Source organism: Spirillospora sp. NPDC048819, assembly GCF_040650055.1.
GTDB lineage: Bacteria > Actinomycetota > Actinomycetes > Streptosporangiales > Streptosporangiaceae > Spirillospora.
Genome location: NZ_JBEZGN010000022.1, coordinates 109024 through 150888, shown reverse-complemented (window position 1 = coordinate 150888; position 41865 = coordinate 109024). Strand labels below are relative to the sequence as shown.

Genomic DNA, 41865 nt, shown 5'->3' with positions numbered 1-41865 from the left:
GGGTGAAGCTCCCCCGCACCAGCCAGCACCCCGCGCCAGGCCGCCCGGAGCGTGCGGCGTGGGCGCCGGTCACCGGACGGCCGCGCCGGGCCGCGCATCGCGACACGTCCGCCGCCCCCGACCACCCGGCCACCACGGGGTACGCACCGCCGCCCAGTCACCAGCGCTCATCCAGATCTGACAGTTCGCTGCGGAAGCGACGAGCATCCCGCCGAGGCAGCGCATGCGCCACCGCCTCCAAGTAGGTCCGCACCTCCCAGGGGTCCGTACAGCACCCCCAGTAGCCACAGCCCTCGTACTTGGGATCGTAGAGCCGGTGGTAAGGGTCTCCGAGGAACTCCGCCCACAATCGAAGGGCCTCAGCCGTAGCCCCGGGCCACATGCGGACGTGCTCGAATCTGACCAGGACGGCAACGCCGTGAGGAGACAATCCCGGGATGGGCACGAAGCGCCCTCCGCCTTCCGGTCGGAGCGGTGGCAACTCCCATCGAAGTTGAGCCGGCCGTCTACGCGGCATAGCCCTTTCGCATCGACATGCCGCACATCGTGACACGGGCCCGCCTTGAAGACCACGCGATAAGCAAGGTAGTCCCAGAGCTGGGCTGGAAGGGTGCGGGGCTCCCCCCGACCCGATGTGTCGATGATGGCGGCGGCCGGAACCCGTCAGCCGCTAGGTACAGGTCTCGTCGGGCCGGGGGGAGGAAGGTGGGGGAAGAACAGCGGCTACGCCGCACGCCTACGGGCACCACGGGGACCGCCCCGCGCGCGTCCGCGGCGTGCCCTGATCGTGCCCGTTGGGGTGGTCGGTAGCGGGGTGCTACGGTCACTTGCGGATCATGGGCTGTGGCTGTTGAGCTGCGTCGGGGCTGGTTTCAAGATCGGGAACCGATATCTTCCAAACTGGCGGCGTCCGCTACCTCTTGCAGCGATCAAGGGCTGGATGTGAGGGCAGCCGCCTCACGGACTGCGCGTTCGTACTGGTTCCGTCGGAACGTGAAGGGACCGAAGCTCCCGTAGTCGCGCCTGGGTCGGTGGGGCTGAGCAAACCCCCGCCAGGTCACCAGGTCGTCATCAATGAGCACGCGCGCTTCAAGCGGCCAGCAGCCGACCTCGCCGCAGTCGCAGCCGAGTAGGGCGATCACGCCGCGCTTCGCCCAGTAGGCGGAGTCTGTTTGTCCCATGAGGTAGGCGGCCAGGTCGCCGAAGTTGAAGTGATCGAGCACGATCCCGGCGTATGCGCCAGGTGCGTCATAGCCGGCGGCGTGCTCGAAGCCGGAGACGAGGTCCACAAGGCTGACATTGTCGATGTACGGCAGGAGCTCGCGGGCGGGGTCCGGTCCGTCCCCCCATGGCCGGACATCGAAACGGACCTTGCGCATGAGCGGCGAAGTTGGCATAGGCCAAGTTTGCCGCTGGTTCGCATGATCCGGTGATGCGATGATCGGCACGCGCGTCAGGTTGGCCATCAACGGCGACTCACTTCCTGCGACTCCCCGTTAGTGTGCAAGCCACTGGTCTTCTGGCTCCTGTGGGAGCCACGTTGGGAGCCACCCGAGCCAAGCGTGCGAACTGATCCGGACGGGGACCGGTGATCGTTTGGGGATCTACGGATCAGAAGGTCAGAACATGGGTCCGCAGTTGGCGCCGTGCCCGTTGCGTGCCCGTCAGGGCGGACGATCAAGGGGACGTGCGGTCCTCAGCGGGGTTGAGGGCACGTACTGACAGGTCAGTGGGTTCGCTGGTGATCGTTGATCAAGGGACGAGACTTCCTAAGCTGATGGCGCCTGCCAGCCGAAAGCGCCTCCGATTAGTGAGGGCACATCGGGGGCACATGGGTTCACGATCATGCGCGAGACGATGAGAACCACCGAGGGCAATAGCTCCAGGTCAGAGCAGCAGCGGGCAACATTGCCGCAGGTCGCGATCTTGGGGTGGTCAGAACTCAGTCTTCTAGACGTACACCTGTAGGTGCGGAGCGTGTGCGCAAGAGCGCAGGCTTCCAGACGAACCGATTCCACTCGGTTCGGGTAACCGCAGTCCCCTGCCGGGGTCGTGAAGATCAGCCGAGCTGTGACCGGGGCACCGTCCGGCGTCTCCCACGGCAGCGTCACCGGCGCAGGCGGGAAGTCGGCCGCCTGCATGTGCTCGGCCAGCAGCAGCCGCACAGACTCCGATAGCGGGATGTCGCGCTCCTAACCGCGCATCGCTCAGTGATGGCCGCTCCGACCGCGACCACCCGTTCCACCAGCCACGGCTCGATGGACGTCGACCCGAACGCCCCGTAGTCGCCCGCCCGCAGGAGTTGGTCACCCTCAGGCACTCGCCGAGCCGAGATCACAGACGTAGGAAATGAGAACACGGGAGGGAGGCAGAAGAAGAAAGCCACCAGGCCGCATACCGAGCGATGCCCACGCGGAACACGTGGTACGGAGGGTGGCCAGCATGAGCAGAGTCCATGGCCCTATCTATACTCCGACCGTGGAGTACGAAATGTGGTTCGGGCACGACACAGAAATCGGACCGAAGGACCCATCGCGGCCGCTTCGCGACTCGGATGGCAAGTGGAATAACGTAGAACTAGTTAATCTCGGTCCGATGGTGGCTCACGCCGTAACCACTGGAACCACTAGGCCGGCGTGCGGTACGACTCACCGGACGATGCTTCCGCAGGGTTGCGCTTGGACAGATCCCGCGCCCGAGAGAGTCAAGGTCCGGCGATGCCCGGCTTGCCTCGAGAAATGTCCCATCTGATCAAAACTTGAACCGTGCGCCGAGCGGCGGTGCTAACGAAGCGAGTTGGGACCTCAGTCCTCGCGTTGCTGGAGCCTTGTCCGGGCTAGGGATCACCAGGTTGTCGCTGTCGAAGCGCCGAACACCACCGTAAGGGGCAGTCATCAGTCATTCAGGCAGAGGCGCCCGCGCATTGCGACCCGCCGCCGGCGACGGTCCCAAGGGGCGCTGTGGGGCGTGTGTCGCCGCCTCAGTCGTCCTCTGTTTCCACGAGGCCCATGGCGAAGGCGAACGTCGTTACGAACTCCCGGTACGCCGGTGCAGTCTCATTCGCCGCCAGGGCTGCCAAATCGTCGACCAGCCGCCGCTTGTCCACGTCGGAGAGCTGGTTCAGCAGGTAACCTGCATACTCCATCTGCTGCATCGCCGTGTCGTCGTCCAATTCCGACTCATCGCAGGTCTCAAAGAACCACGTGTACGCGACCACTGCCTTGAGGAGCTGTGTGACCAGCTGGGGAGATTCGCTCATCGTCGTATCCCACCACGCCCTACCGACAGCCGGAGCATTCGCGGAACGAAGCCTCAGCGCATCGGCCAATACGGGGGGCGCATCGCCGTCCTACTCCTCCGGAGTGCTCGTTTACCGGAACTTCGGATCCTGGCTCACACCGATACATGCCACCACGCGCGCCTCGTCTGCGCTCAGGAAGAGCAAGAAGAGGTAAGCCGGCTCGAGTTGCGTCACCCACCACAGGAGCACCTCTTCCAGTTCACAGGTTCGAAGGCTGCGAAGCGCGACGGCGAAGCCGAGCGTCGGAATGCCATTCTCACGAGTGATGGCCTCGCGCGCCGCGTAGGTCGCGATGAGATCGGAGACGGGCACCAGACCCGAACTGGCACTTGGCTCCGCTCCCGTGAGCAAAGCCTCGCGACATGCACTGTAGGCGTCCTGGTCACCAACCAGCAGCGCGGCTAGGGTCTCTCGCTCCATCGTTTCATGGTGCCCTACACCCTTTGATCAAGGCGGAGCGGGGGCTACATGCCAGGGGCTACGGCGACCTGGTGGGAATGGTGCGAGGCGGCCCCGATGCGAGGTGTTGAGGATGGCGGCAGCCAGAACCGAGGCTGGCGGCTTACGCGCCACGCCACCCTTGACAATTCCGTGGTCATCGGCGGTTTCTCGTTGGTCTGAGGGGGAGGCCGTGCTTCAGGGCCATTACGTACAGGGTTCGGGTGAGGAACAGGAGGATCAACGGTGTACCGAGTGTGATGAGGGCGCCGTACCACCAGGCGTACTGGAAGTACTCACCGATGTTCTGGGACCAGGCGTAGATAAGGAAGATCCACATCAGGAGCGAGGTCGCCAGCATTGGCCAGCTACTGTCCACGCCCGGTGTGGTGAAACGTCGCCAGTGGCCGCGAGCGGCTCGATCGTCTTCGCGGTGCGTATCTGGTTTGTGGCGGATTGGTGGGGGGATCGGCGCGGTCAGGTAGGCGATCAGTCCGCTGAGGATCCGGCCCAGAGTCCGGGCGGTGGCCATGACGTCAGTAGACCATCGGGTCGGAATGAGCAGAAGACCTGTTTTGGAGCACTAACGCGAGGGGTGCCCCCACCAGGGGCGCCCCTCGCGTTAGTCGGCGTAGCTGGGGAGGGTGCGTTCGTGGGACTCGCGGAGTTCGGACAGCGGGATGCTGAACAGCTCCTGCTGGTCGCCCTCGGGGCCGCGGCCCGTGACGCTCAGGGAGTCGCCGCCCGCCACGCCGATCTGGGTGACGGGGACGCCCGCGGACTCGCACAGGGCCGCCAGGCGCGCTTCGGCGCCCGGGCGGACCGCGACCATGGCGCGGGCCACCGACTCGCTGAACAGTGACACGAACGGGTCGCCCGGCAGTGTGATCCGGGCGCCGAGGCCGCCGCGCAGGCACGACTCCACGAGGGTCTGGGAGAGGCCGCCGTCCGACAGGTCGTGGACGACGGTCACCAGCCCGTCGCGGACGGCGTTGACCAGGACGGACGCGAGCGCCGCCTCGGCCTTCAGGTCCACCAGCGGCGGCAGGCCGCCCAGGTGCCCGTAGACGACGTGCGCCCATTCGGAGCCGCCGAACTCCTCGCGGGTCTCCCCCAGCAGCGCGATCGTGGCGCCGTCGGTGGTGAGCGACATGTTCACACGGCGGCGGACGTCGTCGTGGACGCCGAGCACGCCGATGACCGGGGTCGGGTTGATCGGCGTGGCGCCGGTCTGGTTGTAGAAGCTGACGTTGCCGCCCGTGACGGGGATGCCTAGGTACTGGCAGCCGTCCGCCAGGCCCTCGACCGCGCGGGCGAACTGCCACATGACGCCCGGGTCCTCCGGGGAGCCGAAGTTGAGGCAGTTGGTGACGGCCAGCGGCCGTGCGCCTGTGGAGGCGACGTTGCGGTACGCCTCGGAAAGCGCGAGCTGCGCGCCTGCGTACGGGTCCAGGCGGGTGTAGCGGCCGTTGCCGTCGAGGGATAGGGCGATGCCCAGGCCGGACTCGTCGTCGATGCGCACCACACCGGCGTTCTCCGGCATGGCCATGACGGTGTTGCCGAGGACGTAGCGGTCGTACTGGGACGTCACCCACGTCTTGCTGGCGAGGTTCGGCGACCCGGCCAGCCACAGGACGGTACGGCGGAGTTCGTCGCCGTTGGACGGACGGGTGAGGCGGCCCGGCGTGTCGGACTGCAGCGCCCCGAGGTCGTGCGGCGGCTGCATCGGGCGCTCGTACACCGGGCCCTCGTCGGCGGCGGTGACCGGCGGGAGGTCGACGATCGTCTCGCCCCGCCACGTCATGACGAGGCGGCGTGTGTCGGTGACCGTCCCGATCACGGTCGCCGGGATCTCCCAGCGGGCGCAGATCTCCATGAAGCGGTCGACCTTGTCGGGCGTGACCACCGCCATCATGCGCTCCTGCGACTCGCTCATGAGGATCTCCTCGGGGAGGAGAGTCGCGTCGCGGAGGGGGACGGCGTCGAGGTCGACGTGCATGCCGCCGGTGCCGGCCGCGGCCAGCTCCGTCGTCGCGCAGGACACACCGGCGGCGCCGAGGTCCTGGATGCCGACCACGAGGTCCTCGTTGAACAGCTCCAGGCAGCACTCGATGAGCAGCTTCTCCATGAACGGGTCGCCCACCTGGACGGACGGCCGCTTCTGGTGCGACTCCTCGTCGAACGTCGCCGAGGCGAGGACGGACGCGCCGCCGATGCCGTCCGGGCCCGTCAGGGCGCCGAACAGGATCACCTTGTTGCCGGGGCCGGGGGCCACGGCGCGCTGGATGTCCTCGTGCTTCATCACGCCGACGCACAGGGCGTTGACGAGCGGGTTCTGCTCGTAGCAGGCGTCGAAGACGGTCTCGCCGCCGATGTTGGGCAGGCCGAGCGAGTTGGCGTAGCCGCCGACCCCGGCGACCACGCCGGGCAGGACGCGCTGGGTGTCGGGGGCATCGGCGGGGCCGAAGCGGAGCGAGTCCATGACGGCGATGGGTCGGGCGCCCATCGACATGATGTCGCGGACGATCCCGCCGACGCCGGTCGCGGCGCCCTGGTAGGGCTCCACGTAGGACGGGTGGTTGTGCGACTCCACTTTGAAGGTGACCGCCCAGCCCTGGCCGACGTCCACGACACCGGCGTTCTCGCCCATGCCGACGAGTAGCTTGTCGGTCTTCGGGGCCTTCTCACCGAACTGGCGCAGGTGCACCTTGGAGCTCTTGTACGAGCAGTGCTCGCTCCACATCACCGAGTAGATCGCCAGCTCGGACGAGGTGGGACGGCGGCCGAGGATGCCGCGGACGCGCCGGTACTCCTCGTCGTTCATCCCCAGTTCGGCGTACGGCTGCGGGCGCTCGGGGGACGCGGCGGCGATCGCCACCGTGTCCGTGCCGGGATAGACCGGGGCGGACGTCTCGATGGCGGGCTGCGGGCCCGTCCCGAGGCCCAGCGCGGGCTGCGGGCCCGTTCCCCGGCCGACGGCCCGCTGCGGGCCGGTTCCGGGGCCTACGGCGGGCTGAGGGCCCGTTCCGGGGCCCGCCGGGGGCTGCGGGCCGGTGCCGCGTCCGTCGCCGGGGACGGGCGGCTGCGGGCCAGTGTTCAGGCCGATCAGGGGCTGTGGGCCCGACCCTGGGCGGACGGCGGGCTGCGGGCCTGTTCCAGGGCCGCCGATCGCAGGAAGCGGGCCAGTGCCCGGGTGGACGGCCGGCTGCGGGCCGGTTCCCGGGCCAACGGCGGGCTGCGGGCCGGTTCCCGGGCCAACGGCGGGCTGCGGGCCCGTGCCAGGGCCGACGGCAGGCTGCGGACCTGTTCCGGGGCCGCCGATCGCAGGAAGCGGGCCCGTGCCCGGGTGGACAGCGGGCTGCGGGCCGGTTCCCGGGCCTACGGCGGGCTGCGGGCCGGTTCCGGGGCCGACCTGGGGGTTGGGGCCGGTGCTCAGCGTCGGCTGTGGGCCGGTGCCGATTGCGGGCTGCGGGCCCGTGCCCGTGCCTACCGCAGGCAGCGGGCCCGTGCTCGGGCCGGATGGGAGCGGAGGGGCGAAGGGCGTCTGGGCGTCGACCGCGGGCTGCGGGCCCGTGCCCGTGCCTACCGCAGGCAGCGGGCCCGTGCTCGGGCCGGATGGATGCGGAGGGGCGAAGGGCGTCTGGGCGTCGACCGCGGGCTGCGGGCCGGTGCCGGGCCCCGCGACGGGCTGGGGGCCGGTGCCGGGGCCCGCCAGCGGCCGGGGGCTGGCGCCGGGGTCTGCGGGCGGGGGCGGGGCGGTGTAGCCGTTCAGGTCGGGCGTGGTGAGCGTCGGGTCCGCCAGGGTGGACGTGGGGTCGCCGACCGGGCGCTCCTCTGCCAGGGCACGGGCGAACTCCTGGTCCGGCCCTTCGAAGGCCGCCTCTTCGGGCGCCGGGCCGCCGAACGCCGGGCCACCGCCGAGCACCGGGCCCGGCTGGGCCGTCCTGATCATGGCCTGGACGGTCGGGTCGACGTCGACCCGGATGACCGGCTGCGGCTGGACCCCGGGGCCGGGCCGGCCCGCCGGCTGCGGCTGGGCGGCGGCGGCCGGTTCGGGCAGGGCGGCGGGCTTCGCGGCGGGCTTGGCCTCGTCGAGCATGGCCTCGAAGGCCTGGGTGACCGACGGGTCGACCGGCTGGAGCTCGGGGTCGTCGGCGTCGGACTTGAGCTCGCCGAGCCACTCCATCGAAGGCTCGTCCGAGGATTCCCGGGTGGCGCGCCCGGAGGCGTGTGGCGGTTGCTCGCTCATGCGTTGACCAGTCTCTTGACAATGGAGGTGAAGAAGCCGAGCCCGTCGGTGGACGGGCCGGTCAGTGACTCCACGGCGTGCTCGGGGTGCGGCATGAGCCCGACCACGTTGCCGGCCTCGTTGCAGATCCCGGCGATGTCATCGAGGGAGCCGTTGGGATTCAGGTCCAGGTAGCGGGCGACGATCCGGCCGGTGTCGGCCAATTCGGTCAGCGTCTCCCGGTCGGCGGTGTACCGGCCGTCCCGGTTCTTGATCGGGATCACCAGCTCCTGGCCCTCCCGGTACTCGGTGGTCCAGGCGGTGTCGGCGTTCTCCACCAGGAGCCGCTGGTCGCGGCAGACGAAGTGCAGGCCGGCGTTCGGCAGCAGCGCGCCCGGCAGCAGGTGCGACTCGCACAGCACCTGGAAGCCGTTGCAGATGCCGAGGACCGGCAGGCCCGCCTCCGCGGCGGCCGCCAGTTCCGTCATGAGCGGCGCGAAGCGGGCGATCGCCCCGGCGCGCAGGTAGTCCCCGTACGAGAACCCGCCGGGCAGGACGACTGCGTCGACCCCCTGCAGGTCATGGTCGCCGTGCCACAGGGCGACCGGCTCGGCGCCGGCCAGCCTCACGGCACGTGCGGCGTCCTTGTCGTCGAGAGAACCGGGGAAGGTGACGACCCCGACCCGGGCAGCATCCATCTCTTCTGTTCCTCCGAAATGTGGGGCGGCCGGGACGGGCGGTATCTCCTCCGCCGATCACCCCGCTGCGCGTCGTTTCCCCCGCGCGCGCCTACCAATCTACCCGGCGCTGTGCATGAGTTTGCGGTCGAGGCGCCGGACGAGGGCCTCATCCCGCCAGCTCAGCCGCTTCCGCAGGTGAACGACGGTGCCTCTGTCGGGCGAGGTGTCGATGTCCAGGTCGTCCACCAGCGCCCGCATGATCTTAATCCCGCGGCCGGACTCGCTCAAAACCCCCCTGTCCTCGGGGGCCGGGCGGGGCCCGCGGCCCCGGTCCATGATTTTGAGCACACAGGCGCCCTCGTCCACGTGGCCTGTGACCTCGTACTCACCGGACGCGCGGGCGTGCTGGACGACGTTCGTGCACGCCTCGGAGGTGGCGACCAGCACGTCGTCGACGCAGTCCTCGGAAACGCCCAGCCCCCGCAGCGCGTCCCCGACCACTCGCCGGATCACCGGGATGCTCAGCGCCTCGCGCGGCAGCGAGAGCGAGAACCTCATATCCACCCGGACACCTCGTCCATGCCCCGGGCTTCCTGGCCGTTCCCCCGGTCCCCGGAGCGTGCTCGACGACTCGACGCAGCTAACACTTCCCCGGCGGAATCTTCCGTAATCGCTATACTCACGGCTCGTTGCGGGAAAGCGCCGTGGAACGCGCCACTCCATCCAGCACCAGAACGGCATTCCATGCCATTTCCGGCTAGAGAACGCGGACCTCGTAGTTCTCGATTACGGGGTTGGCCAGCAGCGTCTCGGCGATCTTGCCGACCTGCTCGAGGGCCGCCTCGTCGGCCTCCCCCTCGACCTCCACCTCGAACCGTTTGCCCTGCCGGACGGCCACCACCCCGTCGTACCCCAGCTGCGGCAGCTTCCGTGCGATCGCCTGCCCCTGCGGGTCCAGGATCTCCGGCTTGAGCATGACGTCGACGACGACACGCGCCACGACCGCCCCCTCACTGGTCTGCGCTTTTTCCTTACGATCCTGAAGCGTACGGCACCATTGTCCATCACGGACCACCCGCACCCCCGGAGCCGCGCGATGAACATCGAGGACCTCACTCCCGCGGAACGCCGCCTTTGGGAGGCCTTCCCGAAGGGCGAATCCGTCGACCTGTCATCCGGAGACCCCGCCTACGACGACCTCGGGCAGGCCGACCGGTGGGGGCGCGAGCGGACGGTCAGGGCCGAGGTCCTCGTCGCGCTGCTCGTCGGCGCGGTGGAGCCCCAGCCGGGCCAGGTCGCCGCCGTCCGGCTCACCGGCGCCCGCGTCACCGGTTCGCTGAACCTCGGGCACGCGGAGGTCAGCGTCCCGCTGGCGCTGACCGCGTGCTCGTTCGACGAGGCCCCGCACCTGTACTGGGCGAGCATGAACAGCGTCCACCTGATGCGCTGCCGCCTGCCGGGCCTGATCGCGTCCGGTACCCGGGTCGACGGGCACCTGTGGCTGGAGGGCAGCCGGATCTCCGGGGGCCTGTGGCTGGACGGCGCGAACATCACCGGCATCCTCAACATGTCGGGCGTGCAGCTGGCCAACCCGGGCGGGGACGCGCTGCTCGCCGACCGCCTCACCGTCGAGGCGAACGTCTACTGCGACCAGGGCTTCGCGGCCAACGGGGAGGTCCGGCTGCCCGGTGCCCGCGTCGGCGGCCAGCTGATCTTCCGGGGGGCGCGGCTGCACAACCCGTCCGGCGCCGCCCTGTACGCCAGCCGCCTGGACGTGGCCGCGAACGTGTTCTGCGACGGCGGGTTCACCGCGGAGGGCGAGATCCGGCTCCGCGGCGCCCGCGTCGGCGGCTACCTGTCGTTCGTGGGCGCGCGTCTGTCGGCTCCCCAGCGCACCGCCCTGAACGCCGACGACCTGGGCGTGGAGACCGACGTCTACTGCTCGGACGGCTTCAGCGCGGTCGGCGCCGTCAGCTTCGCCGGCGCCCGCATCACCGGGCAGCTCAGCCTGCGCGACGCCGTCCTGCGGCATGAGGAGGGGACGGCGCTCAGCGTCCAGCGCATCCAGGCGGAGGAGCTCCTCCTGCGCACCGCCGAGCCGATCCAGGGCATCGCGGACCTTTCCTACGCCCGGGTCAACCTGCTGCGCGATGACGCGAAGTCCTGGCCGGAGCGCCTCCAGCTGGACGGCCTGCAGTACGAGACGCTCGAACCGCCGCTCACGGCACGCGAGCGGCTCGACTGGCTGCACCGCGACACCGACGGCTACGCTCCGCAGCCCTACGAGCGTCTGGCCCAGACCTACCGTGCCCTCGGCCTGGATTCCGACGGGCGTTCGGTCCTGCTCGCCAAGGCCCGGGACCGCCGCAAGACGCAGGGCGTCCCCCGCAAGATCGTCGGCTGGCTGCAGGACGGCCTGGTCGGCTACGGCTACCGTCCGTTCCGTGCGGCGAGCTGGCTGATCGGCCTGCTCGCCTTCGGGACGATCGTCTTCTCCTTCCACAAGCCCGCCATCCTGAACAGTGACGACAGCCCTCACTTCAACCCGTTCATCTACACGCTCGACCTGCTCCTGCCCATCGGCGACCTCGGTCAGGAAAGGGTTTTCGCTCCCGATGGCGTCTACCAGTGGATCGCCATGTTGATCGTCACGGCCGGCCTGCTCCTCGGGCTGACGGTCGCCGCCGGAGCCACCCGGGCCCTCTCCCGCGAATGAGCCCGCCCCGCCACGGTCGTGGTGACGGTGGCGTGTATCACGTTTGGGTCAGGGGATGTGCCTCAGGGTAGGGACCTCGGTGGCGGACTTGCATCGCTAGGTGTGATGTCTGCCACGATGGCATAAGCGGCTTTTGTCCCTTACCGGGGCCCAACGCCGTTGACATCGGCCGAACGTGCGGCGATCCCGCGCGACGGCCCCGAACGAGGAGTGTCATCGATGACGATCGACTCCGTGCGCGGTGCGCCCGACACCCCCGAGCTCGCCGGGCCAGAGCTCGTCCAGCTGCTCACCCCCGAGGGCGAGCGCGTCGAGCATCCCGACTACCCCCTGGACCTCAGCGCCGAGGAAGTACGCGATCTGTACCGCGATCTCGTGATCGTGCGGCGGATCGACCTGGAGGCCGTGGCGCTCACCCGGCAGGGCGAGCTCGGCATCTGGGCGTCGCTGCTGGGGCAGGAGGCGGCGCAGATCGGGTCAGGACGCGCGCTGTCCGAGCACGACATGGTGTTCCCGACGTACCGGGAGCACGGCGTGGCGTGGTGCCGGGGGCTGGAGCCGCTGAGGCTGCTCGGCCTGTTCCGGGGCGTCAGCCACGGCGGGTGGGACCCCGCCAAGTACGGCTTCCACCTCTACACCATCGTGATCGGCAGCCAGACGCTGCACGCGACCGGGTACGCGATGGGCATCCAGCGGGACGGCATCCTGGGCACATCGTCCGCGGGCGCGACGATCGCGTACTTCGGGGACGGGGCCACATCGCAGGGCGACGTGAACGAGTCGTTCGTGTTCGCCTCGGTGTTCAACGCGCCCATCGTGTTCTTCTGCCAGAACAACCAGTGGGCCATCTCGGAGCCACTCGAACGGCAGTCCAGGATTCCGCTCTACAAGCGGGCACAGGGATTCGGGTTCCCGGGCATGCGAGTGGACGGCAACGACGTCTTCGCCTGCCTGGCCGTCACCAGGAAGGCTCTGGAGAACGCCAGGACGGGGCAGGGCCCGACCCTCATCGAGGCGTACACGTACCGGATGGGCGCCCACACGACGACGGACGACCCCACGCGCTACCGGCTGAAGGCCGAAGAGGAGGCGTGGAAGCTCAAGGACCCGATCGAGCGCGTCAAGGCGTACCTGGTGCGGAACGACCTCGCGGACTCGGGGTTCTTCGAGAAGGTCGACGACGAGGCCAAGCAGACGGCCAGGGAACTGCGGGAGGCGTGCCTGGCACTGCCGGACCCCGAACCCCTGGCGATGTTCGACAACGTGTACGCGGACCGGCATCCGATGATGACCGAGGAGCAGGAGCAGTTCGCCGCCTACCTGGCCTCGTTCGAGGAGGAGGCGAAGTGACCACCCTGACCCTCGGCAAGGCGCTGAACGAAGGCCTCCGCAAGGCCATGGAGAACGACCCCAAGGTCCTCATGATGGGTGAGGACGTCGGGAAGCTCGGCGGGGTCTTCCGAATCACCGACGGGCTGCAGAAGGACTTCGGCGAGGAGCGGGTCATCGACACGCCGCTCGCCGAGTCGGGCATCGTCGGAACGGCGATCGGGCTGGCGCTGCGGGGCTACCGCCCCGTGTGCGAGATCCAGTTCGACGGGTTCGTGTTCCCGGCCGCCGACCAGATCATCACGCAGCTCGCGAAGATGCGGATGCGGTCGCTCGGCGCGCTGTCGCTGCCGGTCGTCATCCGCATCCCGTGCGGCGGCGGCATCGGGGCGGTGGAGCACCACTCGGAGTCGCCCGAGGCGTACTTCACGCACACCGCCGGCCTGCGCGTGGTGGCGTGCTCGAACCCGGTGGACGCGTACGCGATGATCCAGCAGTCGATCGCGTCCCCCGACCCGGTGATCTTCTTCGAGCCGAAGCGGCGGTACTGGGAGAAGGCCGAGGTCGACGTCGAGTCGGCCGACTCCGACTGGGCGCCGCTGCACCGGGCCCGGGTCGTCCGGCCCGGTGAGCACGTGACCGTGCTGGCCTACGGGCCGTCGGTGAAGACGTGCCTGGAGGCGGCCGCCGCGGCCGCCGAGGAGGGACGGTCGCTGGAGGTCATCGACCTGCGCTCGCTCAACCCGCTCGACATCGGCACCGTGGTGGACTCGGTCAACCGGACGGGACGCTGCGTCGTCGTCCACGAGGCGCCGGTGTTCAACGGGTTCGGCGCCGAACTGGCCGCCCGGATCACCGAGAAGTGCTTCTACCGGCTGGAGTCGCCGGTGCTGCGGGTCGGCGGGTTCTCCACGCCGTACCCGCCGTCCCGCATCGAGGACCATTACCTGCCCGACCTCGACCGCATCCTGGATGCCGTCGACCGGACCTTCGCGTGGTGACGCCCGTGAGCCAGCCGAAGATCTTCAAGCTGCCGGACGTCGGCGAGGGCCTGACCGAGGCCGAGATCGTCAAGTGGCACGTCCAGCCCGGTGACACCGTCGAGATCAACCAGACGATCGTCGAGATCGAGACCGCGAAGGCGATCGTGGAGCTGCCCTGCCCGTTCGAGGGCGTGGTGACCGAACTGCTGGTCAGCGAGGGCGAGACCGTCGACGTCGGCAAGCCGATCATCTCCGTGGACGCCGACGGCGAGGGCGGCGTCGCGACGCCGGTGTCCGAGCCTCCCGCGCAGGCGGCGGCGATCAAGGAGGACGGCGTGCCGCGCGTCGAGGAGCCGGGCATGGTGTCCCCGGAGGGGCCCCCGAAGCGGCAGCCCGTCCTCGTCGGGTACGGGGTCAAGGAGGGCGCGACCAAGCGCCGTCAACGCAAGGCGACCAACGGGACGCCGCCGCCGGCGGCCACCCCGGCCCCGGCTCCGGCCCCGGCCCCTGCGCCCCAGGCGCCGCCGGCTCCTCGTCCACAGCCTGTGGAAAACGGGTTGCCGCTGGCGAAGCCGCCCGTCCGGAAGATGGCCAAGGACCTCGGCATCGACCTCGCCACCGTCACCGGATCGGGCCCGCAGGGGTCGATCACGCGCGACGACGTCCTCGCCGCCCAGTCCGCGGCGGAGGCGCCGCAGGTGCCCGCCCAGGCGGGGCCGCGGGAGGAGCGGGTGCCGGTCAAGGGCGTCCGCAAGGCGACCGCGGCGGCGATGTCCGGCTCGGCGTTCACCGCACCGCACGTCACCGAGTTCCTCCAGGTCGACGTGACGCGGACGATGGAAACCGTGAAACGCCTCCGCGAGCTGCCCGAGTTCGCGGACGTGAAGGTGTCGCCGCTGCTGCTGGTGGCGCGGGCGCTGCTCACCGCCGTGGCGCGGAACCCGCAGGTGAACTCCACGTGGGTGGACGACCCGTCCGGCGACGGCCGTTCCGGCGCGGAGATCGTCGTCAAGCGGTACGTGAACCTCGGGATCGCGGCCGCCACCGACCGAGGCCTGATCGTCCCGAAGGTGAAGGACGCGCAGGACCTCGATCTGCCCGGCCTGGCCCGCGCCATCAACGCCCTGACGGAGAAGGCGCGGGCGGGCAAGGCGTCCCCGGCCGACCTGTCCGACGGGACGATCACGATCACCAACGTGGGCGTGTTCGGGGTGGACACCGGGACCCCGATCCTCACCCCCGGCGAGGCCGCGATCCTGGCGTTCGGCCAGATCCGGGACATGCCGTGGGTGCACGAGGGCGAGCTGGCGATCCGGAAGGTCACCACGCTGTCGCTGTCGTTCGACCACCGGATCGTGGACGGCGAGCTGGGGTCGCGGGTGCTCCGCGACGTCGGCGACATGCTGGAGGACCCGATCCGCATGCTCGCCTGGGCGTAGCCCGGGGATCGACGGTTTCGGAGGCCGGTGCCGTGCAGGCGGCACCGGCCTCACACTTTTCCGGGGGCGGGCGTTCAGGGGACGGGCGGGTTGTTCTCTCCGTCGTAGGTGCGCTCGTCCCGCCTCTGCTGGAACCGCGGGCCGCGCTGCTGTCCACCGGTACGCGACATCATCAGCAGCTGAAGCGCGAACGACACGCCGCCGACGATGATCAGAATCACGCCGATCACGTGAATGTCCACCGGGTCCGTCATCGCGTCCGGGCTGATCGCGAACTTGAGGATCAGTCCGAGCGTGATCGTGAAAACACTGACGCCGACACCCATGCGATGACCTCCGCCAGACGATCCGTAGCCGTGCTCTTTAACTATCCGTTCGGATCGCCGGTCACACGTCGAACGGGCGGCAGGTCACCGCGACAGGCCGTCCCCTTCCGCGACGGGTTCGTCTCCGTCGCCGGACCGGCGGGCGTTCAAGGTCGTGATCAGGCACACCAGGAGGCCCAGCGCGCCCCCCGCCATGAGGACCACGCCGAAGATGTGCAGCATCCACGCGTCGGAGTTGGTCTCGTCTTCGACCGTGAACGTGAGGAGCGAACCGAACAGGAGGCAGAAGAGGGCGAGGAGAAGGCTGGGAGCGGCACGCATGTCGTGGATCTCCTGCACTACGAGACTGGAACCTTGTTGACCTTTCCGAAAGGGCCACCGTCGAAGACGACGGACGTGATGTCCCCCGATGGCGCTGGTACATAGACGAAGCCGCGGACCGGCTGGTTCAACCCCGTCCGGAAAACGGCGCGTCCCGGGTCGACGTAGGCGCCGGAGGAACCCGGCGTCCCCGGCCCGATCCGGACAGCGCGGTAGACGGTCTTGTCCCCCGGCACCTGGATGGAGAACGAGGTGAACACGCCTCCCGGGTAGTCCTTGTGCACGTAGGCGGCGTCGGGCGGGGTGGTGCCGGGTCCTTCGTTCACGATGTCGAACACGGCGACGATGTAGGCGCCATCCCGGTAGAAGGGTTTGACGTCCAGGCGCCGTTTCGCTTCACCGAAACGGCCGTAGCGGCTGGCGACCGTCTTGCCGTCGTCCGGGCGGAACCCGGCGGGCGCGGCGGCACCGCTTGGGCTCGTGGACGGGCTCGCCGAACCCTCCGACGGCCGCTTCACCTGATAGGAGATTTCGACGCGCCGGTTGCGGGCGCGTGCCGTGGCGTCGTCGGCGCCGCCCTCCTGGGCGACCGGCTCCGCCTCGCCCATGCCGCGCGCCGTGTAGGTGAAGCCGTCGCCGAGCCGGGTCTTCATCTCCTTCAGGACGGCCTCGGCGCGCTCCTTGGACAGCTTCAGGTTGTCGGCGTCGCCGCCTTTGGTGTCGGTGTGCCCCTCGAACGTCAGCGGGCGCATGGCCTTCGCCTTGATCTCCTGCGCGGCCTCGTCCAGGACGGTCTTGGCCCGCCCGGACAGTTCGGCGGAACCGGTGGAGAACAGCACGTCGGTGTGCAGGTTGACCGTCACCCGCGAGCCGCTCGACGCGACGTCCTTGATCTCGCCCTCGGTGATGTCGTACAGGTCGGCGGGGTTGCCGCGCAGCCGGGCCGAGGACGCGGCGGACGCGTCACCGGTTCCGGTCACGGGAACGCCGGTGAACTCCCCCGCCGTCCCCGGCGTGAGCACGGTGACCTTCTCGACGCTCGCCGGAATCGCCGGATACTCGGCGGCCATCTCACGGGTGGCGCCGGGCGCGAACCCGTCCCCGCTCGTGGACCCGGTGGGCCGGTAGAGCAGCCGTCCGACCGGATCGAGGAGCCCGATGGCGAACCTCACGGACTTCGCGGACGAGTCCAGAGACGTCACGCTGTAGCGCAGCACCGACTTGGTGCCCTGCCGCTCGACGCCCTTGATCTGGACACGCGCGTGCAGCCCGTCCGCCCCACCGAACCAGCCCTCCTTGGCGAACGCACCCCCGGCATTCGCCGGGCTGGCGGCCCCACCGGCCCCGGCCGTCGGCGGATCAACCTTCTCCGCCCCACCGGCACCACCACAGCCGGCGAGGAGCAGCAGCCCCGAGAGGAAGGCGGCGAGGGGCAAGGCATGGCGCATCGATCATCCGTCGGGGGGAGAGACGGGCGGGGGACGCGGGCCAGAGTAGCCACCGCCGACACCCCCCGCCATATCTCCGCCATATCTCCGCCAAGGACACCCTGGATGCGCTTGAACCGTCAGCCGACTTGGGAGTCCGCCGTTCTCTCCGGATTGCCGGACGAGCAGCCCCGCTACCTCCTTCAGCATGGTCTCGGCTTCCAGATGCACGACGCCGATCACCCGCATCGGGAGCGCCGACACGGTCGGGCCGACATCGGGTGGAAGGAGCCGGAGCAGTGACCGACTGGACTGAGTCGACATGCCGTCGTGGACGTCGGCACCGAAGTTCGACCACATCGCACCTGAGGTGCGGCGCGCCTTGGACGGGGCCGTCTTCGTCGCCCAGAACGCCCACGTGGACGCGGTCTCGAGGCACGCAAGCGTCGGGGACGCCTGGCCACCCCGGAGATATTCGACACGCTCAAGGTCGCCAGGCATCTGCTTCTCGGACGCGGGCGCTACCGTCTCGGTGAACTTGCCACATCCCTCGAACTCGCTGAGGGTCTCCCCCGTAGGACTGACGCCGCACCGGGCGGCCTATGGCGCGCTCGTGACCGCACGCATTTTCACACTCCTGGCCGAACGCGCCCGCACGCTCGAAGCGCTCCACGACATGATGGGGACGGGAAGTGCGGATGAACCGGGCATCACCACCTGACCACGGAGATCAAACCACACCGGGCAGCAGTCACGTCGAAGTGCAGTTTTATCAGCAAGCAGCCGATCGAATGAGCTTTTCAATGTCCTGCGCGTCGACTGCAACAAGCGACGAGCCCGTGACATCGCCGGTGTCATACGCGACCGACTGCTCGTACTCGCCACCATGAGCTGAGCCGGAGGCGGTCGATCTCGCTCTTCAACCCACCCGCGAGCACGCGACAACTCCAGTACGTTGTGGTAGCGCCTGCGCCCGACTCCCGCAGGCCATAGGTGGTCGCCCCGACTCCGCCCGTACGCCCGCATATGTCCACGCCGGCCATGACACCACGTTCGTGGGAGCTTTGACAGACGGCCATCGTGCGCCCGAGGTTCTCGCTCGTCCAGGCTTATCGCTTGTCTGGGCAGGATTGAACCTCGTCGGACCATCTATCGCGCTACCCCCTCAGAGATCTTTGAGCATCTCAGCGAGTCGCCGGAATTCGCCACTACTTACCAAAACCTTGGGGCCGCCAGGGTCCTTACTGTCCCGAATTGCAACTATCTCGCCGTTGGACGCCAGCTCGATACAAGCATCCCCTGACTCATTGCTGCGGGAAGCCTTCTTCCATACCGCCGCACTCATGTCCATCTTTCCTTAATCGCCTTCCTGATCAGGTCTCTCGTGTCTGATGCATTAAGTGCTTCAGCTTGAAGCGTAGCCATGGTTTCGTTCACTAGAGCTATTTCAGTCGGGGAGGTAGAAGTCTCCCCACCATATGCTTTCGCTGTATAGACAACCTGCCGCTGATCCGGCAGGGTGGCGACTACGAAGGTCGCCCAGATATTCCGAATATATTTGATCGGCGTTATCTGAATATTTATCTTTTCTCGACGAGACAACTCGATGAGGTATTCGAGCTGCTCTCTCATCACCTCCTTACCGCCAACTTCACGATAGAGAACGGTCTCATCCATAACTACCGTCACCGCTGGCGCGGGATCGCGCTCAAGTATCTCTTGGCGACGCATCCTGTTCTTGACGGCATCTTCATCGCTCAGCAGGACTCGCGCGTAGTCCTCTGTCTGAAATAGGCCGTGTACGACTCTCTCTTCGTAGGCGCGGAGCATGCTGGCCGACTGCTCTGCCTTCGGGAAGTTGGCGAAGAATTCAGGGTACTTGTCGGACTTGATGGATTCTAGTAGCTCGTCCCACGCTTCAACGAGGGCCGTGCCGGACTTGAGCGCCCGGTCGAGCCGCAGAGCCGTCTCCCGGCGGCAACGCGTCCGGCCGGCCTCGATCTGCGTGATGTAGCTGCGCGTCACGTTCACCAGGTCAGCGAGTCGCTGCTGGTTGAGTCCTGCGGCCTTGCGGAGACGCCGGACCTCGGCACCGAAGCTCTGGAACTCAGGCTTGATCCTCTGCATTGACACGACACCTCCGGCTGGCGGCACTCGGCACGGCACCATTTGTGAGTCTTTTGAGACTGCTTGGCTGCTGCCCAGGAATCGTACGCCGCCCTGTGACTTCATGGTGTCGTTCGATAACACAGGGTGATAGTGGCGGGTTCTTCCGGTTTGGCGGGTTGGCCCCGTTTGCGATCAGCCTCTGTCCAGGCTGGAGGGGTTCACCAATGCCAGCGGTCCTGCTCGCGCCAGAGGCGCCACCGCTCGTCCTCGATCCGTCCGACGAGGCGCCCGCGAAAGCGCGGCGCTACCTCACCGACCGGTTCCGCGAACTCGGGCACGCCGACGACTTCATCGGCCGGCTCGTGGTTACCGAGTTGGTGACCAACAGCTACAAGCACGTCGGGGTCGGGCACATCATCGTCCACATCTTCCCGGACGGGCTCGAACCGCTCACCGTCATCGAGGTCTCGGACGAGAGCAGCGCCCTCCCCGTCGTCCAGGGCGAGGACGACGACGCCGAGAGCGGGCGCGGCCTGCTGCTGATGGCGCAACTCGTCCACGACTGGGGCGTCCGGCCGCTCATCGAGGAAGGAAAGGTCGTATGGGCTCGCTGCGCCCGCTGAACGTCCAGGCGGGACGCCACCTGCTGCGCTGGCGGACCCGCCTGGGCCGCACCACGGCGATTCGGAACCTCGACCTGCTCGCCGTCGCCGTCCAGGCCAAGAGCTACCGCTACGTGAAGCTCTACCAGGCCGATGAGTTTCCCACTCGTCCGCCACTGCTCTGGGTGTTCGCGTTCAGCCCCGACGACCACGTCCGCGTCGCGGTGAGCGTCCACGCCATACCCGGAGGCGGCTGGGCCTACTACGAGGCCGGACGCGGGAGGGGCGGCTACCTCTCCCTCTGCGGCGACAGCAAGCATGCCGCCGACCAGGTCGACGCGCTCCTCAAGCACCGCATGTTCCCGTCCACCTGGTAACCCGCCACCAGAGAGCCATCACGATGCCCCACCCACCCGAGCTCTGGCACGCCCGACCGCCCGCCAGGCACTCCACGCCCACGTCACCACCGGCCCCATGGGCAACGACCCCACTGGAGCTGGACGACCTCGATATCGACCAGGCCCTCGACCAACTACGCCGATCCTTCCCGGGCCTGTGCATCTGGCACGGCGAATGGAGCGGATCCTTCTGGGCGCTCCTGCCGAACCGTCTGGTCGAGGCCAAGACCTCCGCCGACCTCGCCCGGCAACTCCACGCCACCGCCGGCCCCACGCTCGCGCGCCGCCCTGGCCCGTCCACCCGCAGCCCGGACGGCACCTGGATCGCCCCAAGAGTTCCCGCGCCACGCCACAGACGTCCCATCAGGACCGGTCACCGCCCCCAGCGACGGCTTACCCGTCTTCTGGCCGCCTACCGCCGCTGGGCCGGAACGTCCGCACGCCCGACCAGATCCGCCTGGTGAGGCAAACCCACTAACTCCATCAAAGCACCGCCCGAGAGTCCCGGCCTTCGGCGGGCACCTGCGAATCGGCGGTGGCGAATCGACTGAGGCTGCGCCCGGCGATCCCCGAAACCGTCCCCCGACCGCGACTCTCGCTTCCAGACCGTCGCCGCCGCAACCGGCAGGTCAACACCTCGCCGAACCTGCCGAAGGGATCACCCCCGATCAGATCGCTCTCGGGCACCAGGTGAACTCGCCATCGAGTCGGTGCCCCAACCCCCGGGGAACGTCTTCCAGCCGGTTGATCAGTTGACGGTTCCGCCTCCGGACAAAAGGAGCAGCCACACATTTCGGTATTCGGACCGGCCATTAAGGGTGCGTCTGCTAAGAACGACCAACCAGCTCGATACACGAACCGACCGTGCCGAAGACGAACAAGATGATCTTCATCAGGCGGAGCGGACCGTTCCGCGTATACTCGGCTTCGTGCCAAAGCTCAATCTTCGCGCCGCGTTCGCTCTCGGGCTGGCCTCACCCATTTCAGCTCAGCAGGTCTTTGCAAATCGAATATCGGAAATCGAGAGTTTTGATTCCTCCATCGAGGCATTGAACGAGGTCCTGAACGAAGCCGAAATATCTCCCGTAGTGGACCGCAGCGCTCCCCGAAAGAACGTTCTCGTCTACTACGGTGTCGGTGGAATAGGAAAAACAACGCTATCGCAAGAGCTTGAAAGACGTTACCTGGAGGAAGGGTTCGACAGCAGGCGGACCAGACCTCCAGCGGTCGTACGGATCGATTTCGCCGAGTCATCGTCCTACGACCTGGAATCTTATGTCCTGCGCCTGCGCGCGGGCCTCGGCCGCCTGGTGCCGCGCTTCCCGGCGTTCGACCTCGCATTGAGCGTCTACTGGTCGAGAGCCCACCCAGGGGAGCCCCTGGAAGACTTCATCAACCGCGATTCTGTGCTCGGCCGGGCCCGTGACCGCGACCTTGCCGAAAATATATCGTCGGCTGTGACCGATGTCGCCGGTCTGATTCCAGGTACGGAGGCCGCGTACAGGCTGGCCAACCTGGCCTTCAGCCGGGTGAAGGAGGCGGTGGTCAACCACCGGACGCTAAAGAAATGCGAGCTTCTTCCGGAACTACTGGAAGCCGATCCAGACAGCGATACCCTTTCTTACTTCCCCTACCTGTTGGCATGGGATATTGCGCGGCTTCCGCAGCCCACGTCGCCGCCCGTCGTCTTTCTGGACACCTACGAAGTCATCACCGATCGGGCAACCCGGGAAGCCGAAAGATGGTTGCAGCGATCGGTATTCCTCATGCCGAACGTGCTGTTCGTCGTCACCGGCCGCAACCGGCTGGACTGGGCCGAACTGACGCGTCCGGACGAGCTCGACTTCATCGGCCTGGAACGCTGGCCCCACCTGTATGCCGGTCATATCGGCCGCGAGCCGCGCCAGCACCTCGTCGGGTATCTTTCCGCACACGACGCCCACAGCTATCTGGAAAGCGCGGTGACCAACGCGGGCCGGTCGGCGATACCGCAGGACATCCGGGAATCCATCGTCTCCGCGAGTGCCGGACTGCCGCTGTATCTCGATATCGCAGTGACGACCTATCTCGATCTGCTCGCCCGGGGGCGGACGCCGGCGACCGCCGACTTCGGGCCACCCCTTCCCGCCGTGGCGGTACGGATGCTCCGCGATCTGACGCGAGACGAGCGAGACCTGCTGCGGGCGGCCGCCCTGCTGAATGGCTTCGACCTCGAAGCCATCCGAGCCGCTTGCCCACATGTCGCGGACGCGGCGATCCGGCGTTTCAGGGATCGCCCGTTTCTGGAAGTGGATCCCGACCGCCTCTGGCCTTACTCCCTCCACCAGGTCCTGCGCGATGCTATCCGCGAAGCGGATGTCGACCTGTCCGACTCGTGGTCGCCCGGAGAGCGCGCGGAGGTCGCCGCCAGGATCGGAGATCATCTCCGGTACGTGGTGGCCAAGGCGAACGGCGACGGCGACCGCAGCGTCGAAGCGGCGGCGTTCCAGCAGGCAGTGGGCCTGTGTGCGCTCACGGACGGGTTCCTCGACTGGCTCGTCGATGCGGCGCAACGGCTGGTGACGTCCGGCAGCTGGAACATCGGCTCGGACGCGCGCCTTACCGGCCACGACGCCGTAGACGCACTGATCCTGGGCATCCGAGGGACCAGAGAACGCCGATCAGGCCGCCTGGACGCCGCGCTCTCGAACACCGAAGCCGCCCTTGGGCAACCATCGCTTCCCGAGCGGTTGCGGCAATTCCTCGTCCTGCATCGAGCCCATGCTCTCCGTGTCGCCGGGCACTATTCGGCCGCCGCCGTCGACTACGAGAGCTTGTGGCAGACCACGGGCGAGTACTCCACGGAGGCTGGGTACTGGCTCGCCGACCACAGTTTCCTCGATGGCCGGTTCGATGACGCCCTGTCCGCCCTCGATCGGCTGCCCGCGCAGTCGGCGCAGCTCCGCGGCGAAATTCTCAGGCTGCGTGGCCATGTCTTCCGGGTCAACGCCCTGTTCTCACGCGCGGAGGCGTTCTACCGCGAAGCCTTGGAGCTGGCCAGGGAAACCGGGAACATCGCGGCGGAGGGAAAGGCTCTGACCGATCTCGTGCAGGCCCTGGCATGGTGGCGCCCCGAGGACGCCCTCGGCGTGCGACCGCTCGCGGTAGAGATCAACGAGGGCATCCTCAACAAGATTGAGCTCGTCAAACTCCACGCGGCGGCGGCCGTGGCGATGACGAACTCGGGCGATCACGCAGCGGCGGAAGCCGAGATCGAACGAGGGATCACCCTCACGAACCGGTCCGGCTACCCGGGCGGGCTGATCTGGTGCTGGGTCGCCCGCGCGTTCAACACTAGGAAGCGAGCGGATCTGGACGGTCATGCCGACGCGGCCGCCCAGGTGGTCGCCATCTCCGCCGATCTGGGCGGAAATCGCTTCTGGGGCGAGATCGCACGATGGTGGGCGGTCACCGATCCCGTTCCTTCAACGAATCCGATCCGATGGCTGGACGGCGAGGACACGACCAGAGGGCGCTGGCGGGCCGTGGGCGGCGACCGGGGGGAATGATGAGGGCATGGCTGGTGGGAAGGCATCGCACAATGTGATCATCGTCGGCTTGGGGACGGTCGCCAGAACCCACCTCACGGTGCTTGAGCGGATCGAGGAGACTGCCGTCCTGGCCGGTGTCGATCCGGCCCCACCGAAACATCTGACCTTCCGCGACCGCGACGTACCGGTGTACGCGACCCTGCGGGACGCGGCCACCCGGCACGAGCCCGATCTCGTCGTGATCACGACACCCACCCACACACATCCGCCGGTGTGCGGCGAAGTCGCCGAGTACTTCCCACGGGCCTCGGTCCTGGTCGAGAAGCCCGCCGCGGACAGCTTCGCCGAGGCGCGCCGGCTCCTGGACGGAACAGGCGGCCTTCCGCCCGTTGATGTCGCCTACCACATGGCCTTCTCCCCCGAGGTCCGCTGGGGCGCCGGTCTGGCCGATCGGCTCTCCACCGTTCTCGGCGATCCCACATCGATAATGGCGTCGTTCGCCGACCCTTACGAGGCCGAGTTCGACTCGGCGCAGAAGAGATTCGGCAACAGCTGGATCGATTCGGGAATCAACGCGCTGAGCGTACTGAACCGTTTCGTCGAGCCTCTCGAACGGGTGTCGCTTCGTTCACTGGGTCCTGAGCCTTGGTCCGCCTTCGAAGGACGAATCAGATGCCGGGCGGCTTCCGGTGACGTCGAGGCCACGGTCTTGACGAGCTGGCATGTCACCGCTCCGGCGAGAACCACGAGGATCGGATACTCCTCCGGCGCGGAACTGGTCCTGGACCACCACGGTGTCGCAGGACATCTGATACGTCGGGGAACGGTGCAGGAGTTCTTCGGCAGTGACGGCCACCGCCCAAGGCGAGAAAGTCACTACACCGCCCTCTACAACCGGTATCTCAGGGACGGTGCCCCAGTGATACCGCACGACCGGAGCCTCCGCCTTCACGATGTGCTCCTACGTCCACAGAGACCGCCGACCAGGTCGACATTCTCCTGAAGCACCGCATGGTCCCATCCGCCTATTGGCGCTGTACGGAGTACGCCCACAGTAGTCACCCGGGGACGCGAACGCAGCGGCCCCCCGCCGAGAGGCGGAGGGCCGGGGGTGCTGGGTTCGGGTGGGGTTAGAAGGCTTCTTCGGGGAGGTCCATTAGGTCCAGGGTGGTGGACTCGGTGATGGTGCGGTCGGCGGTCAGGCGGGGCAGGACGGTCTGGCAGAAGAACTGCGCGGCCGCGATCTTGCCGTTGTAGAACGCCTTGTCGGAGTCGGAGACGCCGCCGCCGCCGAGGGCGGTGAGGGCGACTTCGGCCTGGCGGGCCAGGAGCCAGCCGACGATGAGGTCGCCGAGGGCCATCAGGAGGCGGGACGAGTTGAGCCCGATCTTGTAGAGCTCCTTCGGGTTCTCCATCGAGCCGAGCGCCCATCCGACCATCGGGTCGATGATGCCCTGTACGTCCTCCAGGGCCCGGCCGAGCAGGGCCCGCTCGTTCTTCAGTCGGCCGTTGCCGGCCTCCGACTCGGCGAACGCCTTGATCTCGCCGGTGAGCACCTTCAGCGCCTCGCCCTGGTCTCGGACGATCTTGCGGAAGAACAGGTCCTGGCCCTGGATCGCGGTGGTGCCCTCGTACAGGGTGTCGATCTTGGAGTCGCGGATGTACTGCTCGATCGGGTAGTCCTGCAGGAAGCCGGATCCGCCGAGGGTCTGCAGCGACTCGGCGCCGAGCAGGGCGTACGCCCGTTCCGAGCCGAAGCCCTTCACGATCGGCAGCAGCAGGTCGTTGATCTTCTCGGCCTGCTCGTCCTTGCGGCCCTTGTGCTCGGCGATCTGGACGGCGTCCTGGTAGGACGAGGTGAGCAGCACCAGCGCCCGCATGCCCTCGGCGTACGCCTTCTGCGTCATGAGGCTGCGCCGGACGTCCGGGTGGTGGGTGATCGTCACACGCGGGGCGGACTTGTCCGTCATCTGCGTCATGTCGGCACCCTGGACGCGCTCCTTGGCGTACTCCAGCGCGTTGAGGTAGCCGGTGGACAGGGTGGCGATGGCCTTGGTGCCGACCATCATCCGGGCGTACTCGATGACGAGGAACATCTGCCGGATGCCCTGGTGGACGTCGCCGACCAGGTAGCCGACCGCCGGGTGCTTCTCGCCGAAGGTCAGCTCGCAGGTCGTGGAGACCTTGAGGCCCATCTTCTTCTCGACGTTCGTCACGTACGCGCCGTTGCGCTCGCCCAGCTCGCCGCTCTCCAGGTCCACCATGTACTTGGGGACGAGGAACATCGACAGGCCCTTGGTGCCGGGACCGGCGCCCTCGGGACGGGCCAGCACCAGGTGGAAGATGTTCTCCGACATGTCGTGCTCGGCCGAGGTGATGAAGCGCTTGACGCCCTCGATGTGCCAGGTGCCGTCCGGCTGCTGGACGGCCTTGGCGCGGCCGGCGCCGACGTCGGAGCCGGCGTCCGGCTCGGTCAGCACCATCGTTGCGCCCCACTGCCGCTCAAGGGCCAGTTCGGCGAACCGCTTCTGCTCCGGCGTGCCGATGTGCCAGAGGATCTGGGCGAAACCGGGGCCGGACGCGAACATGTAGACGGCCGGGTTCGCGCCGAGGACCTGCTCGGCGACGGCCCAGGTCAGGGAGCGCGGCGCGCCGGTGCCGCCGAAGTCGGCGCCGAGGTCGAGGCGGTACCATTCGGCGTCCATCCACGCCTTGTAGGACTTCTTGAAGCTCTCCGGCATGGTCACGGCGCCGGTGGCCGGGTCGTACTCGGGCGGGTTGCGGTCGGCGTCCTCGAAGGACTCGGCCAGCGGGCCCTCGGCCAGCCGGTTCACCTCGTCCAGGATGCTGCGCGCGGTGTCCTCGTCCAGTTCGGCGTACGGACCGCTGCCGAGGAGGTCCTGGCGCCTGAACACCTCGAAGAGGTTGAACTCCAGGTCCCGGAGGTTGCTCTTGTAGTGCCCCATTCGAGACTCCGTCTGGTCCTGCGGCGCCCGGCCGGCCCCGCGCGTCTACTACTGGCTGGTTTTACTGGCTAGTAACTCAACATCATGCTACCCGCTAGTAACCAGTGACAACCACCCCAATCGGGAGAGGGAGGCCATATCGATACCACGTCCGGACTCCGCGCGTGACACCGCTCACACGGCGGTGAGGCGTCCGGCGTCCGCGCACGGCGCCCGCCCGGCGCCCGCCCGGCACGGCACCCGCCGACGGGCGGCGGATCGCCGGTGGGAAGATCGGGCGAGCGAGAACACCGCTAGGCAAAGGAGGTGCGCATGAAACAGGGGGATGCCGAGGCCCCGAGACTGACCGTCATCGGCACCGGCTATCTCGGCGCCACGCACGCCATCTGCATGGCCGTGCTCGGCTTCGAGGTCCTCGGTGTGGACACCGACCCGGACAAGATCGCCCGGTTGGCGTCCGGCGAGGTCCCGATCTTCGAACCCGGCCTGCCGGAGCTGCTCACCAAAGCGCTCGACTCCGGCCGCCTCCGCTTCACCGCCTCCTACGCGGAGGCCGGCAAGTTCGGCGACGTCCACTTCCTGTGCGTCGGGACGCCGCAGCTCCCCGACTCCGACGCCGCAGACCTGTCCTACGTCGACGCCGCCGTCCGCTCCCTCGCCCCGCACCTGCGCCGCCGCGCCCTCGTCGTCGGCAAGTCCACCGTGCCGGTCGGGACGGCGCAGCGCCTCACCGGCGTGCTCCAGGAACTGGCCCCCGCGGGCACTGACGCCGAACTGGCGTGGAACCCCGAGTTCCTCCGCGAGGGCTACGCCGTCGACGACACCATGCGCCCCAACCGGCTCGTGTTCGGCGTCGCCTCCGACTGGGCGGACGAGCGGCTCCGGGCCGCGTTCAAACCCGTCCTCGACATCGGCACCCCGGTGATCCGGACCGACCTCGCGACCGCCGAACTGGTCAAGGTCGCCGCCAACTCCTTCCTCGCCACCAAGATCTCCTACATCAACGCCATGGCGGAGGTCTGCGAGGCCGTCGGCGCCGACATCAAGGACCTCGCCGACTCCCTCGCCCTCGACGACCGGATCGGCGGCAAGTTCCTCCGGCCCGGCCTCGGCTTCGGCGGCGGCTGCCTCCCCAAGGACATCCGGGCGTTCGCGCACCGCGCCGAGGAGATCGGCGTCGGCCAGGCCGTCTCGTTCCTGCGCGAGGTGGACGACATCAACCGGCGCCGCCGCGCCCGCACCGTCGACCTCGTCCGCGAGGTGCTCGGCGGCACCGTCGCCGGGAAGCGGATCGCCGCGTGGGGCGCCGCGTTCAAGCCCAACTCCGACGACATCCGCGACGCCCCCGCGCTGGACGTGGCGCACACCCTGCACGGCCTCGGCGGGGACGTCCGCGTCCACGATCCGGCGGCGCTCGGCAACGCCCGCCGCGCCTTCCCCGAGCTGCGGTACGGCGACAGCGCGTTCGACGTGGCCGAGGACGCCGACGTCATCGTCCTGCTGACCGAATGGTCGGTCTTCCGGGAGGTGGAGCCGGAGGCGCTGGCCGAGGTCGTCCGCCACAAGCGCATCGTGGACGGACGCCACGCCCTGGACGCGGCGCACTGGCGCTCGGCGGGATGGGAGTACCGCGCACTCGGACGGTCCTAGCGGTCCGGACGGTCCTGGCGTCCTCTGACGGCCCTGACGGTCCCGGCGAACGGGGAACACCCGGCGCGCCGGGGCCGTTCAGGGTGGTGAGGGCCTGTGGTCCTCCCGGACGAGGTGCGCCGTACCCGGCAGGCGAAGACGACGCGTGACATAGCCGCCTCGCCTACCGGGAGCAGAACCATGGCCTGGATCCTCCTCATCGTCGCCGGCCTCTTCGAGGTCGCGATGGCCCTGTGCCTGAAGGCCGCCAAGGGCTTCACCGAGCCGCTGCCGTCCGCGGGATTCCTCTTCTTCGCCGTGACCAGTTTCGGCCTGCTCAGCCTGGCCCTGAAGACCCTCGACGTCGGCACCGCCTACGCGGTCTGGGTCGGCATCGGGGCCGTCGGAACCGCCGCTCTGGGCATGCTGGTCATGGGTGACCAGGTCTCCGCGGCCAAGATCACCGCACTGGCGTTCATCATCATCGGGGTCGTCGGCCTCAACCTGGCGGGCGCCGGCGGCCACTGAAAAACCGACTAACCCGGCGATTCGCAGGTCACGACGATATCCAGGAACGTAATCTCCGTTCACGGCGTCTATGGGACGAGAGTGCCGGACGCACGGGACGGAGAGCGCCCGGGAGTGCTCTAACACGGGAGGACGGACCTTGGTCTTCAAGAAGCTGCGCCAGGCGATGGGCATCGGCGGCCCGTCGATCGAAACGATCCTGCACGACCCGAACACCACGCCCGGTGGCACCGTCACCGGCGAGATCACGATCATCGGGGGCCAGCACGACTCCGACATCAAGTCGGTGAACCTCGCCCTCAAGACCAGGGTCGAGGTCGAGTCGGGCGACAACGAGTACACCTCCAACCTCGAATACGCCAAGCTGCGGGTGGCCGGCAGTTTCGAGCTGGACGACGGGGCCCGGCACAGCATCCCGTTCCAGTTCGCCATCCCGTGGGAGGCGCCGCTCACCCACATGTACGGGCAGCCGCTGCGCGGCACCACGGTCGGTCTCGCGACCGAACTGGAGGTCGCGGGGGCGATCGACCCGGGCGACCTCGACCCGATCGCCGTGCACCCGCTGCCCGCGCAGGAGCGCATCCTCGCGGCGTTCTCCAACCTCGGCTTCCAGTTCCGCAACGCCGACTGCGAGAAGGGCCGCATCTGGGGCGTGCACCAGGAGCTGCCCTTCTACCAGGAGATCGAGTTCTTCCCTCCGGGGCAGTACGCGCGCGGCATCAAGCAGCTTGAGGTGACGTTCGTGTCGTACCCGCAGTCCATGGAGGTCGTGCTGGAGCTCGACAAGCGCGGCGGCGCCTTCACCGAAGGACGCGACGCGTTCAGCCGGTTCACCGTCGACTACGCGACCGTCGGCAGCACCGACTGGGAGCAGCAGCTCGGCGGCTTCCTGCAGGACGCCGGGCGCCGCAGGGGCTTCTTCTAACCCCCGGCACCCCCGACGGACACCCGATCCCCTCCGCGACGTTTGATCGCGGAGGGGATCTGCGCGTAGAAAGAGTTCCCGTGCCCCAGCCCCCCGGACTGAACGACGCGGAACGACGCCTCTGGGCCGCGTTCCCCACCGGCGACACCGTCGTGCTCGGCGACGACCGTCCCGCCGGCCCGCTGCCCGACCGGATCGTCCGCGCCGAGATCATCACCCGGCTGCTGCTCGGCGCGCAGGACCCGAGCCCCGGAGCCGTCGCGGCCGTGCGGCTGCGCGGCGCCTACGTCATGGGGCGGATGGACATCTCGGGCGGCTCCGTCGCGTACGAGCTCCGGCTGGAGGACTGCCGCATCGTCGAGGAGCCCGACTTCTCCAACGCGGGGACGCGGGAGCTGCGTTTCTCCAGGTGCTGGATGCCGGGCTTCGACGGCGGCGGACTGCACGCGGACGGCTACCTCAGCCTGTCCGGGTCGCAGATCGAGGGCGAGGTCAGGCTGCCGCGGGCGCAGCTCGGCGGCGGCCTGCGGATGAACGGGACGACGATCACCGCGTCCGGCCCGGAGAAGTGGGCGCTGTTCAGCGGCGGCCTCGTCGTCGAGGTCGGCACCTTCATCCGGGACGCCCACATCACCGGCGGGGTCCGCTTCGTCGGGGCCCGGATGAACGGCGGGCTGTTCATGGAGAGGACGACCCTCACCAACCCCGGCCGCCTCGCGCTCGACGCCATGAACATGGTCGTCGAGGACGCCGCCGAGTTCAGCAACGGATTCACCGCGCTCGGCACCGTACGGCTGCGCAGCGGGCGCTTCAGCGGCATCCTGTCCTTCTCCCGCGCGCGGCTCGACTCCGGCGACCCCGCGCGGATGGCGCTGCACGCCAGCCACATCCAGGCCGACGAGCTGCTCCTGTGGCCCGAGGAGCGGATCAAGGGCCGGGTGTCGCTGTCGTACTCCCGGATCGACCTGCTCCAGGACCACCCGTCCATCTGGCCGGACGAGCTGTACCTGAACGGCATGACCTACGAGACGCTGCGCGGCGCCGAGTTCAAGGACCGCCTCAGCTGGGTGTCCCGCGACAAGGAGTTCCATCTCCAGCCGTACGAGCAGCTCGCCGCCTGGTACCACGGCATCGGCCACGACGACCTGGCCCGAAAGGTGCAACTCGCCAAACTCCGGGCGCGCCGCCGCAGGCTGAACCCGGTCGGCAAGGCATGGAACCACCTCCTGGACTGGACGGTCGGTTTCGGCTACCGGCCCTGGCTGGCGTTCGCGTGGTTCGCGGCGCTGCTGGCCCTCGGGACGACGGTGTTCTCGATCGAGAATCCGCGTCCCGTCAAGCCGCGTGACGAGCTCCCGGCGTTCCACGCGCTGATCTACACCCTGGACCTGCTGATCCCGCTCGACACGTTCGGGCAGCAGTTGTCCTACGACGCCGTGAACTGGTCCCGCTGGGTCGCGTACGGGCTCGTCACGACGGGCTGGGTGCTCGCCACCGCCCTCATCGCCGGGACGGCACGCGTCCTGCGCCCCAGCACGGGCGCCCGCTGAACCCCACCCGAACCCGAACCAACGGGACGCCCCGGGCGTCCACCGGGGTAGGGGATCGACCAGAATGGAACCTCATGGGCACGTATCTGATCACGGGGGCGACCGGCGGCATCGGGACGGCGGTCGCCGAGCTGCTGCGCGAGCGCGGGCACGACCTCATCCTCACCGGCCGCTCGTCCGACCGCCTCGACGGGCTGGCCAAGTCACTGCGCGGCGGCGCGAACGCCGCCACCCAGGTCATCAACCCGGGCGCGGTCCCCTCACCGCCGCGGGGCGCGGCCATCACCACGATCCCGCTGGACCTGACTGAGCCGCGGCGCATCGAGGCGTCCCTCGCCGTGGCCGGGGTCCCCGCGCGGCTGGACGGCGTCGTCCACACCGCGGGCATGGTGCACCTGGCACGGGTGGCGGACACGGAAGCGGACGAGTGGATCGAGCACCTGTCGGTCAACCTGGTGTCCGCGGCCGAGCTGACCCGGCTGCTCCTGCCCGCGCTACGCGCCGCCGGGGGCCACGTCGTCTTCGTGAACTCGACCGCCGGTCTGCGCGCGAACCCCGAGTGGTCGGCGTACGCGGCGAGCAAATTCGGGCTTCGGGCCCTGGCCGACTCCCTGCGCGCCGAAGAGCCGTCCTTGCGCGTCACGACCGTCTACCCCGGGCGGACGGCCACCGAGATGCAGCGGAGGGTCCGCGCCCAGGAAGGCCACCCCTACGCCGAGGACGACTTCGCGGCCCCCGCGACCGTGGCGCGGGTGCTCGTGTCGGCGCTGGAGACGTCCCGCGACGCGGTCGTCTCGGAGGTCACCGTCCGGCCCAGTTGACCCGGCCGCGGATGCCGGTTCAGCTCCGGCGCAGGAACCAGGCGCCCAGCACACCGCCGATCAGCCCGAACAGGTGGCCCTGCCAGGAGATGCCGGGGTCGCCCGGGATGACGCCGAGCAGCATCGTGCCGTAGACGGCCACGACGGCGACGGCGATCCCGATGTCGATCAGCCGCCGCTCGAAGATCCCGCGTCCGACCAGGTAGCCGAAGAAGCCGAAGATCAGGATGCTGGATCCGAGCGTGTTGGCGGAGCTGGTGAACCACACGCCGAGCCCGCCGACCACGATGATGATCAGGCTGGCGGCCAGGAACTTGGCGATCCCCCGCGCCGCCGCGATGAACCCGAGGATGAGGAACGGGACCGTGTTGGCCATCAGGTGCCCGAACCCGCCGTGCATGAACGGCGCGGTGAAGATGTCCGGCAGGTCGTTCACGTCCCGGGGCTGGATGCCGAACCGGTCGAGCCACCCGCCCGCCGTGTAGTCGAACGCCTCCAGCACCCACATCAGCGCGGTCACGGACCCGATCAGGACCGCTGAGGAGAGCGCGCGGGCACCGTGCTTGGCGAGCCCGTCGGAACGCTGCTGCCGGTCGGGGACATAGCTCATATCAGCCACCGTAAGTGTCGACGACCCTGCACCGTCAACGCGTGGGATGTCCGGAAGGTGCCCCTGGCCCCGGCTCCCGGAGTGACCTCCGGCATATTGGACGGATGCGCGCTGCGATCTGTGAGGAACTCGGCTCCGTCGTCGTCAGGGAGACCGAGCCGCCCGTCCCGGGGCCCGGCCAGGTCCTCATCACCGTGGAGGCCGCCGGGGTCAACTACGTGGACGCCCTGTTCGTCCAGGGGCGGTACCAGATCAAGCCGCCGCTGCCGTTCGTCCCGGGCAGCGAGGTCGCGGGAACCCTTCCGGCCGGCGAGCGCGTCCTCGCCATGTGCGGGCTGGGCGGATTCGCGACGCACGTGGCGGTGCCCGCCGCCTCGGCCGTCCCGATCCCGGACGAACTCGACTTCCCCCGCGCCGCCACCTTCACGCAGAGCTACAGCACGGCCCTGTTCGCCCTCCGCGACCGCGCCGCACTGCGGCCCGGCGAGACGGTGCTCGTCCTCGGCGCCGGCGGCGGCGTGGGGCTGGCGGCGATCCAGGTGTCCACGGCCCTGGGCGCCCGGGTCCTCGCGGCCGCATCCACACCGGCCAAGCAGGAGGCCGCCCGCTCGGCCGGGGCCGAGTCCACGGTGAGCAGCGCAGAGGACGTCAAGGCGACCGCCCGCGCCTGGTCGGACGGCGGAGTGGACGTGGTCTACGACCCGGTCGGCGGACTCCTGGCCGAGCCCGCCCTGCGCTCACTCCGCGAACGGGGCCGCTACGTCGTGATCGGCTTCGCCTCGGGGGAGATCCCGTCCCTCCCCCTCAACCAGGTTCTCCTGCGCAACCGCACGATCGTCGGCGTCGACTGGGGCGCCTGGTCGATGACCCACCCTCAAGAGCAGCGCCGCCTCCTGGACGAGCTTCTCACCATGGTCGCCAAGGGCGACCTAGCCCCCGTGGCCCCCCGCACAGAACCCCTGGCCTCGACGGCCCAGGTCATGGACGACCTGCTTAACCGCCGCGTGGTGGGCAAAGTGGCCCTTCTCCCCTAAGCGGCGGACGCGTGCTCGGACTCGGACGCGTCCCCGCGTACGACGATGACGGGCAGGGGACGCCGCGTGGGGGCATCGGCCGTCCGGCGCAGGTAGCGGCGCTCCTCCGGGGTCGTGCCGCCCCAGATGCCGTCGGGCTCGCCGACCCGCAGCGCCCACGCGAGGCATTCGGCCTTCACGGGGCAGTTCGCGCAGATCGCCTTGGCCGCGTCCTCCTGCGCCTGAAGCACCGGCACCGAATAGCCGATCGGGAAGAACAGATCCGGATCGGCACCGCGACAGATGGCGTGGTCGCTCCAGTGTTCCTCGTTCTCGATCTCGTGGTTGTGCATTGGCTTCTCCCTGCGCGGCGACGAGACCACCGGCAGTTCGGCTCAGGGTGGTCTCCACTCAACGTAGTACTACAACTCGTAGTACTACAAGACGTTCGCGAACGTTGCAACTTACCGTCCGGCTAACCTGTGAGGTGTGCAGCGTGATCAAGAAGTGACCTTCCGCGAGGCGACGGTGGCCGATCTGCCCCAGATCGTCCGGCTACTCGCCGACGATCCCCTGGGAGCCACCCGCGAAACACCCGGGGACGAGATCCCGGAGGCCTACTTCACGGCCTTCACCGCGATCGAGAAGGACCCCAACAACAGCCTGATCGTCGCGGAGGTCGGCGGTGAGATCGCGGGAACGCTCCAGCTGACCTTCATCCCCGGCCTCACCTACACCGGCGGCGAACGCGCCCAGATCGAAGGCGTCCGCGTGGCCGCCGAGCAACGCGGCCTCGGCGTCGGCCAGGACATGATCAACTGGGCCATCGACCAGGCCCGCGCCCGGGGCTGCCGCGTCGTCCAGCTCACCACCGACCGCCAGCGCCCCGACGCCATCCGCTTCTACCAGAAGATCGGCTTCCGCCCCTCCCACATGGGCATGAAGTACCACCTCCGCGACATCTGACGGTGATTGCGCAGACATGCGACCCCTCGGGAAGGGGCGACAGTCCGGGGACGCGGGGGTTCGTCGCACCGCCGCCCCGGTCCAACAAGCGATCAGCGAGCCGCTGATGCTGCGGAGCCATCCCTCTCGGCGCGGGGGGTGAGGGCTTTGTGCCAGTGGGTCGTGTCGGTGTACTGGTGGAGCCATGAGATCTGGCCGTCGGTGACGCGCCACAGGTGGACGAACTCGGCCTCGTGGGCACGGCCGGTGGCGCGTGCGGTGCCTCGGTAGTGGCCGGTGACCACGACCATCCCGTCGGTCGTCTCGTGCCTGGTCTCCGCGTAGGGAGCCGTGTCGAACTCGGCGAAGACCGCACCCCATACGCGGGTCAGCGTCTCGCGAGGGCCGTGGAAGGTGCCGCCGGCGCCGCATGGCAGGCCCGGCGCGGTGTGCGCCACGAAGTCCGTGTGAAGGATGGCGAGGATCGCGGCACCGTCACCTGCCTGGGCGGCGTCGTAGAACCCCTTGACGACGTCTGACGAGGTGGACATGCGGGCTCCTTTTAGAGGATACGTTCTAGAATGTTCCTACTATTAACGATGGGAGGCCTCCTTGGGAAGACCGGCCAAGTTCAGCCAGGACCAGATCCTCGACGCCGCCTTGGCCGTCACGGCTGAGGACGGGCCGGCGGCCGCCACCATCGCGGCCATCGCCGAGCGGCTCGGGGGGCCTTCCGGCTCGCTCTACCATCGGTTCGGCTCGCGGGATCTGTTGCTGGCGTCCCTGTGGCTGCGCACCGTGGGGCGCTTCCAGCACGGGTTCGTCACGGCGCTGAAGGAGGGTGACGCCTTGGCGGCGGCGCTGCACACGCCGCGGTGGTGCCGCCTGCACATGGACGAGGCCGCCGTGCTGCTCCTCTACCGGCGGCGTGACCTCGCCTCTGCCTGGCCGGCCGAACTCTCCAGGGATCTTGAGGCGCTCAACACCCGGGTCTCGGACGCGCTGAGCTCCTTCACCGGCGTCGACCGCGAGCGGCTGGTCTTCGCCACGGTGGACGTCCCCTATGGCGCCGTCCGCCGTCATCTGCTTGAACGGCGCCCACCGCCGCCGCTCGTGGACGAGTTGATCGCCTCGACCTGTCGCGTCGTGCTCAGGCTTGGAGGATCGCCTGGATGACCCTGGGGGTGTCGGTGAGGTCGGTGAGGACCACCTCGGCGCCGGAGAGGCGCAGGGCGGGGGCGGAGGTCGCGCCGGTCGCCACGGCGACGACGTGGGCGCCGCCCTCGTGGCCCGCGCGTACGTCGTGGGGGGTGTCGCCGATCAGGACGGTGTTGGACGCGCTGAACTCCTCGCCGTACTTGCGGGCGGCGCGTTGCTGGGCGAGTTTCACCAGGGGTGGGCGTTCGATGCCGTCCATGCCGTAGGCGCCCGCTTCCAGGTCGAAGAAGTCGATGAGGGCGAAAGCGGTGAGTTTGCAGACCGCGATCTGCTTCATGTTGCCCGTCAGCGCCGACTGGATCACGTCGGGACGGGCGGCGAGGGCTTTCAGGGCGGCGTGGGCGCCGGGCAGGACGTGGCCCCGGTCGGCGAATTCGTCCTGGCGGGCGGTGAACGATTCGGCGAGGGACGCGGTGAAGGACGCCATCAGCTCGGGGGTGGGGTCGATGCCGTGGTGGCGAAGTGTGTCGGTGGTGATGGCGCGATCGGTGCGTCCGGCCATGGGGGCGATCTTCTCGGGTGGGTGGCCGACCAGACGACTGAACACCATGGCGTAGATTTCACCGCTTAGCCCGCCCGCGTTAATGAGGGTGTGGTCGATGTCCCAGAGCACCAGTGTTCGCACCCACGCATGCTAGGCGCAAAGGCTTGACCGCAAGGTTTCTGTTGTTGTTCATGTGGGCGTGAAATGCTTGTCACCTGGGTGTGCGTCGCAGCCGGGTCGTCTTGGAGGAGCTGAGCGTGGCCGAGAGGCATCTCGAGATCGAGCAGAAGTACGATGCCGCCGCCGACTTCGTCCTGCCGGAGCTGGACGGGTTGCCGGGCGTGGTGTCGGCGGCGGAGCCCGAGGTACACGAGCTGCACGCCAGCTACTTCGACACCGCCGACCTGCGGCTGGCGGCGCACGGGATCACGCTGCGGCGCAGGCGGGGCGGTCCGGACGCGGGATGGCACCTGAAGATGCCGGCCGGGCCGGACAGCAAGCAGGAGCTGCGGGCCCCGCTGGGGCGGCCGCTGATCGTCCCGCCGCGGCTGGCGGGGCTGGTCGCGGCGTACACGCGCGGGGCGGAGCTGTGCCCCGTCGCGACGCTGGAGACCCGGCGGACGGTCGTCCGGCTGCTCGGGGAGGACGGCGCCGAACTCGTCGAGGTCGCCGACGACCTGGTGACGGGCCGGGGCGGCGGGGACGGCGCGGAGCCCGAGCGGTGGCGGGAGATCGAGGTCGAGCTGAGGGACGGCCCGGCCGAGCTGCTGAAGGCGGCGGGCAAGCGGCTCCGGAAGGGCGGCGCCAAGAAGGGAAGGTCGTCGTCCAAGCTGGGGCGGCTGCTGGGCGAGGCGGTCGTGCCGTCGGAGTCCGCGGCGGCGCGGGCGGCGGCGAGGTCGCGGATCGCGGCGGCGACGTCCAACGGGAAGGGTCCGTCCATCACGACCGGGGAGGTCGTCCTGGCCTACCTGGCCGAGCAGGTCGAGGCCGTGGTGGCGTTCGACCCGAAGGCGCGGCTGGGCGAGGAGGACGCGGTCCACCGGATGCGGGTGGCGACGCGGCGGATGAGGAGCGTCCTGCGCAGCTACCGGACCGTCCTGGACGCGGAGCGGACCGCGCAGCTGGGGTCGGAGCTGCGGTGGCTGGCGGCCGTCCTCGGCGAGGTGCGCGATCTCGAGGTGCTGCGGATGCGCTTCGCGGAGGCGCCCGCGTTCCTGCTGGACGACCTGGGGCAGAAGGAGCGGGCCGCGTACCGGCGGATGAACACGTCCCTCAAGGAGCCGAGGTACTTCGCGCTGCTCGACGAGCTCGACCGGCTGATCGCCGAGCCGCCGCTGGTGGAGGCGGCGGACAAGAAGGCCCGCAAGGAGCTGCCCGATCTCGTCACGCGGGCGTGGGACCGCATGGCCAAGGACTACGCGTCGATCAAGGGCGCGAAGGATCCCGACGTCGCGCGGCACGAGACCCGCAAGTCGGCCAAGCGGGCGCGGTACGCGGCCGAGCTGGCGGTGCCGGTGCTGGGTGTGGCCGCGAAGCGGGTGGTGAAGGACGCCAAGCGCATCCAGGAGGTCCTCGGCGGCTACCAGGACGGCGTGATCGCCATGGAGCATCTCGGGGCGGCCGCCAAGCGCACCCGGGTTCCGGAGGAGGCGTTCACCTTGGGCGTCCTGTACGGGCAGGAGCGGTGCCGGGCCGAGGGGGCGCGGGACCGCCTGTCGACTACCTGGTCGCAGACCCTGGGGCCGTCGTTCTAGCAGTGTGGCGTTCCAGGGCGGGCATCGAGCCGCCGGCGAGGTGCGCCGCCCAGAACTCCGACTTGCGCAGGCTCGGGTCGTCCGGGACCTTCTCCCCCGTTTCCCGGCACAGGCCGGTGACGAGTTCGGAGACGATCTCGCCGTGCGTGCACACGATGGTGGGGACGCCGTCGGCGACCAGTGACAGCAGCCGGTCCGTCGCCGTGCCGGGGCCGGTGTCGCCGACGGTGAACGCCGCGTCGGTGACGATGGACGCGCCGGTGCGGCGTGCGTAGGGCAGGACGGTCTCCAGGCAGCGGGCCGTCGCGGAGCTGATCAGCCGTGCGGGCCCGTAGGCGTGCAGGAGGTCCGCGAGGACGGCCGCCTCGGCGCGGCCCGCGGCGTCCAGCGGCCGCAGTTCGTCGGCGTCGCGCCAGTCGCGTTTCTCCCCGGCGGACGCGTGCCGCAGGATGATCAGCGGCGAGGTGTGCAGGGGGCCGCGCAGGAACTCGTGGAGCAGGCCGACGTCGTGCCCGTAGCTGAGCCTGGCCTCGGCTTCGGCGGGCGGCAGCCAGACCACCTCGTCCACCTCGTCGTTGGGGGTGAAGGCGGCCGGGGAGGCGGGGCGGGCGGCCCAGTAGTCGACCCGCTTGGTCCGGTCGCCGATCGGGTAGGTGCTGGTGGGCAGGCGGCGGCCGAGGCGGGCGACGATGCCGGTCTCCTCCTCGATCTCGCGGACGGCGGCCCGCAGCACGTGCTCCCCCTTGTCGACCTTGCCCTTGGGGAACGACCAGTCGTCGTAACGCGGACGGTGGATCACCGCGAACTCGGGGCCGTCCCGCCACAGCAGCGCACCGGCGGCCCAAATGACATCGGTCCCTGGCGGGGTGACGCGCTCAGCCATCGACGGTCCTCCACCGCCGGCTCTTCACCAGGTGGGTCTGGATGTCCTGCAGGGCGTCGCCGGGGTGGGCCGTGAGCCGCGTCCACGTGCCGTCGCCGTCGAGCGCCCACGCGTCGGTGCCGTCGTCCATGGCCCGGTCGATGAGGGACAGCAGTTCGTCCCGCTGGGCCCGGTCGGTGACGGTGACGAGGGCCTCGACGCGGCGGTCGAGGTTGCGGTGCATGAGGTCGGCGCTGCCGATCCACACCTCGGGTTCGCCGCCGTTCTCGAACGCGAACACCCGGGAATGCTCCAGGAACCGGCCGAGGACGCTCCGCACCCGGATCATGTCCGACAGGCCGGGCACGCCTGGACGCACCGCGCATATGCCGCGGACCCAGACGTCCACCGGGACCCCGGCCTGCGACGCCCGGTACAGCGCGTCGATGATCACCTCGTCCACGAGGGAGTTGCACTTGATCCGGATCCGGGCGGGATGCCCGGCCCGCCGGTTGTCGATCTCGTGCTCGATCCGCTGGACGAGCCCGGACCGCAGGCTGTTCGGCGCGACGAGCAGCCGGTGGTAGGACGTCTGCCGTGAGTAGCCGGTGAGGTGGTTGAACAGGGCGCTGACGTCCTCGCCGACCTCGGGGTCGGCGGTGAGGAGCCCGAAGTCCTCGTAGAGGCGGGCGGTCTTCGGGTGGTAGTTGCCGGTGCCGATGTGGCAGTAGCGGCGGAGCTGGCCCTCCGCGTCCTGCCGGACGATCAGCGCGAGCTTGCAATGCGTCTTCAGCCCGACGAACCCGTAGACGACGTGGCAGCCGGCCGTCTCCAGCTTGCGCGCCCAGGCGATGTTGGCGCGCTCGTCGAAGCGGGCCTTCAGCTCGACGACGACCACGACCTGCTTGCCGGCCTCGGCGGCGTTCATCAGCGCGTCCACGATCGGGGAGTCGCCGCTGGTCCGGTAGAGCGTCTGCTTGATCGCCAGGACGCGCGGGTCGGTCGCCGCGTCCTCGATCAGCCGCTGCACGGTCGTGGTGAACGAGTCGTAGGGATGGTGGACGAGCACGTCCCGTTCACGGATGGCGCTGAAGATGCTCGCGTCCTCCGGCAGCGCCTCCTTGGACGGAACGAAAGGGGAGTACTTCAGATCCGGGCGGTCGAGGTCGGCGATCGACGCGAGGCCGCCGAGGTCGAGGGGTCCGACGACGCGGTAGATCTGGCCCTCGTCCACGGCCAGCTCGGAGGTCAGCAGGTCCAGGACGCCGTCGGAGATCGACTCCTCGACCTCCAGCCGGACGACCGGGCCGAACCGGCGGCGCAGCAGCTCGCGTTCGAGGGCCTGCAGGAGCCCCTCGCTGATGTCGTCGTCGATCTCCAGGTCCTGGTTGCGGGTGACGCGGAACGCGTGGTGCTCGACGACCTCCATCCCGCTGAACAGCTGGCCGAGGTGCGCGGCGATGACGTCCTCCAGCGGCGTGAACCGGTCGGGGGACGCCTCGATGAAGCGCGGCAGCAGCGGCGGCACCTTGACGCGGGCGAACAGCGTGGCGTCCGTCTCCGGGTCGCGGACGATCACCGCGAGGTTGAGCGACAGGCCCGAGATGTAGGGGAACGGGTGCGCGGAGTCGACGACGAGCGGCGTGAGGACGGGGTAGATCCGGTCGCGGAACAGCCGCCGCAGCCGCTCCCGCTCGGTCTCGGCCAGCTCGTCCCAGCGCAGGATGTCGATGCCCTCTTCGCCGAGCGCGGGGCGGATCCCGCCGCGGAAGCAGGCGGCGTGCCGCTCCATCAGCTCGTGCGCGACCTCGCCGGTGCGTTCGAGGACCTCGCGGGGCTGCCGGCCGCTGGCGGACTGGACCGCGAGCCCGGTCGCCATCCGGCGGGCGAGGCCGGCGACGCGGACCATGAAGAACTCGTCCAGGTTGCTGGAGAAGATCGACAGGAACCGGACCCGTTCGAGCAGCGGCAGGCCGGGGTCCTCGGCGAGTTCCAGGACGCGCTGGTTGAATCTGAGCCAGCTCTCCTCCCGGTCCAGGAAGCGGTCGTCCGGGAGCGCTTCGGCGTGATGATGGGGGAGTTGTCCTGGATTGACGGTCATAACCGGTTATTGTCCCTGAGCAAAGTGAACGAAGGTCGAACTCGGCTGTTTCGCCCGAGTATCAGACACTTCGATCATGCCCTCGGTTCCCGCTGATCACACTTGTTCTCCCAGGGGGGCGACCCCCTGGAACCCCCGTCGCGACGCAGGCGATCCTCACGCCGCCGTTCGGTCTCCGTGCCGGTTGCGGTCGGTGGGGCGTCGCTGCGGTCGCCTGCGTCGGCGGGTCGTGCGGCCTCCGGCGCTGGGGCGCCTCCGGCCGCACGACCCGTGACCTCGGTGCGGCGGGTGCGGGGAAGTGAACTTGGGTGGGGGCACAAGGTGGCTGTGGGGGAGCATCTACCTGTCCGGCGGAGAGACTTAGCGCGGCCTTGGCCGTGGGTACACCGAGGACCGTGACCCCTCAGAAGCCGTCCCCCGCCTCGGTGTTCTGGCCGCGGTGCTCAGCCGTCAAGGAATGTACGGGACGTGCCGTCGAACCATCAGGCGGCTGCCCCGCTCATCTGCGCCCACGCGAGTTCGAACGGTTCGTGGGGTCGCTCCGGCCCGGCGCCGAGGTCGACCTGCGCGGCGTCACCATCCCCTCGTGGCTGCTGGAGGCCGTCCTGGACGCCGTCACCGGCCCCGACGGG

39 protein-coding genes and 1 riboswitch (1 of these 40 only partly in view) are annotated in these 41865 nt (G+C 69.1%); of the genes, 19 read left to right on the top strand and 20 right to left on the bottom strand.

What is annotated here, in order from left to right; translation table 11 throughout:
• Positions 1 to 929 precede the first annotated feature (929 nt).
• From AB0C35_RS27260 to purS, 8 genes are all read right to left on the bottom strand, one after another.
• Positions 930 to 1466 carry a hypothetical protein gene (locus AB0C35_RS27260; RefSeq protein ID WP_358461390.1) on the bottom strand — a complete coding sequence of 179 codons (537 nt, stop codon included), beginning with the start codon at positions 1464 to 1466 and terminating at the stop codon, positions 930 to 932.
• 1514 nt (positions 1467 to 2980) lie between these two features.
• Positions 2981 to 3259: a hypothetical protein gene (locus AB0C35_RS27255; RefSeq protein ID WP_358461387.1), complete on the bottom strand. Its 279-nt coding sequence runs from the start codon at positions 3257 to 3259 to the stop codon at positions 2981 to 2983.
• Between the two features lie 111 nt (positions 3260 to 3370).
• The gene (locus tag AB0C35_RS27250; protein WP_358461384.1) at positions 3371 to 3721 is read right to left on the bottom strand and encodes a hypothetical protein; all 351 of its coding nucleotides are present in this window, start codon (positions 3719 to 3721) and stop codon (positions 3371 to 3373) included.
• 175 nt (positions 3722 to 3896) lie between these two features.
• Positions 3897 to 4271 carry a hypothetical protein gene (locus AB0C35_RS27245; RefSeq protein WP_358461381.1) on the bottom strand — a complete coding sequence of 125 codons (375 nt, stop codon included), beginning with the start codon at positions 4269 to 4271 and terminating at the stop codon, positions 3897 to 3899.
• A 90-nt stretch (positions 4272 to 4361) separates the two neighbouring features.
• Positions 4362 to 7988, bottom strand: a complete 3627-nt coding sequence (gene purL, locus AB0C35_RS27240; protein WP_358461378.1) for a phosphoribosylformylglycinamidine synthase subunit PurL — start codon at positions 7986 to 7988, stop codon at positions 4362 to 4364.
• Complete coding sequence (gene purQ / locus AB0C35_RS27235) at positions 7985 to 8665, bottom strand: phosphoribosylformylglycinamidine synthase subunit PurQ (protein WP_358461375.1); 681 nt, start codon at positions 8663 to 8665, stop codon at positions 7985 to 7987. Before purQ ends, purL begins: the two co-directional genes overlap by 4 nt.
• A 99-nt stretch (positions 8666 to 8764) precedes the next feature.
• The gene (locus AB0C35_RS27230; RefSeq protein WP_358461373.1) at positions 8765 to 9205 is read right to left on the bottom strand and encodes an ATP-binding protein; all 441 of its coding nucleotides are present in this window, start codon (positions 9203 to 9205) and stop codon (positions 8765 to 8767) included.
• Between the two features lie 199 nt (positions 9206 to 9404).
• Entirely contained in the window at positions 9405 to 9647 is a 243-nt protein-coding gene (purS, locus tag AB0C35_RS27225) for a phosphoribosylformylglycinamidine synthase subunit PurS (protein WP_358461370.1), read from the bottom strand.
• Positions 9648 to 9743: 96 nt separating this feature from the next.
• Here purS and AB0C35_RS27220 point away from each other — a divergent pair, with 96 nt between their 5' ends.
• The 4 genes from AB0C35_RS27220 (at position 9744) to AB0C35_RS27205 (ending at position 15114) form a co-directional block, all read left to right on the top strand.
• On the top strand, positions 9744 to 11363 hold the full coding sequence (locus tag AB0C35_RS27220; RefSeq protein ID WP_358461367.1) for a hypothetical protein: 1620 nt from the start codon (positions 9744 to 9746) through the stop codon (positions 11361 to 11363).
• Positions 11364 to 11582: 219 nt separating this feature from the next.
• Entirely contained in the window at positions 11583 to 12713 is a 1131-nt protein-coding gene (gene pdhA / locus AB0C35_RS27215; RefSeq protein ID WP_358461364.1) for a pyruvate dehydrogenase (acetyl-transferring) E1 component subunit alpha, read from the top strand.
• On the top strand, positions 12710 to 13693 hold the full coding sequence (locus AB0C35_RS27210) for an alpha-ketoacid dehydrogenase subunit beta (RefSeq protein WP_358461361.1): 984 nt from the start codon (positions 12710 to 12712) through the stop codon (positions 13691 to 13693). Before pdhA ends, AB0C35_RS27210 begins: the two co-directional genes overlap by 4 nt.
• 5 nt (positions 13694 to 13698) lie before the next feature.
• Complete coding sequence (locus tag AB0C35_RS27205; RefSeq protein WP_358461359.1) at positions 13699 to 15114, top strand: dihydrolipoamide acetyltransferase family protein; 1416 nt, start codon at positions 13699 to 13701, stop codon at positions 15112 to 15114.
• A gap of 74 nt (positions 15115 to 15188) precedes the next feature.
• Here the strand turns inward: AB0C35_RS27205 and AB0C35_RS27200 are convergent, their stop codons facing one another.
• The 5 genes from AB0C35_RS27200 to AB0C35_RS27180 all read right to left on the bottom strand — a co-directional run bounded on the left by AB0C35_RS27200 (position 15189) and on the right by AB0C35_RS27180 (position 19315).
• Positions 15189 to 15440: a DUF6458 family protein gene (locus AB0C35_RS27200; protein WP_358461356.1), complete on the bottom strand. Its 252-nt coding sequence runs from the start codon at positions 15438 to 15440 to the stop codon at positions 15189 to 15191.
• Between the two features lie 84 nt (positions 15441 to 15524).
• Positions 15525 to 15761, bottom strand: a complete 237-nt coding sequence (locus AB0C35_RS27195) for a hypothetical protein (RefSeq protein WP_358461353.1) — start codon at positions 15759 to 15761, stop codon at positions 15525 to 15527.
• Between the two features lie 17 nt (positions 15762 to 15778).
• On the bottom strand, positions 15779 to 17209 hold the full coding sequence (locus tag AB0C35_RS27190) for an OmpA family protein (RefSeq protein ID WP_358461350.1): 1431 nt from the start codon (positions 17207 to 17209) through the stop codon (positions 15779 to 15781).
• Positions 17210 to 18353: 1144 nt separating this feature from the next.
• Positions 18354 to 18533: a DUF397 domain-containing protein gene (locus tag AB0C35_RS27185; RefSeq protein ID WP_358461402.1), complete on the bottom strand. Its 180-nt coding sequence runs from the start codon at positions 18531 to 18533 to the stop codon at positions 18354 to 18356.
• Complete coding sequence (locus tag AB0C35_RS27180) at positions 18530 to 19315, bottom strand: helix-turn-helix transcriptional regulator (protein ID WP_358461347.1); 786 nt, start codon at positions 19313 to 19315, stop codon at positions 18530 to 18532. Before AB0C35_RS27180 ends, AB0C35_RS27185 begins: the two co-directional genes overlap by 4 nt.
• 206 nt (positions 19316 to 19521) lie before the next feature.
• On the opposite strand from AB0C35_RS27180, the gene AB0C35_RS27175 reads away from it, so the two are divergent.
• From AB0C35_RS27175 to AB0C35_RS27155, 5 genes are all read left to right on the top strand, one after another.
• Positions 19522 to 19920, top strand: a complete 399-nt coding sequence (locus AB0C35_RS27175) for an ATP-binding protein (RefSeq protein ID WP_358461341.1) — start codon at positions 19522 to 19524, stop codon at positions 19918 to 19920.
• Complete coding sequence (locus AB0C35_RS27170) at positions 19899 to 20276, top strand: hypothetical protein (protein WP_358461339.1); 378 nt, start codon at positions 19899 to 19901, stop codon at positions 20274 to 20276. The genes AB0C35_RS27175 and AB0C35_RS27170 overlap by 22 nt, the downstream gene beginning before the upstream one ends.
• Positions 20277 to 20299: 23 nt before the next feature.
• A complete protein-coding gene (locus tag AB0C35_RS27165) occupies positions 20300 to 20761 on the top strand; it encodes a hypothetical protein (RefSeq protein ID WP_358461336.1) in 462 nt (153 codons plus the stop codon).
• A gap of 465 nt (positions 20762 to 21226) precedes the next feature.
• Positions 21227 to 23845, top strand: a complete 2619-nt coding sequence (locus AB0C35_RS27160; RefSeq protein ID WP_358461333.1) for a tetratricopeptide repeat protein — start codon at positions 21227 to 21229, stop codon at positions 23843 to 23845.
• Between the two features lie 34 nt (positions 23846 to 23879).
• The gene (locus tag AB0C35_RS27155; RefSeq protein WP_358461330.1) at positions 23880 to 24830 is read left to right on the top strand and encodes a Gfo/Idh/MocA family oxidoreductase; all 951 of its coding nucleotides are present in this window, start codon (positions 23880 to 23882) and stop codon (positions 24828 to 24830) included.
• Between the two features lie 127 nt (positions 24831 to 24957).
• Here the strand turns inward: AB0C35_RS27155 and AB0C35_RS27150 are convergent, their stop codons facing one another.
• Positions 24958 to 26793 carry an acyl-CoA dehydrogenase gene (locus tag AB0C35_RS27150; protein ID WP_358461327.1) on the bottom strand — a complete coding sequence of 612 codons (1836 nt, stop codon included), beginning with the start codon at positions 26791 to 26793 and terminating at the stop codon, positions 24958 to 24960.
• A gap of 312 nt (positions 26794 to 27105) precedes the next feature.
• Here AB0C35_RS27150 and AB0C35_RS27145 point away from each other — a divergent pair, with 312 nt between their 5' ends.
• The 5 genes from AB0C35_RS27145 (at position 27106) to AB0C35_RS27125 (ending at position 32246) form a co-directional block, all read left to right on the top strand.
• Positions 27106 to 28443 carry a UDP-glucose/GDP-mannose dehydrogenase family protein gene (locus AB0C35_RS27145; protein WP_358461324.1) on the top strand — a complete coding sequence of 446 codons (1338 nt, stop codon included), beginning with the start codon at positions 27106 to 27108 and terminating at the stop codon, positions 28441 to 28443.
• A gap of 85 nt (positions 28444 to 28528) precedes the next feature.
• Positions 28529 to 28591: riboswitch (guanidine-III (ykkC-III) riboswitch) on the top strand.
• Positions 28592 to 28623: 32 nt separating this feature from the next.
• Positions 28624 to 28950, top strand: coding sequence for a multidrug efflux SMR transporter (locus tag AB0C35_RS27140; RefSeq protein WP_358461321.1), 327 nt, complete (start codon positions 28624 to 28626; stop codon positions 28948 to 28950).
• Positions 28951 to 29089: 139 nt separating this feature from the next.
• Positions 29090 to 29875, top strand: coding sequence for a sporulation protein (locus AB0C35_RS27135; RefSeq protein ID WP_358461318.1), 786 nt, complete (start codon positions 29090 to 29092; stop codon positions 29873 to 29875).
• Between the two features lie 80 nt (positions 29876 to 29955).
• Positions 29956 to 31425: a hypothetical protein gene (locus AB0C35_RS27130; protein ID WP_358461315.1), complete on the top strand. Its 1470-nt coding sequence runs from the start codon at positions 29956 to 29958 to the stop codon at positions 31423 to 31425.
• A 74-nt stretch (positions 31426 to 31499) separates the two neighbouring features.
• Positions 31500 to 32246, top strand: a complete 747-nt coding sequence (locus AB0C35_RS27125; protein ID WP_358461312.1) for an SDR family oxidoreductase — start codon at positions 31500 to 31502, stop codon at positions 32244 to 32246.
• A gap of 19 nt (positions 32247 to 32265) precedes the next feature.
• On the opposite strand, the gene AB0C35_RS27120 is transcribed toward AB0C35_RS27125, so the two are convergent.
• Positions 32266 to 32856 (bottom strand): rhomboid family intramembrane serine protease, encoded by a 591-nt coding sequence (locus AB0C35_RS27120; protein WP_358461309.1) that lies wholly within the window; start codon positions 32854 to 32856, stop codon positions 32266 to 32268.
• 104 nt (positions 32857 to 32960) lie between these two features.
• On the opposite strand from AB0C35_RS27120, the gene AB0C35_RS27115 reads away from it, so the two are divergent.
• Positions 32961 to 33890: an NADPH:quinone oxidoreductase family protein gene (locus AB0C35_RS27115; RefSeq protein WP_358461306.1), complete on the top strand. Its 930-nt coding sequence runs from the start codon at positions 32961 to 32963 to the stop codon at positions 33888 to 33890.
• On the opposite strand, the gene AB0C35_RS27110 is transcribed toward AB0C35_RS27115, so the two are convergent.
• Positions 33887 to 34222 (bottom strand): WhiB family transcriptional regulator, encoded by a 336-nt coding sequence (locus AB0C35_RS27110; protein ID WP_358461303.1) that lies wholly within the window; start codon positions 34220 to 34222, stop codon positions 33887 to 33889. The two genes, AB0C35_RS27115 and AB0C35_RS27110, sit on opposite strands and share 4 nt — an antisense overlap.
• A 154-nt stretch (positions 34223 to 34376) precedes the next feature.
• Between AB0C35_RS27110 and AB0C35_RS27105 the strand changes: the two genes are divergently transcribed.
• Positions 34377 to 34835 (top strand): GNAT family N-acetyltransferase, encoded by a 459-nt coding sequence (locus tag AB0C35_RS27105; RefSeq protein WP_358461399.1) that lies wholly within the window; start codon positions 34377 to 34379, stop codon positions 34833 to 34835.
• Between the two features lie 92 nt (positions 34836 to 34927).
• Here the strand turns inward: AB0C35_RS27105 and AB0C35_RS27100 are convergent, their stop codons facing one another.
• The gene (locus AB0C35_RS27100; protein WP_358461300.1) at positions 34928 to 35365 is read right to left on the bottom strand and encodes a nuclear transport factor 2 family protein; all 438 of its coding nucleotides are present in this window, start codon (positions 35363 to 35365) and stop codon (positions 34928 to 34930) included.
• A gap of 61 nt (positions 35366 to 35426) precedes the next feature.
• Between AB0C35_RS27100 and AB0C35_RS27095 the strand changes: the two genes are divergently transcribed.
• Positions 35427 to 35990, top strand: a complete 564-nt coding sequence (locus tag AB0C35_RS27095) for a TetR/AcrR family transcriptional regulator (protein ID WP_358461297.1) — start codon at positions 35427 to 35429, stop codon at positions 35988 to 35990.
• Here AB0C35_RS27095 and AB0C35_RS27090 read toward each other — a convergent pair.
• Positions 35965 to 36657, bottom strand: coding sequence for an HAD hydrolase-like protein (locus tag AB0C35_RS27090; RefSeq protein WP_358461294.1), 693 nt, complete (start codon positions 36655 to 36657; stop codon positions 35965 to 35967). The genes AB0C35_RS27095 and AB0C35_RS27090 overlap by 26 nt on opposite strands.
• 116 nt (positions 36658 to 36773) lie before the next feature.
• Here AB0C35_RS27090 and AB0C35_RS27085 point away from each other — a divergent pair, with 116 nt between their 5' ends.
• Positions 36774 to 38270, top strand: coding sequence for a CYTH and CHAD domain-containing protein (locus AB0C35_RS27085; protein WP_358461291.1), 1497 nt, complete (start codon positions 36774 to 36776; stop codon positions 38268 to 38270).
• On the opposite strand, the gene AB0C35_RS27080 is transcribed toward AB0C35_RS27085, so the two are convergent.
• Positions 38236 to 39153: an NUDIX domain-containing protein gene (locus AB0C35_RS27080; protein ID WP_358461289.1), complete on the bottom strand. Its 918-nt coding sequence runs from the start codon at positions 39151 to 39153 to the stop codon at positions 38236 to 38238. The two genes, AB0C35_RS27085 and AB0C35_RS27080, sit on opposite strands and share 35 nt — an antisense overlap.
• On the bottom strand, positions 39146 to 41233 hold the full coding sequence (locus AB0C35_RS27075; protein WP_358461287.1) for an RNA degradosome polyphosphate kinase: 2088 nt from the start codon (positions 41231 to 41233) through the stop codon (positions 39146 to 39148). The genes AB0C35_RS27080 and AB0C35_RS27075 overlap by 8 nt, the downstream gene beginning before the upstream one ends.
• Positions 41234 to 41628: 395 nt before the next feature.
• Here AB0C35_RS27075 and AB0C35_RS27070 point away from each other — a divergent pair, with 395 nt between their 5' ends.
• A protein-coding gene (locus AB0C35_RS27070; RefSeq protein ID WP_358461284.1) for a pentapeptide repeat-containing protein crosses the window boundary here: on the top strand, positions 41629 to 41865 show its start. It continues 1038 nt past the right edge of the window; only the first 237 of its 1275 coding nucleotides appear in the window; its start codon is at positions 41629 to 41631; its stop codon lies beyond the right edge, outside the window.

Excerpts from the sequence above, each read along its gene's own strand:
- AB0C35_RS27250 (WP_358461384.1), bottom strand. The coding sequence starts at position 3,721 with ATGGAGCGAGAGACCCTAGCCGCGCTGCTGGTTGGTGACCAGGACGCC.
- AB0C35_RS27115 (WP_358461306.1), top strand. The coding sequence starts at position 32,961 with ATGCGCGCTGCGATCTGTGAGGAACTCGGCTCCGTCGTCGTCAGGGAG.
- AB0C35_RS27120 (WP_358461309.1), bottom strand. The coding sequence starts at position 32,856 with ATGAGCTATGTCCCCGACCGGCAGCAGCGTTCCGACGGGCTCGCCAAG.
- AB0C35_RS27110 (WP_358461303.1), bottom strand. The coding sequence starts at position 34,222 with ATGCACAACCACGAGATCGAGAACGAGGAACACTGGAGCGACCACGCC.
- AB0C35_RS27260 (WP_358461390.1), bottom strand. The coding sequence starts at position 1,466 with ATGGCCAACCTGACGCGCGTGCCGATCATCGCATCACCGGATCATGCG.
- AB0C35_RS27195 (WP_358461353.1), bottom strand. The coding sequence starts at position 15,761 with ATGCGTGCCGCTCCCAGCCTTCTCCTCGCCCTCTTCTGCCTCCTGTTC.
- AB0C35_RS27185 (WP_358461402.1), bottom strand. The coding sequence starts at position 18,533 with ATGAGTGCGGCGGTATGGAAGAAGGCTTCCCGCAGCAATGAGTCAGGG.
- purQ (WP_358461375.1), bottom strand. The coding sequence starts at position 8,665 with ATGGATGCTGCCCGGGTCGGGGTCGTCACCTTCCCCGGTTCTCTCGAC.
- AB0C35_RS27145 (WP_358461324.1), top strand. The coding sequence starts at position 27,106 with ATGAAACAGGGGGATGCCGAGGCCCCGAGACTGACCGTCATCGGCACC.
- AB0C35_RS27170 (WP_358461339.1), top strand. The coding sequence starts at position 19,899 with ATGGGCTCGCTGCGCCCGCTGAACGTCCAGGCGGGACGCCACCTGCTG.
- AB0C35_RS27190 (WP_358461350.1), bottom strand. The coding sequence starts at position 17,209 with ATGCGCCATGCCTTGCCCCTCGCCGCCTTCCTCTCGGGGCTGCTGCTC.
- AB0C35_RS27165 (WP_358461336.1), top strand. The coding sequence starts at position 20,300 with ATGCCCCACCCACCCGAGCTCTGGCACGCCCGACCGCCCGCCAGGCAC.
- pdhA (WP_358461364.1), top strand. The coding sequence starts at position 11,583 with ATGACGATCGACTCCGTGCGCGGTGCGCCCGACACCCCCGAGCTCGCC.
- AB0C35_RS27125 (WP_358461312.1), top strand. The coding sequence starts at position 31,500 with ATGGGCACGTATCTGATCACGGGGGCGACCGGCGGCATCGGGACGGCG.
- AB0C35_RS27200 (WP_358461356.1), bottom strand. The coding sequence starts at position 15,440 with ATGGGTGTCGGCGTCAGTGTTTTCACGATCACGCTCGGACTGATCCTC.
- AB0C35_RS27140 (WP_358461321.1), top strand. The coding sequence starts at position 28,624 with ATGGCCTGGATCCTCCTCATCGTCGCCGGCCTCTTCGAGGTCGCGATG.
- AB0C35_RS27175 (WP_358461341.1), top strand. The coding sequence starts at position 19,522 with ATGCCAGCGGTCCTGCTCGCGCCAGAGGCGCCACCGCTCGTCCTCGAT.
- AB0C35_RS27080 (WP_358461289.1), bottom strand. The coding sequence starts at position 39,153 with ATGGCTGAGCGCGTCACCCCGCCAGGGACCGATGTCATTTGGGCCGCC.
- AB0C35_RS27150 (WP_358461327.1), bottom strand. The coding sequence starts at position 26,793 with ATGGGGCACTACAAGAGCAACCTCCGGGACCTGGAGTTCAACCTCTTC.
- AB0C35_RS27180 (WP_358461347.1), bottom strand. The coding sequence starts at position 19,315 with ATGCAGAGGATCAAGCCTGAGTTCCAGAGCTTCGGTGCCGAGGTCCGG.
- AB0C35_RS27100 (WP_358461300.1), bottom strand. The coding sequence starts at position 35,365 with ATGTCCACCTCGTCAGACGTCGTCAAGGGGTTCTACGACGCCGCCCAG.
- AB0C35_RS27220 (WP_358461367.1), top strand. The coding sequence starts at position 9,744 with ATGAACATCGAGGACCTCACTCCCGCGGAACGCCGCCTTTGGGAGGCC.
- purL (WP_358461378.1), bottom strand. The coding sequence starts at position 7,988 with ATGAGCGAGCAACCGCCACACGCCTCCGGGCGCGCCACCCGGGAATCC.
- AB0C35_RS27255 (WP_358461387.1), bottom strand. The coding sequence starts at position 3,259 with ATGAGCGAATCTCCCCAGCTGGTCACACAGCTCCTCAAGGCAGTGGTC.
- AB0C35_RS27075 (WP_358461287.1), bottom strand. The coding sequence starts at position 41,233 with ATGACCGTCAATCCAGGACAACTCCCCCATCATCACGCCGAAGCGCTC.
- AB0C35_RS27245 (WP_358461381.1), bottom strand. The coding sequence starts at position 4,271 with ATGGCCACCGCCCGGACTCTGGGCCGGATCCTCAGCGGACTGATCGCC.
- AB0C35_RS27230 (WP_358461373.1), bottom strand. The coding sequence starts at position 9,205 with ATGAGGTTCTCGCTCTCGCTGCCGCGCGAGGCGCTGAGCATCCCGGTG.